General features: G+C 31.2%; 53 protein-coding genes, 1 tRNA gene and 1 pseudogene. 22 read left to right on the top strand and 33 right to left on the bottom strand.

Annotated features, from left to right (window positions below; translation table 11 throughout):
* Nucleotides 1-27: 27 nt before the first annotated feature.
* The 3 genes from Q0998_RS10765 to cdaA are packed head-to-tail and all read left to right on the top strand — an operon-like array spanning nt 28 to nt 2,242.
* A complete protein-coding gene (locus Q0998_RS10765) occupies nt 28-609 on the top strand; it encodes a TIGR00730 family Rossman fold protein (protein ID WP_299669880.1) in 582 nt (193 codons plus the stop codon).
* Nucleotide 610: 1 nt separating this feature from the next.
* Complete coding sequence (folP, locus tag Q0998_RS10760) at nt 611-1,432, top strand: dihydropteroate synthase (RefSeq protein ID WP_299669879.1); 822 nt, start codon at nt 611-613, stop codon at nt 1,430-1,432.
* A gap of 33 nt (nt 1,433-1,465) precedes the next feature.
* Complete coding sequence (cdaA, locus tag Q0998_RS10755) at nt 1,466-2,242, top strand: diadenylate cyclase CdaA (RefSeq protein WP_299669877.1); 777 nt, start codon at nt 1,466-1,468, stop codon at nt 2,240-2,242.
* 3 nt (nt 2,243-2,245) lie between these two features.
* On the opposite strand, the gene Q0998_RS10750 is transcribed toward cdaA, so the two are convergent.
* Nucleotides 2,246-4,012: an ABC transporter ATP-binding protein gene (locus Q0998_RS10750; protein WP_299669875.1), complete on the bottom strand. Its 1,767-nt coding sequence runs from the start codon at nt 4,010-4,012 to the stop codon at nt 2,246-2,248.
* A gap of 3 nt (nt 4,013-4,015) precedes the next feature.
* Nucleotides 4,016-4,741 carry a tRNA pseudouridine(38-40) synthase TruA gene (truA, locus tag Q0998_RS10745; RefSeq protein WP_299669873.1) on the bottom strand — a complete coding sequence of 242 codons (726 nt, stop codon included), beginning with the start codon at nt 4,739-4,741 and terminating at the stop codon, nt 4,016-4,018.
* 96 nt (nt 4,742-4,837) lie between these two features.
* Between truA and Q0998_RS10740 the strand changes: the two genes are divergently transcribed.
* The gene (locus Q0998_RS10740; protein WP_299669871.1) at nt 4,838-5,335 is read left to right on the top strand and encodes a metallophosphoesterase family protein; all 498 of its coding nucleotides are present in this window, start codon (nt 4,838-4,840) and stop codon (nt 5,333-5,335) included.
* Here the strand turns inward: Q0998_RS10740 and Q0998_RS10735 are convergent.
* The 4 genes from Q0998_RS10735 to Q0998_RS10720 all read right to left on the bottom strand — a co-directional run bounded on the left by Q0998_RS10735 (nt 5,322) and on the right by Q0998_RS10720 (nt 9,405).
* Entirely contained in the window at nt 5,322-7,112 is a 1,791-nt protein-coding gene (locus Q0998_RS10735) for an ATP-binding protein (RefSeq protein ID WP_299669869.1), read from the bottom strand. The two genes, Q0998_RS10740 and Q0998_RS10735, sit on opposite strands and share 14 nt — an antisense overlap.
* A 21-nt stretch (nt 7,113-7,133) precedes the next feature.
* Entirely contained in the window at nt 7,134-7,850 is a 717-nt protein-coding gene (locus tag Q0998_RS10730; protein ID WP_299669867.1) for a hypothetical protein, read from the bottom strand.
* A gap of 171 nt (nt 7,851-8,021) precedes the next feature.
* Nucleotides 8,022-8,687 (bottom strand): response regulator transcription factor, encoded by a 666-nt coding sequence (locus Q0998_RS10725; protein WP_299669866.1) that lies wholly within the window; start codon nt 8,685-8,687, stop codon nt 8,022-8,024.
* 286 nt (nt 8,688-8,973) lie between these two features.
* Nucleotides 8,974-9,405 carry a DUF4293 domain-containing protein gene (locus Q0998_RS10720; protein WP_299669863.1) on the bottom strand — a complete coding sequence of 144 codons (432 nt, stop codon included), beginning with the start codon at nt 9,403-9,405 and terminating at the stop codon, nt 8,974-8,976.
* Between the two features lie 195 nt (nt 9,406-9,600).
* On the opposite strand from Q0998_RS10720, the gene rho reads away from it, so the two are divergent.
* The gene (rho, locus tag Q0998_RS10715) at nt 9,601-11,313 is read left to right on the top strand and encodes a transcription termination factor Rho (RefSeq protein WP_299669861.1); all 1,713 of its coding nucleotides are present in this window, start codon (nt 9,601-9,603) and stop codon (nt 11,311-11,313) included.
* A gap of 554 nt (nt 11,314-11,867) precedes the next feature.
* Here rho and Q0998_RS10710 read toward each other — a convergent pair.
* From Q0998_RS10710 to Q0998_RS10680, 7 genes are all read right to left on the bottom strand, one after another.
* Nucleotides 11,868-13,991, bottom strand: coding sequence for a peptidylprolyl isomerase (locus tag Q0998_RS10710; RefSeq protein WP_299669859.1), 2,124 nt, complete (start codon nt 13,989-13,991; stop codon nt 11,868-11,870).
* 123 nt (nt 13,992-14,114) lie between these two features.
* Nucleotides 14,115-15,380, bottom strand: a complete 1,266-nt coding sequence (locus Q0998_RS10705) for a hemolysin family protein (RefSeq protein WP_299669857.1) — start codon at nt 15,378-15,380, stop codon at nt 14,115-14,117.
* Between the two features lie 15 nt (nt 15,381-15,395).
* The gene (locus Q0998_RS10700) at nt 15,396-15,596 is read right to left on the bottom strand and encodes a hypothetical protein (RefSeq protein WP_299669855.1); all 201 of its coding nucleotides are present in this window, start codon (nt 15,594-15,596) and stop codon (nt 15,396-15,398) included.
* 4 nt (nt 15,597-15,600) lie between these two features.
* Entirely contained in the window at nt 15,601-16,164 is a 564-nt protein-coding gene (gene lptC / locus Q0998_RS10695; protein WP_299669853.1) for an LPS export ABC transporter periplasmic protein LptC, read from the bottom strand.
* 4 nt (nt 16,165-16,168) lie between these two features.
* Nucleotides 16,169-17,488: a hypothetical protein gene (locus Q0998_RS10690; RefSeq protein ID WP_299669851.1), complete on the bottom strand. Its 1,320-nt coding sequence runs from the start codon at nt 17,486-17,488 to the stop codon at nt 16,169-16,171.
* Nucleotides 17,489-17,505: 17 nt separating this feature from the next.
* Nucleotides 17,506-18,792 carry a hypothetical protein gene (locus tag Q0998_RS10685; RefSeq protein ID WP_299669849.1) on the bottom strand — a complete coding sequence of 429 codons (1,287 nt, stop codon included), beginning with the start codon at nt 18,790-18,792 and terminating at the stop codon, nt 17,506-17,508.
* A gap of 1 nt (nt 18,793) precedes the next feature.
* Complete coding sequence (locus Q0998_RS10680; RefSeq protein ID WP_299669847.1) at nt 18,794-19,516, bottom strand: type III pantothenate kinase; 723 nt, start codon at nt 19,514-19,516, stop codon at nt 18,794-18,796.
* Between the two features lie 120 nt (nt 19,517-19,636).
* On the opposite strand from Q0998_RS10680, the gene Q0998_RS10675 reads away from it, so the two are divergent.
* Nucleotides 19,637-19,709 (top strand) — tRNA-Phe (locus Q0998_RS10675).
* Nucleotides 19,710-19,760: 51 nt separating this feature from the next.
* On the opposite strand, the gene Q0998_RS10670 is transcribed toward Q0998_RS10675, so the two are convergent.
* Nucleotides 19,761-20,639, bottom strand: a complete 879-nt coding sequence (locus tag Q0998_RS10670) for a LysR family transcriptional regulator (protein ID WP_299669845.1) — start codon at nt 20,637-20,639, stop codon at nt 19,761-19,763.
* Between the two features lie 81 nt (nt 20,640-20,720).
* Here Q0998_RS10670 and hutH point away from each other — a divergent pair, with 81 nt between their 5' ends.
* From hutH to hutG, 4 genes are read left to right on the top strand one after another with little or no spacing between them, the layout of a single operon-like run.
* Nucleotides 20,721-22,214 carry a histidine ammonia-lyase gene (gene hutH, locus Q0998_RS10665; RefSeq protein ID WP_299669843.1) on the top strand — a complete coding sequence of 498 codons (1,494 nt, stop codon included), beginning with the start codon at nt 20,721-20,723 and terminating at the stop codon, nt 22,212-22,214.
* A gap of 7 nt (nt 22,215-22,221) precedes the next feature.
* Nucleotides 22,222-24,219, top strand: a complete 1,998-nt coding sequence (locus tag Q0998_RS10660; protein WP_299669841.1) for a urocanate hydratase — start codon at nt 22,222-22,224, stop codon at nt 24,217-24,219.
* Nucleotides 24,219-25,460 (top strand): imidazolonepropionase, encoded by a 1,242-nt coding sequence (hutI, locus tag Q0998_RS10655; RefSeq protein ID WP_299669839.1) that lies wholly within the window; start codon nt 24,219-24,221, stop codon nt 25,458-25,460. Before Q0998_RS10660 ends, hutI begins: the two co-directional genes overlap by 1 nt.
* 2 nt (nt 25,461-25,462) lie before the next feature.
* A complete protein-coding gene (gene hutG, locus Q0998_RS10650) occupies nt 25,463-26,428 on the top strand; it encodes a formimidoylglutamase (protein ID WP_299669837.1) in 966 nt (321 codons plus the stop codon).
* 363 nt (nt 26,429-26,791) lie between these two features.
* Here hutG and Q0998_RS10645 read toward each other — a convergent pair whose 3' ends face one another.
* From Q0998_RS10645 to Q0998_RS10625, 5 genes are read right to left on the bottom strand one after another with little or no spacing between them, the layout of a single operon-like run.
* A complete protein-coding gene (locus tag Q0998_RS10645) occupies nt 26,792-27,625 on the bottom strand; it encodes a pseudouridine synthase (RefSeq protein WP_299669835.1) in 834 nt (277 codons plus the stop codon).
* Between the two features lie 38 nt (nt 27,626-27,663).
* Nucleotides 27,664-28,581 (bottom strand): geranylgeranylglycerol-phosphate geranylgeranyltransferase, encoded by a 918-nt coding sequence (locus tag Q0998_RS10640; RefSeq protein WP_299669833.1) that lies wholly within the window; start codon nt 28,579-28,581, stop codon nt 27,664-27,666.
* A gap of 8 nt (nt 28,582-28,589) precedes the next feature.
* Entirely contained in the window at nt 28,590-29,516 is a 927-nt protein-coding gene (locus tag Q0998_RS10635; protein WP_299669831.1) for a mevalonate kinase, read from the bottom strand.
* Between the two features lie 56 nt (nt 29,517-29,572).
* Nucleotides 29,573-29,980, bottom strand: a complete 408-nt coding sequence (locus Q0998_RS10630; protein WP_299669829.1) for a hypothetical protein — start codon at nt 29,978-29,980, stop codon at nt 29,573-29,575.
* A 22-nt stretch (nt 29,981-30,002) separates the two neighbouring features.
* The gene (locus Q0998_RS10625) at nt 30,003-31,082 is read right to left on the bottom strand and encodes a diphosphomevalonate decarboxylase (RefSeq protein ID WP_299669827.1); all 1,080 of its coding nucleotides are present in this window, start codon (nt 31,080-31,082) and stop codon (nt 30,003-30,005) included.
* A 74-nt stretch (nt 31,083-31,156) separates the two neighbouring features.
* On the opposite strand from Q0998_RS10625, the gene Q0998_RS10620 reads away from it, so the two are divergent.
* Genes Q0998_RS10620 through Q0998_RS10610 form a run of 3 tightly spaced genes read left to right on the top strand, consistent with a single transcriptional unit; the run spans nt 31,157 to nt 33,024 of the window.
* Nucleotides 31,157-31,762 carry a thiamine diphosphokinase gene (locus tag Q0998_RS10620; protein WP_299669826.1) on the top strand — a complete coding sequence of 202 codons (606 nt, stop codon included), beginning with the start codon at nt 31,157-31,159 and terminating at the stop codon, nt 31,760-31,762.
* A gap of 2 nt (nt 31,763-31,764) precedes the next feature.
* On the top strand, nt 31,765-32,001 hold the full coding sequence (locus Q0998_RS10615; RefSeq protein WP_299669824.1) for a hypothetical protein: 237 nt from the start codon (nt 31,765-31,767) through the stop codon (nt 31,999-32,001).
* A gap of 3 nt (nt 32,002-32,004) precedes the next feature.
* Entirely contained in the window at nt 32,005-33,024 is a 1,020-nt protein-coding gene (locus tag Q0998_RS10610; protein WP_299669822.1) for an FUSC family protein, read from the top strand.
* A 60-nt stretch (nt 33,025-33,084) separates the two neighbouring features.
* Here Q0998_RS10610 and Q0998_RS10605 read toward each other — a convergent pair whose 3' ends face one another.
* On the bottom strand, nt 33,085-33,951 hold the full coding sequence (locus Q0998_RS10605) for a phosphatase PAP2 family protein (RefSeq protein ID WP_299669820.1): 867 nt from the start codon (nt 33,949-33,951) through the stop codon (nt 33,085-33,087).
* A 151-nt stretch (nt 33,952-34,102) separates the two neighbouring features.
* On the bottom strand, nt 34,103-34,735 hold the full coding sequence (aat, locus tag Q0998_RS10600; RefSeq protein ID WP_299669818.1) for a leucyl/phenylalanyl-tRNA--protein transferase: 633 nt from the start codon (nt 34,733-34,735) through the stop codon (nt 34,103-34,105).
* 125 nt (nt 34,736-34,860) lie between these two features.
* Here aat and Q0998_RS10595 point away from each other — a divergent pair, with 125 nt between their 5' ends.
* Both Q0998_RS10595 and Q0998_RS10590 read left to right on the top strand, forming a co-directional pair.
* A complete protein-coding gene (locus Q0998_RS10595) occupies nt 34,861-35,490 on the top strand; it encodes a VTT domain-containing protein (RefSeq protein ID WP_299669816.1) in 630 nt (209 codons plus the stop codon).
* Nucleotides 35,491-35,508: 18 nt separating this feature from the next.
* Nucleotides 35,509-35,754, top strand: a complete 246-nt coding sequence (locus Q0998_RS10590; RefSeq protein WP_299669814.1) for a DUF1456 family protein — start codon at nt 35,509-35,511, stop codon at nt 35,752-35,754.
* Nucleotides 35,755-35,890: 136 nt separating this feature from the next.
* On the opposite strand, the gene Q0998_RS10585 is transcribed toward Q0998_RS10590, so the two are convergent.
* The gene (locus Q0998_RS10585) at nt 35,891-36,262 is read right to left on the bottom strand and encodes a DUF3127 domain-containing protein (RefSeq protein ID WP_299669812.1); all 372 of its coding nucleotides are present in this window, start codon (nt 36,260-36,262) and stop codon (nt 35,891-35,893) included.
* Nucleotides 36,263-36,275: 13 nt separating this feature from the next.
* Nucleotides 36,276-37,136, bottom strand: a complete 861-nt coding sequence (locus Q0998_RS10580) for a flavin reductase family protein (RefSeq protein ID WP_299669810.1) — start codon at nt 37,134-37,136, stop codon at nt 36,276-36,278.
* A 170-nt stretch (nt 37,137-37,306) separates the two neighbouring features.
* Between Q0998_RS10580 and Q0998_RS10575 the strand changes: the two genes are divergently transcribed.
* Nucleotides 37,307-38,455 carry a HAMP domain-containing sensor histidine kinase gene (locus Q0998_RS10575; RefSeq protein WP_299669808.1) on the top strand — a complete coding sequence of 383 codons (1,149 nt, stop codon included), beginning with the start codon at nt 37,307-37,309 and terminating at the stop codon, nt 38,453-38,455.
* Nucleotides 38,456-38,687: 232 nt separating this feature from the next.
* Here Q0998_RS10575 and Q0998_RS10570 read toward each other — a convergent pair whose 3' ends face one another.
* Entirely contained in the window at nt 38,688-39,077 is a 390-nt protein-coding gene (locus Q0998_RS10570; protein WP_299669806.1) for an HIT family protein, read from the bottom strand.
* Nucleotides 39,078-39,114: 37 nt separating this feature from the next.
* Nucleotides 39,115-39,588: a transcription elongation factor GreA gene (greA, locus tag Q0998_RS10565; protein WP_299669804.1), complete on the bottom strand. Its 474-nt coding sequence runs from the start codon at nt 39,586-39,588 to the stop codon at nt 39,115-39,117.
* A gap of 200 nt (nt 39,589-39,788) precedes the next feature.
* On the opposite strand from greA, the gene Q0998_RS10560 reads away from it, so the two are divergent.
* The 4 genes from Q0998_RS10560 (at nt 39,789) to purE (ending at nt 42,926) form a co-directional block, all read left to right on the top strand.
* Nucleotides 39,789-40,223, top strand: a complete 435-nt coding sequence (locus tag Q0998_RS10560) for a phosphoribosylaminoimidazole carboxylase (protein WP_299669802.1) — start codon at nt 39,789-39,791, stop codon at nt 40,221-40,223.
* 50 nt (nt 40,224-40,273) lie between these two features.
* Nucleotides 40,274-41,431: a 5-(carboxyamino)imidazole ribonucleotide synthase gene (locus Q0998_RS10555; protein WP_299669800.1), complete on the top strand. Its 1,158-nt coding sequence runs from the start codon at nt 40,274-40,276 to the stop codon at nt 41,429-41,431.
* Nucleotides 41,432-41,517: 86 nt separating this feature from the next.
* Entirely contained in the window at nt 41,518-42,444 is a 927-nt protein-coding gene (rhuM, locus tag Q0998_RS10550; protein WP_299669798.1) for a RhuM family protein, read from the top strand.
* Between the two features lie 2 nt (nt 42,445-42,446).
* Entirely contained in the window at nt 42,447-42,926 is a 480-nt protein-coding gene (gene purE, locus Q0998_RS10545; protein WP_299669796.1) for a 5-(carboxyamino)imidazole ribonucleotide mutase, read from the top strand.
* Nucleotides 42,927-42,957: 31 nt separating this feature from the next.
* Here the strand turns inward: purE and Q0998_RS10540 are convergent, their stop codons facing one another.
* A complete protein-coding gene (locus Q0998_RS10540) occupies nt 42,958-45,441 on the bottom strand; it encodes a LamG-like jellyroll fold domain-containing protein (protein ID WP_299669794.1) in 2,484 nt (827 codons plus the stop codon).
* A gap of 188 nt (nt 45,442-45,629) precedes the next feature.
* On the opposite strand from Q0998_RS10540, the gene Q0998_RS10535 reads away from it, so the two are divergent.
* On the top strand, nt 45,630-47,645 hold the full coding sequence (locus tag Q0998_RS10535) for a M3 family metallopeptidase (RefSeq protein WP_299669792.1): 2,016 nt from the start codon (nt 45,630-45,632) through the stop codon (nt 47,643-47,645).
* Nucleotides 47,646-47,708: 63 nt separating this feature from the next.
* Nucleotides 47,709-48,932, top strand: a complete 1,224-nt coding sequence (locus Q0998_RS10530; protein ID WP_299669790.1) for a carboxypeptidase-like regulatory domain-containing protein — start codon at nt 47,709-47,711, stop codon at nt 48,930-48,932.
* Here the strand turns inward: Q0998_RS10530 and Q0998_RS10525 are convergent.
* The 7 genes and pseudogenes from Q0998_RS10525 to Q0998_RS10495 all read right to left on the bottom strand — a co-directional run.
* Nucleotides 48,929-49,124: pseudogene (locus tag Q0998_RS10525) on the bottom strand (glucosamine-6-phosphate deaminase); the annotation flags it as partial. The gene Q0998_RS10530 and the pseudogene Q0998_RS10525 sit on opposite strands and share 4 nt — an antisense overlap.
* A gap of 52 nt (nt 49,125-49,176) precedes the next feature.
* The gene (locus tag Q0998_RS10520) at nt 49,177-50,388 is read right to left on the bottom strand and encodes a DUF1343 domain-containing protein (protein WP_299669788.1); all 1,212 of its coding nucleotides are present in this window, start codon (nt 50,386-50,388) and stop codon (nt 49,177-49,179) included.
* A 9-nt stretch (nt 50,389-50,397) separates the two neighbouring features.
* Nucleotides 50,398-51,873: a glycosyl hydrolase family 18 protein gene (locus tag Q0998_RS10515; RefSeq protein WP_299669786.1), complete on the bottom strand. Its 1,476-nt coding sequence runs from the start codon at nt 51,871-51,873 to the stop codon at nt 50,398-50,400.
* A 73-nt stretch (nt 51,874-51,946) separates the two neighbouring features.
* The gene (locus Q0998_RS10510) at nt 51,947-53,644 is read right to left on the bottom strand and encodes a glycoside hydrolase family 3 N-terminal domain-containing protein (RefSeq protein WP_299669784.1); all 1,698 of its coding nucleotides are present in this window, start codon (nt 53,642-53,644) and stop codon (nt 51,947-51,949) included.
* A gap of 10 nt (nt 53,645-53,654) precedes the next feature.
* A complete protein-coding gene (locus tag Q0998_RS10505) occupies nt 53,655-54,761 on the bottom strand; it encodes an acyltransferase family protein (protein ID WP_299669782.1) in 1,107 nt (368 codons plus the stop codon).
* Between the two features lie 35 nt (nt 54,762-54,796).
* Nucleotides 54,797-55,618 carry an N-acetylmuramic acid 6-phosphate etherase gene (gene murQ / locus Q0998_RS10500; protein ID WP_299669780.1) on the bottom strand — a complete coding sequence of 274 codons (822 nt, stop codon included), beginning with the start codon at nt 55,616-55,618 and terminating at the stop codon, nt 54,797-54,799.
* On the bottom strand, nt 55,611-57,065 hold the full coding sequence (locus Q0998_RS10495) for a sodium:solute symporter (RefSeq protein ID WP_299669778.1): 1,455 nt from the start codon (nt 57,063-57,065) through the stop codon (nt 55,611-55,613). Before Q0998_RS10495 ends, murQ begins: the two co-directional genes overlap by 8 nt.
* Nucleotides 57,066-57,671: the final 606 nt, after the last annotated feature.

Raw genomic sequence — 57,671 nt, 5'->3', positions numbered from 1 at the left:
TTTCAGGAATAATTTAAACATTCATAAATGAATCGAATTGTCGTTTTTTGTGGTTCTAGTTTGGGTTTTAATCCTATTTACAAAGAAGCTGCTGCTGAATTAGGGAATTATTTTGTACAAAACAAAATAGGTTTGGTGTATGGTGGCGGAAAGATTGGAATGATGGGGATTTTAGCTGATACCATTCTAGCGCACAATGGAGAAGTTATTGGTGTTATTCCGAAATTATTAGAAAAAGAAGAAGTTGTACATGCTGAAGTTGAAGAAATGATTGTTTGCAAAAACATGAGTGAGCGCAAAATAATTATGAGCAAATTAATTGATGGCTATATTACACTTCCTGGAGGTTTTGGTACCTTAGATGAACTTTTTGAAGCACTTACTCTAGGACAATTGCACATTGAACAAAAACCTGTAGGACTTTTAAATGTCAATGGTTTTTTTGATGCGACGTTGTTACAACTAGATACAATGGTAGAAGAAGGCTATTTAAAACTAACCAATAGAGCCATGTTATTGGTTGCAGATTCTGTAGCGGAATTAATGTATAAAATGAACAATTACAAAGCACCAGAAATTAGTCATGTAATTCATAAAGTAGTATCTTAAAATGACCATAAATTGTAAGGGAAATTTAGTAGATTTATCATCACCAAAAGTGATGGGAATTTTAAATATAACGCCAGATTCTTTTTTTGACGGTGGAAAATATAAAAATGAAGCTGAAATTCTACATCAAACTGAAAAAATGCTGTTAGAAGGCGCAACATTTATAGACGTTGGTGCCTATTCTTCGAGACCTGGTGCAGCTCATATTTCTGAAGCATTAGAATTACAGAGAATACTACCTGTAATTGACTTATTACTCAAAAAGTTTCCTGAAATTATTATTTCTGTAGATACTTTTAGAAGTAAAGTCGCCAAAAAAACCATCGCAATTGGTGCTGCAATTATCAATGATGTTTCTGGCGGAAAAATGGACGCAAAAATGTTTGAAACTGTGGCTGATTTGCAAGTTCCTTATATTTTAATGCACATGTTAGGAACGCCACAAAACATGCAAAAAAACCCTGTTTATAAAGATGTTACCAAAGAAATTATTTCTTTTTTTGCAGCACAAATTTATAAATTACATCAACTAAAACTCAACGATGTGATTATAGATGTTGGTTTTGGTTTCGGAAAAACAAGTGCTCATAATTTTGAACTTTTAAAAAATTTAGCACTTTTTAAAAGTTTAGACACGCCAATTTTAGCGGGAATTTCCCGAAAATCGATGTTGTATAAAACCTTGGATATTTCTGCAAAAGAAGCTTTAAATGCAACTACTTCTGCAAATACCATTGCACTTTTAAACGGTGCACATATTTTACGCGTGCATGACGTAAAAGAAGCTATGCAAGCTGTAAAAATTGTGGAGCAACTAAAGTAATTTTGTATTTTAGCCTAAAATCACCAAGTTTCTATGTTCGATTTTATTGAATTTTCCTTGTTAGATATTTTAGATATTTTGTTAGTAGCAATACTTCTCTATTATATTTATAAACTTTTAAAAGGAACTGTTGCCATCAATATTGTGATTGGTATTGCTTTTATTTTCTTCATCTGGAAAATTACACAAGCCTTAAAGATGGAAATGCTGAGTGGAATTTTAGGCTATTTACTTTCTGGTGGTGTTATTGCCTTAATTATTGTATTTCAGCAAGAGATTCGAAAATTTCTATTGATGATTGGTACTACAAATTTCACCAACAAACGTAGTTTTTTAAAACAGCTTAAATTTTTACAGACAGAAATAAGTTCAGAAATAGATACGGAAACTATTTTAGAGGCCTGTAGAAAAATGTCGAAAACAAAAACAGGGGCTTTAATTGTTATTGAAAGAACAAATAATTTAGATTTTTTAATAAGTAACGGAGATACTATGAATGCTCAAATAAATGAGGCTATTTTACAAAGTATTTTTTATAAAAATAGTCCTTTGCATGATGGTGCTTTAATTATTAGAGATAATTATATTGTAGCTACTAGAGTTGTTCTGCCAATTTCAGACAGCACAAAAATTCCAGCAAGATTTGGACTAAGACACAGAGCGGCTATTGGTGTTTCTGAAAAAACAGACGCTGTTTGTTTGTTAGTTTCTGAAGAAACTGGTGAAATTTCTTATATAAAGGACGGTGGTTTTGAACTCTACCAAGACTTTGAGGAACTGAATGAGAAGTTAAGAAAAGATTTAATGTAATTCTTATGAAGCCATATCTAAACTAAACTGTTTGTCATATAAGTTTTTGTAGTATCCGTTTTCTTTTTCTAACAATTCTGTATGCGTTCCTTCTTCAACAATTAAACCTTTATCCATCACAATAATTTTATCTGCTTGTTTAATGGTTGCTAATCTATGGGCAATTACAATCGATGTTCTATCTTTTGTAATGGTTTCTGTAGCATATTGTATCATTTGCTCTGCATGTGCATCTACTGAAGAAGTAGCTTCATCTAAAATTAAAATACTTGGCTTACTCACATAAGCTCTTAAAAAAGCAATCAATTGTCTTTGCCCCGAAGAAAGCATCGCTCCACGTTCTTTTACGTTATAATCATAACCTCCAGGAAGTGTCATTATAAAATCATGAATTCCAATTTGTTTTGCTGCATCTAAAACCTCTTTTTTTGTAATATTTTTATTTTTTAGCGTAATATTATTCAATATTGAATCTGAAAATAAGAAAACATCTTGTAAAACAATAGCCACTTGATTCCTTAAACTTTCTAGTTCGTAGGCATCAATAGCAATTCCATCAACAGAAATAGTGCCACTATCAATTTCATAAAAACGATTTATCAAATTTATAATCGTAGATTTTCCTGCACCTGTTGCGCCAACAATTGCAACCGTTTGTCCGCTTTTAACGTTTAAATTAATTCCTTTTAAAACTTCTTCATCTGCTACATAACTAAATCTTACCTCTTTAAAATGAATATTTCCTTGAAGCTTTTCTGCTTTCATAGTTCCGTTTTTAGAAATAGCGCTTTCTGTATCAATAATTTTAAAAACACGTTCTCCAGAAACAATTCCCATTTGCAATTGATTAAATTTGTCTGCAATTTGTCTTAAGGGTCTAAATAACATTTGTGCCATTTGTACAAATGCCATGACCGTTCCAGGTCCAGGAACTGCGCCACCAATAACTTGTTTACTCCCAAACCAAACAATTAAACCAATACCAATTGACGATAAAATTTCTGCTATTGGAAAGAAAATAGAGAAATACCAAATTGTTTTTATATACGCTTGTTTGTGTTTGTTATTGATTTCTTTAAAGTTGTCATATTCAATTTTTTCTCTATTAAAAAGTTGCACAATTTTCATTCCTGTGACTCTTTCTTGAACAAACCCGTTTAAGTTAGCAACCTGATTTCTTACCTCTTGAAAAGTTGCTTTTATGGCTTTTTGAAAAACTTTGGTTGCATATAATAGTATTGGTAGAACTGCGATGGCTATGAAGGCTAACTTCCAATTGATTACAAACATTACAATAATAACTGCAAACATTTGTAAAACATCACTTACAATTGTAAAAACACCACTGCTAAAGAAAGCTGCAATGGTTTCTATATCTGAAACAACTCTTGTGACCAATCTACCAACAGAATTCTTATCAAAATAAGACATTCTAAATTGTAAAATATGTCTAAAAATTTTTGCTCTAATATCTCTAATAATATGTTGACCAACCCAATTGGCAAAATAAATAAAGGTGAATCTTAAAAGAACTTCTATCATTAAAACTCCAAACATTAATAAAACGCTATTTATTAAGCCCTGCGTATCTTTATTTGTAATGTATACGTCTACAGTTTCTTTTAAAATAATAGGTGTTAACAAAGCTACGCCTGCTAAAAGGATAGTTGAAGTTGCTGCTATAAAAAAATTAAGCTTATATCTTTTTGCAAAACTCATGAGTCTTAAAAAGATATCCATATCAAAAGCATTTCCTGTTTTATTTGCCAAAACTTAATATTTTATTTGTGTTAAAAATAATCCTTTTGCAGGAACAGACAATCCTGCATTGCTTCTATTTTTACTTTCTATGATTTGTCTAAAATCCGCTATAGTAATTTTTCCTAAACCAACATCTACTAAGGTACCAACAATTGCTCTCACCATATTTCTTAGAAATCTATTTGCTGAAATATGGAATATTAATAAGTCTCCTTCTTGTTTCCAAAAAGCTTCGGTTACATTACAATTAAAAGTATGCACATCTGTTTTTACTTTAGAAAATGTTTGAAAATCTGTGTATTCTAATAAAATAGTTGCTGCTTCATTCATTTTAGCAACATTAGGTACTTGTGAATGAATTTGCCATGAGAAATCTAATAAAAAAGGATTTCTGCCTAACCAAATCCTGTATTCGTAGGTTCTAGTTTCCGCATTAAATCTTGCATGTTTTTCATTATTTACTAAGAAAACCTTATAAACGGTAATATCATTTGGTAAAATAGAATTCAATTTATGTACAATATCTCCGTTAATAGAATTTTCTACATCAACATGCGCAAACATTTGTGAAGCATGCACACCTGTATCTGTTCTACCTGCACCAACAACTTCAATATTATCTTGTAATACTGTACTTAAAGCATTATTTAATTCTTCCTGAACAGAAATAACATCTGGCTGAATTTGCCAACCATGGTAATTTTTTCCGTTATAAGAAAGTTCTATAAAATATCTCAAGAAAGTTGTTTTTTGGAGTCATCAAAATTACGGAATTTATTTTGTTATTAGTATTTTTGATCTTCTAAGAGCGTTAAACTTTTCTTAGTTTTTTACATGAAGAAAATACTACTACTATCTGACACCCATAGTTATATAGATGCACAAATTTTAAAGTTTGTAAAACAAGCTGATGAAGTTTGGCATGCAGGAGATATTGGAAACTTAAATGTGACTGACACCATACAAAAACTAAAACCTTTAAGAGCTGTTTTTGGTAATATTGATGATAAGGATGCACGGTCTGAATTTCCTTTAGATTTAAAATTTGAAGTCGAAAAAGTACCTGTTTGGATGACTCATATTGGTGGATATCCTAATAGATACAACCAAAGAATACGAGAGGAAATTCAGAAAAATCCACCAAAAATCTTTATTGCTGGGCATTCTCATATTTTAAAAGTACAATATGATAAAACATTAAACTTATTACATTTAAACCCTGGAGCCGCAGGAAACCATGGTTTTCATAAAATAAGAACCATGCTTCGATTTTGTTTAGAAAATGGAGAGATTAAAAATTTAGAAATTATAGAATTGGCTAAACGTGGTTAAATGTTTCTTTTTCTACTACTGGCAGTTCTACGAAGATTGTTGTACCTAAATTGATGATAGATTCTATTTGAAATTTACCATTCATCATTTGAATTCTAGCATCTATTTGATTGATTCCCAAACCATCTTTGTCAGAAATTTTCTTTTTATTGAAACCAATACCATCATCAGAAATTTCAAAGCAAATTTTATTATGCTCTTCATACAATTTGAGCATTGCATTTTTAGCTTTGCTATGTTTTAAAATATTGTTTACAAATTCTTGAATAATATTATAAATTTTAATTTCAAAATTTTGATGATACCTTCTTAGACCATAAATATTTGTTTCTATGTTTATGGCAGAATTCGAATATTTTGTTGCCATATCATTTACGGCATAATTCAAACCAAATTTTAGCAATACAGAGGAAACTAAGGTGTGCGATAAATCTCTTATTTTTTGAGAAGCTTCTGCAATGATATGTTGTGTTTTATCTATTTCGATGGGTGTTTTTCCATTAAACTGTTGTCTAGTAGCAATGAGATGGAGGTTCGCTGAAGATAACAACGCGCTTACACTATCATGTAAAGTTTCTGCGATTTCCTTTCGTTCAGATTCTTTACCATCTATGGTAGCATTTAAAATTCTTGTTTGAGATTCTGATTTTAATTTCTCAATATTTTGATTTTGTATCAATTGCGTTTGAGATAATTTTAAACGAAGATTTTTTTGTTTTAATTTATAAAAATTCAAAAAATAGAGTAATGAAAGAATGATAACAAGGCTACCTATCGCAAAAAGCCAAAAAGTTCTTTGATTTTTAAGTCGCTTATTTTCTTCTTCTTTTTTTACATCTTTTATATTATACTTTGCAGCAATTTCTGCTGCCATTCTTCTAACTTCTTTATCTCTAATTCCATCTTCTATCTCATAAGAAAGCTCTTGGTAATCATAGGCTTCATATTCTTTTAGATTGCGCATTGCCCATGCTAAATTATAATATAAATCTGCCTTTAAGCTTACAGCGTTTTGATTATTGTCATTTTTAATTAATTGTATTCCTTCTAGATAAATTTCTTTTGATTGCTGAAAATCATTTAACGATAAATAAATATTCGCTAAATTCATTTTAGCTTTAGATTCTCCGATCTTATTATTAGTCTTAGAAATAATTTTAATTGATTTTTCTGCATATAATATGGCTTTATCATATATAGAATCCATTTCATAAAGTCCTGATAAATTAGTAAATGCAGAAGCCTTATATTTTAATATGTCATTATTTAAACTAGGTAGATTTTCAATTTTTTTAAAATAATATTTAGCACTATCTTTCGCTAATTTTTTCTGAAAGGAGCTTCCAATTCGTAGGTATATTTTTGCAAAATCTTTACTTTTAATATAGTTAATATCATTGTTTTCAACTTTATTGTTAATTAATAATAAAGCTTCTTTATAATTCGACAAAGCTCTTTTATGATTATTAGTTTTGTCATAAATATCTGCAATAAGTGTTTTAGTTAAATAAGATTCATACATTAATTTATCATCTTTTATAAAATCATATAAAGAGAGTGCTAAATTTAAGGCTTCAATATATTTTTCTTTCCTATAAATATCTAATATAAGATTGTATTTTTTTTCAAAAATAGAATCAGATTTAACAATAAAAACTGAAGAAGTTTCATTGTTAGAAACCTCTTCAGTAACATATTTTTTTTTAGGGGTTGCTTTTAATTGGTATAAATTAAAAGAAATAAATATGAGTAAAAATAACTTTGTTTTATTTTTCAAATGTGTTTAGGACTTTATTTTCTATGAAGGTGTGGTTTCTCCACTTTCTCCATTATCAACGGCAACTCTTGGTTTTCTTCTAATAACTTCTTCTTTAGAAGCATATCCCTTCTGTAAATTATTATTTGAAAAATGATTAACAAAATCTATTCTTAAAGCTTTTCCATCTTCTTTTATTAAATTTCTATTAAAAACTGTCTCTTTAGATTTTCCGCTTTCTAAATGAATCTCATAAATACTATCATCTTCATTATACACAAAATCTACAGCAACTTTATTATTTACTGTAAAATCTAGGTTAAAGGTACCATCTTCATTACTGGTAATACTATATTCAGATAACATTTCGTCATTTTTCTCACTTGTTTTAGCAAAAGAAATATTATCATCTTTAATAGTAATGTTAGAATTTCTATTTGTTCTTGTATCTATAAAACCAACACTTAACTGATTCCCATCAATTAGTAATTCTTCAGATTGTCTTTTGCTTGTAGCAAAATCTGATTCATATAAATGAAACTCATTGGTATTGGTTTCATAATTTTTTATCTTTTCAGATTTTGTATTCTCTTCTAAATCTAAGTCTATAGAGTAGGCACCAGATGCATCTCTTTTTACTTTATAAGATTTTAATGAGTTTTTTAATTCTGCATTAGCTAATAAGTTTTCATCGTTTGAGCACGAAGAAAAAATAAATGCCGAAGTAATGATAAGGGCGAATAACTTAGTAATTTTCATAATAATGGATTTTTAAAAGTTCAATTTCAATTGTTAACTAGGGGAAGTTATGTCTTAAAAAAGGAGAAGCAATGTATACTTAATATTAGTAACCAATTGGGGGGATAGGGGAAAATTTAAGTTTTTTAGGGGACAGATTTTTATATCTAAAACTTAAAATTTAGGGATAGGTTAAACTAATTTATATTTTACTGCATACATTGCTAATCCTACTGAATTTTTTACATTTAATTTTTTTAATAATTTCTTTCTATATGATTCTACAGTGTGTGGACTCAGATTCATTCTATCTGCAATCTCTCCTGTACTTAATTCTCTTGCCACCAACCTCAAAACATGCTTTTCATTATCTGTTAATGTCTCAAACAAAAAATCTTCTGGCATATCTCCTTTTTTAGCTCTTTGTCCAGACAACGCTTTTATCAGCTCATTTTGGATATCATTACTAAAATATTGTTCTCCTCCTGCAACAGCTTTAATCGCTTTTATAATGTGCTCTCCTGCATTGTTTTTAGAAATATAACCACTAGCACCTAACTTTAGAACTTCTTGAACAATTTTAATATCATCATAACTAGACAAAACAATTACTTTTTGATCTAATCTCTTTTCATGAAAATATTTTAAGACCTCAAAACCATCTAAAACAGGCATTGTGATATCTAATATTAGAACATCTGCTTTATTTTCCTTGTTTTTAAACCAGTCAATCACTTCTTTTCCAGTTAAAGAAAAATCTCTAATCTCAATATCTTCGTCAGTATTTATTACAGCAATGATTCCTTCAATTAATATCTTGTGATCATCAGCTACGTGAACGTATATTTTCTTTTTCATTATTACTCTACAAATTTAAACTAGATAATTAAACTACACAATCCCTGAAAACAGTATATTTTTAGTATCCCTGAATTCAGGGATAGGCATCCCTGAATTCAGGGATAATGGCTATGCTAAGTTATTGAATTTCAATTATTTAAAAAAATATATTTTTCACCCTTTTTTAAGAGCTAAAAAAATAATTTTCAAAAAATAATTTTCAAAAAATCCTAATTTCGTATAAAAATAAAAAACCGAGAATACATCTCGGTTTTTTTCGCACTAATATACTAAGATGTTAGTTTTATCGCAATCTGTCTGCAGATTTTACAAGATCTTCGTCCTTTTTAATAGCTCTATTTGCCAAAACAAGAAGCAAAATAGCTAAAATTGGTACAAACATCCCAATACCATTCTCCGAAACTGCTGTTTCTCCAGGTAAAGTTAGCGACACATAAATCAATAATCCTAATAAAATAAGGTTTACCAAAATTGCTAAACGACCCATAACAAATTGTAGCTTTCTATTTTTAAATAAGAAAATAGCTACAAAGGCTAAAAGTGCCGATATTAAAAATAAAACAGGAATTCCCTTTAATAGGTAAGATTCACTGTTTAATAAATCTAAAGCAAAAATTTTTTTCTGAATAGATTTCCACAAATTAAAAACAAAAATTAAAACTCCAGAGATTATAGAAGCTAGTAATAAATATACTGATTGTATTCTTTGTATCATTTGTAATTTCTAACCGTACAAAAGTAGCACATTCTTTTTTAAAAAGAAAACCCAAAACTAAAAAAAAATGCATATATTTGTTTCATAGATAACCGCACAAAAGCTATTCTGTAGAACTATACTTAATAGCACCATTCAAAAAAACATACAAATCTTACAAAAATTAAGATTCATATTTAACTTAACAATTTTATAATGTTCGAAATTTCAGAACTAAAAGCAAAAACCCTTGCTGACTTACAAGGTATCGCTAAAACTATTGGGCTTACCAAAACTAGTCAATTAAAAAAATTAGATTTAGTATATCAAATTTTAGATACACAAGCTGCAAATCCTTCCAAAGCAAAAGTAGCTTCAACAACTAATACAAAAGAAGTTGATAAAAGTGATAAACCGAAGAGAAAACGGGTAACTAAAAAACCGCAAGCTATTGAAAGGTCTCAAGCAATTGAGAAGGCTCAAATTACTGAGAAAGCTCCAGTTACAGAAAATACCGTTGACGCTACTGAAACTATTATTCGTAAAAAGTCGAAACCCGTTTCAAAACTTCAAGGAAAGGCTCCTATTAAAAAAGAAGTAAAGCAAGAGGATGTGAAAGACACCGTTATTTCTAAAGTAAAAGAAGAAAAGCAGGTACAAAAACCTGCCAATCAACCAAACAAACCACAACAAAACAGAAATAACCCACCGCAAAACAACAAGTCGAAAAGCAACAATCAAAATAGAGATAAGAGCAGCTCTAGAAGCAATGGCAATAAATCTGGAAACAGGTATAGAGACCCTGATTTTGAATTTGATGGAATTATTCTAAGCGAGGGTGTATTAGAAATGATGCCCGATGGTTATGGTTTTTTACGTTCTTCTGATTATAATTATTTATCTTCTCCAGATGATATTTATGTTTCTCAGTCTCAAATTAAATTATTTGGTTTAAAAACAGGAGATACTGTTAAAGGAAATGTACGTCCTCCAAAAGAAGGCGAAAAATATTTCCCTTTAATTAGAGTCTCAAAAATTAATGGTCTAAATCCGAATGTTGTTAGAGACAGAGTTTCTTTTGAACATTTAACACCTTTATTTCCTCAAGAAAAATTCAATTTAGCAGAAAAAGGAAGTTCTTTATCCACAAGAATTATCGATTTATTTTCTCCTATCGGAAAAGGACAACGTGGAATGATTGTGGCACAACCTAAAACAGGTAAAACCATGTTATTAAAGGATGTAGCCAAGGCAATTGCCATGAACCACCCAGAAGTCTATCAAATCGTTTTATTGATTGATGAGCGCCCTGAAGAAGTTACAGACATGCAAAGAAGTGTTCGTGGAGAAGTAGTTGCTTCTACTTTTGATGAGCCAGCAGATAAACATGTACGTGTTGCCAACATTGTTTTAGAAAAAGCAAAACGTTTGGTAGAATGCGGGCATGATGTGGTTATTCTATTAGATTCAATCACCCGTTTGGCAAGAGCTTACAATACCGTGGCACCTGCATCTGGGAAAATACTTTCTGGTGGTATCGATGCCAATGCATTGCACAAACCAAAACGTTTCTTTGGTGCTGCAAGAAATATAGAAAATGGAGGTTCATTAACTATTATTGCAACGGCACTTACCGAAACGGGTTCTAAAATGGACGAAGTAATCTTCGAAGAATTTAAAGGAACTGGAAACATGGAACTTCAATTAGATAGAAACATTTCTAACAGAAGAATTTACCCAGCTATCGATTTAATTAAGTCTTCTACAAGAAGAGACGATCTCTTATTAGACGCTAAAACTGTACAAAGAATGTGGGTTTTACGTAAATATTTAGCAGATATGAATCCTATTGAAGCGATGGAATTCATTAATGAAAGAATTAAGTTTTCTAAAAATAATGATGAGTTTTTAATCTCAATGAACGGTTAGAAATTTCAACTAAAATTCAATCTGTACAAACCTTTTTGAGCAATCAAAAAGGTTTTTTTATTTGCAGCTAATTGCTGCTTTCACAACATGTTTTTTTTAGTTTTGTTCTCGTACAAGTTTGTTGAAAAGAGCGAACTAATTAGAACTCACAACTAAAAAAAGAACTCAAAAAATTAGTCCGTCTTTAGACTATCGAAGACGATTGCTTATGATGAACTATTTAAGTGGAGATTCCTGTTTTCACAGGAATGACAAAGAGTAAGAATCATAATGGTTTTTTTGGTGTTGAGGCGCGTTTAATTATTGAAGAAACTTCGACAAGCTTGACATTTTGATTTTAAATTGAATTTTGTTTGTACTTTAAAATTTCCATATTTAATCAAAAAAAGCCGTTTATCAGTCTGAGCAGAGTCGGAAGACTCAATCTATATGATTTTGGGAAGTTTAATACAGTATTCACTTCAAAATATAGGATAGATTCAACTACTCAGAAAATAAAAAAATCCGTTCAAAATTAATTGAACGGATTTTTATACTAAAATGAAGTATGTTTCTTAGTTAGAAACGTACATATTTGCTCTATTATCTTCTATATCTGACGCTTTTTTAATTGCTTCGTATATTTTAAAGGTCAATCTTTTTCTCGCTTCAGAAATCTTTTTTCTGTTTGTTTCATAGTTTGGTAAGGCCGTTGGTAATTCTCTTTTAGTAACTTTAAAAGAAAACACACCTCTATTACCTTCTACGCTATTGTATATTTTATCTAACGCTGCATTATACATGGCACCAACAACTTTAGGTTCTGAACCAACACCAGATAATGAAGGACTTTTTAAGTTCACATTATTTACTGTTCTTACCGTTGTATTATTTGCTTTTGCGATATCTTCTAGAGAATCTCCATTTAATTTATCAGCAATTAAAGCCGCTTTCTTTTTATTGAGTAAAATAGGTCTTACACTGTTGATTGCTTTTTCTACAGGCATCAAACCTTTTTCTGTTTTTTCTGTTACTACAGCAACAACATAGCTTCCTTCTAAATCGAAACGTTTAAAATCTCCTTTTTCTGTATCTCCTTTAAAAGCCCAAGAAACAATTTCTCTCTGATTTCCAATACCAGGAACATTTTCATCTAAAACTTTTAAACCCACAGCTGGCTTTAGCGTATAGTTGTTTTCTTTGGCAACTGCATTGTAATCTTCACTTTTAGAAATTGCCAAAGCAAATTGCTCTGCTTTTTGAAAAAAGTCATTTTCTGTAGCTTCTGAAGGAACTATTTTTCTTGCGAAAGTTGCTAGTTTTAAAACTTTTTGTTTGTTTTTGGTATCATCAATTCTAATTACATGATAACCAAAAGGCGTTTCTACCACATCTAAAGCACCTTTTTTATTTGTAAAAGAGAAATCTCTAAAAGCGGGTGTCATTCTGTTGTAGTTGAACCAATCTAAATCTCCTCCTTTAGCTCCAGAACCTTTGTCTGAAGAAAAATTCTTTGCCAAATCTTCAAATTTATTTCGTCTTCTTTTAACTACTGTTAAAAGACTATCTGCTAATTTTTTAGCTTCTTCTTTTGTTCTTATTACATCTGGCGTAGCTCTTTGAGCACCCACAAAAGGAATTAAGATATGACTTGCTCTAACAGAATCTGGCATGTTAGAAACTTCTGTAATTTTAGAAATCTTAAAAAAGTCTTGATCTTTATAAGGTCCAAAAACATCGCCTTCTTTTCCATCAAAAATTTCTGAAGCTATGGTTTGATTGACATCATTTTTAAATTTATAGCTCAAATCTAAATTCATATCAGATCCGTTTTCATTTAAAAACTCTTTATCTTCTGTCGTATTTTTAAAACCTACAACGGTCTGTTTATTTCTGTCTAAAGTATTATCGATCAACTTCGCTACTTCTTGTTTGATTGCTTCTTCATCTTCTGGAGTTGCTTTAATATCAAATTTTACATAAGAGAGATCTCTTGTAGCTTCTGTTTTGTACTGATTTTTATTTTCTTTAATATAGGCTTCTACTTCAGATTTTTTAATTTTAACCAAACTATCTGCAACGCTAGCATAAGGCACATACACAAACTGACCGCTTAATTTTGTATTTTCTATAAAATATTCCGTTTCACCTTCTTTTAAAGAAGCTCCTAAACCAGCAGTAACTAGTTTATTATAAGTATTTGTTTCAGCATTGTCTTTTATTTGATTCATGTAATTAGACCATGCACTCCACATTTGAGGATTGTTTTCTTTTGTAGTAGCTAAAAAAGTTTTGAACTTCGCTTCATCGAAAAAACCGGCTTCATTAGCAAACTGAGGATTGTCTTTTACAGAAGGTGTATTGATAACTTCGTTCCAAACATCTTGTTCACCAACGCTAATACCTGCTTCTGATAATTGGTTTTTATAGATTTTTTTTCTTAACATGTTTTCCCAAACAGTATTTGCTGCTTGCATTTCAGAAACTCTACTACCTGTTTGTTGTTTATATTGCTCTAAAGCGGCTGCAAATTCTTGTCTAGAAATTGTTTCTCCATTTACTTCACCAACTTCATTTACTTTTGTTGAATTAAAAAAATCTCCTAAAGTAGAAGGATCTAATACAAAAGCAAAAAGTGCCAAACCAATTATAATTATTAGGAACATTGAGCGTTCTCTAATTTTTGATAAAATTGCCATACGTCGTTTATTTATTTTCAGTGGGCGAATATACGATTTGGGTTTTAATATTGCAACCCATTTTAAACGAAATACCTAGGAAGTTGATTCGTATGTAAAGAGAAAGTAAAGATGTAAATTCTGCTAGTCTTCTGGAGCTATTATTTTTAAACAAACATCGTCTATTTTTGCACCACTTGTTTTTAATATTCGAAATTCAAATTCTTCGATATCTAAAACTTCATTCTCTTCGGGTATATTTTCTGTATGCTCTATAATAAAACCACCTAGCGTTTCATAAGCTTCAGATTTTGGAATGTGTAAACCATACTCTTCATTTAAATAATCTACTTCTAATCTTGCAGAAAAGTTAAACGTTGTTTCATTTACTTTTTCCTCAAGGAATTCTTGAGAATCGTGTTCATCTTCAATTTCACCAAACAGCTCTTCTACAATATCCTCTACAGTGATCATTCCAGAAGTACCTCCATATTCATCTACAACAACAGCTACACTCTTGCGTTTTTTCATTAGAATATTTAACGTATCATTAATCATCATCGATTCTGGTACTAGCTCTACAGGCAATAGAATAGACTTTATTGTTTTTGGTCTTTTAAAAAGTTCAAAAGCATTTACATAGCCAATAACATCATCCATAGAGGTTTTATAAACCAATACTTTAGACAAGCCTGTTTCTATAAAAATCTTCTTTAGATTGGTTACTTTTTCATGAGTTTCTACCGCAATAATCTCGGTTCTAGGAACCATTACTTCTCTGGCTTTTACATTATGAAATTCTAAAGCATTTTGAAAAATCTGAATTTCAGAATCTACTTCTTCATTTTCGTTTCCTGTTTCTAGCTGTTCAGAAATATAATTCCCTAATTCTTCTTTACTAAACTCAACTTGCTGTTCATCTGCGTTTGTTTTAAAGAAAACTCTTAGAAAGAAATCTGAAATTACAGTGATGAATTCTGAAAAAAAATGAAACAGCACATAGAAAAAATAGGCGGGTACAACAAAGATTTTTAAAACTTTGTTTGCATAAATTCGAAACAATGCTTTTGGTAAAAACTCTGCCGTAACAAGAATTATAATTGTAGAAATTATGGTTTGTATAAGTAATATAGAAAATTCATTGAAACCTTCTAATGGTAATATTCTTATCAAGAATTTCCCCATAAAATAACTATAAATTACCAATGAAATATTATTGCCCACCAACATTGTGGTAATAAATTTTGAAGACTTTTGGGTAATTTTATTTAAAATTTTAGGAAGAAAACCCTCTCTCTTCTTTTCTAATTCTATGTGTAATTTATTTGCAGAGACAAATGCAATTTCCATTCCCGAAAAAAATGCGGAAAGTAAAATTGAAATGAATATAATAACGAGTTCAATTTCCATTCAGAAATTTATAAACTATTTGTTTTGATTGTTTCTCTTTTCTACTTTTTTTCTAAAATGTCTTTTAAAGAAAAATACTAAAGTAATAAAAATTGCAAAACCAAGAAATAAATAAGACCTACTTCTGTCTATATTCCAACGTACAATTCCTTCTACGACACAAATAAATGCCACCATTAAATAACCGTATTGAAAAAATTTCCAAATTCTATTCATAATTTTATTCTTGAGTTTCTAATCTTCCTGTGGTTTTTTTTGCTAAATACTTACTTAAATCTTCTTTGCATTCAAAACCAATTCCTATAACTGTATCTTTTTCTTTATACAAAGTAAAGGGTTTTTCTGATACAAAATATTTTGTTTTCTGATCCCAAAACAATTGATCTGTTTCTAGTCTACTTTTATCTGTATGATTTAAAACAACTACATTTCCTCTTATTTCCGAAATTTCTGTTTTTGCATAAGATAGTGCATAATCTCCAAGAATTGTTACAGAATCCTTTGCATTGTTATTAAAATTAATAATTTTAATTCCTTTTGGAAATTCATTGTAGGGATGCTTGTTTCTATTGCTAAAATCTAATAATAATGGTGTAATGAGTTTAGAGGTAATGCTCCCTGAATCTTTATACACATGATAAGCATTTTTAGCTTTACCAATAGGCAGATTTTTTTCTTCTAACAAGTTACGAACTTCTTCAGAACTATTAGAACAAGAAAAAAGCATTACTGTAAAAGAAATTACAGTAATGCTTTTTATACATATTTGTTTATAGTTTTTCAAAAAACTATTTTTTTGGAATTCTAACGGTTTCACCAATCCAACAACCAATTTTATAACTTGCTCCTGGTGTCATACCTGCTGTAAATATTACAGATTGATTTGGTGAATTTGCTGCATAATTTCTAATGTATTTTCTTGCAGTTGAAGACATACTAGGGTCTACAGCTGCTGCTCTTCTTGCTTTGTTTAAAGCGGCAACATAGACCATTCTTTTTTCAAATTCATTGCTTCCACAATTATTTACACTAGAAGCATACAAGCTTGCAATAAATAAATAGGCTCTTCCTGAATTAGGATTAAAAGTTAAGGCTTCTCTAGCCAAACTTCTAGCTTTACTTAATTGACCTCTATCTTTCGCCGCTTGTGCAAACTTCAATTTATATTTTGCTTTCTTTAAAGGATCTGTCTCTAAATCGAAAGATTTTTGTCTCATCGCACTTGCTCCAGCAGTATCGTCATTATCTTCTAAAACATTTGCTAAGAAAGCATAGGCTTCTGGAGACGGAGAAGCTTGTGCAAAAGCTCTTACCAATTTCTCAAACAAAGGATCTTTCTGACAACCTTTATTAAACATTCTAGAAACCGATCTTTTCAACCATACAGCATTCGTTTTGTTTGCTTCAAAATCTCTTTGATATAAGGGTACTAAACGTTCACAAGTAGCTATTTCAGAAATAATAGCATCTAAACCGCCCTCTACCTGACCTAAAGCTTTTGAATTAACGCTGTAAGCATGTATCAATTTTTTATTATTTATAGAGTCTTTGGTTAATTCTACCAACTTGGCTGCATAGCCTTCTAATTTTAAATTTACATTTTCTATTACATCATCATAGGTATCAAAGACCCTTTGAGGAGTGGTGTCTTTGTTTCTATCAGTAACTCCCTGAAAATACAAATATAAATTCTTTACACCCATTTTTGTTGGGTCTATGCTGTATCCTTTTTCAAGAATTGTAAAAATTTCTTCTTCTGAAGCTAACTTGTTCTCTGCTAAATAAGTTGCATAATCACTATGAACTTTTGCGGGATTCTGTTTTGGGAAATATTGCAACCTTTGTTCGTAAACTCTTTTTGCTAAAGCAGGATCTTTCTTAACTTCTTCAGCTAAGGTAGCTCCATATTTATAAATATTTACAGACAAATCTTTACAATTGTCCATTAAATATATCCAATTTGTATAGGCATCTTCATATTTCTTAGACTGAAAATCTCCTTTGAATAGATTGTACTTAATAGTACATTCTCTGTTTGCATCCTGTCCATTTGTTTCTACAGTTGTTATAAACAACATCGCAGCTAATAAAAACGTAATTTTCTTCATTTTTGTTGTATTTTGAGTTAATCAATTCTTCTTTTAACGAACCATCTATCATTTAATGATAAGCTGAGCCTAAAGTTAAAATAATTTTCTTGAATTAAGTTGTTCGAAGTCGTTCCTCTTTTCCCGTATTCAAAACCTAAATTAACATTAGATAGTTGTTTCAGTGGTAAACCTAATCCAAAAGACATGCCAAAGTCGCTTATAGACGTAAAATTCGTACCAGCGCCAGCACCATCAATAGCCAAACCTACCTTTTCAAATCGCAAACCCGCTCTATAAGTAACTCTATTCCAATAACTTGAAATTGAATTTATTTTTGGTAAATAAAATCCTCCTAAAGAAAATCTATTTGATTTTTCATATCTGTAAGAAGAATTTGTATTGTTGGTGAACCCTTCTTGCTGCAGAGCGTCTTGAGATTCATACTCTAAACCTATGTGCCATTTATCGTACTTTCCCATACCCACTCCAAAATTTGTTTGTAAGGGTAATTTGTATTTTCCATTAACAGCTCCACTAGAAATTGTGTCTCTAGGAATATCTGTACCAGCGCTAGAAATTGTTAATGAATATAAACTTTCATTTCCTGTGGATGTCAAATCGTTACCAAACTTAAAAGTAGCACCTGCGCTTATGTATAAGCTTTCTTTTAGAAATTTTTGATATTGTGTTCCCAATTTTACAGCGCCTCCTCTAATAATATTTTCTTCAGTATATTTCGTAGCCAAAGTAACATCTGCTCTTTGGTTAGTTATGCTATTTTCTATATTACCAAAACTATAATCGGCTTCAATACCTATAGAAAATTCTTTTGAAATCTTTATTCCAAAACTACCGTAAATACGATTTACACCGCCTTCGCCTGAATACAGAGTAATTGCTGTTAAATCGTCATTCGCATCAAAATCATTATTGGTTAAAGAATACCCCACAGAAGAAATGGGCTGTAATCCTAAAGAAAAACCCGCTTTACTACCAATTGGAAAACCCAAAGCGATATAACTTAGACTCGTTGAAGTAGCACTTTGCTTCGTATTTTCTGTCTTTAAAGTTAAATCATTATTTAAAACCCCAAACGAATAGGTTGTTTGTCTTAGAAACGCATTTGCTGCAGGATTTGTAAAATTTAAATATTTATAGTGATTAAATGCAACACCTATTCCACCCATACTATTGTTTTCAACAGTTCTTGGGCTGTATTGTTCTCCTACTCCGAAAAAAGAATATGGAGAAGAACTTGTTCTTTGCGCCAATAAAGTAGTGGAAGTTATCAGTAAAAAAACTACTAAAATCTTTCTAATCATTTTATTCGTTATATTTCAATATTTCATTTAATCCTTGAAGGAGAAAATTTTGATTGGCAAATATGCTACTTTTTAATTGTTTTGACAAGAAATTTGTGTCTCCTCCTGTTAAAACTACTGTTAAATGTAAAAATTCTTCTTTATAGTCATTTATTACGCCCTCAATCTCTTTTTGAACGCCATTTAAAACACCAGAGATAATACTTTCTTCTGTATTTCTTCCTATGAAATTTTTCAATTCTAAAGATGCTATTAGGGGGAGATTTGCCGTAAATATATTTAAAGCTTTATACCGGAGTTGTATTCCCGGAGAAATGGCGCCACCCAAATATTCTGCTTTGCTATTTACAAAATCAAAAGTAATACAAGTTCCGGCATCTATGACCAAAACGTTTTTATTTGGAAATTGTTTTACCGCAGCTGCAACTAGAGCAATTCTATCAACACCTAAGGTTTCTGGAGTTTTGTATAAATTGATAAAAGGAACCTTTGAAGTTGCAGAAACCACTTGAAAATGGATGATTTTATTCAATTGAACCATTTTTTTTTCTGAAATAGTCGCAACATTTGATACAATTGCAGCAGAAATTGTTCTTTTTTTTACAATTTTTTTAATTTCTGAAATTATTTTTTTCTTATCAAAAACAAACAAATCAATGAGTTTATCTTCCTCAAAAACAGCAGCTTTAACTCTTGTGTTTCCAATATCTACAGTTAGATTCATGGTACTAATTTAGATGAAAATCAAAAGTACAACAGATTTTTTTTAGATTTTCCTTAGCAGATGTAAAAAAACATTTTATATTTGCACCTGCTTGCAGACAGGCAAGTCCGCTAAGGCAATGGTACCTTAGCTCAGTTGGTAGAGCAAAGGACTGAAAATCCTTGTGTCCCTGGTTCGATTCCTGGAGGTACCACTTAAAACCCGAACTTTTTGTTCGGGTTTTTTTGTGCTTGTATTTCAACAATTAAAGAAGCGCTAAAACATCATCTAATATAGGGTTGCCGTTTTTTTTATTCCAAATTACAGAAAGTGTTGTTTGCTGAGGAATCATATCTAGTTCAATAAACTTTATTTTATACCCTCTTTTTTGAGCTAATGATTTCGGCACAATAGAAATACCGAAATTATTTTCTACCAATTTAAAAATAGAGCTAGAATGAATCGTATTGTGAGAAATTAGAGGTGCAAAACCACAATCATCAAAAATTTGCATTACTTTTTCGTAATAAGACGCACTGTATTTTGAATCAAAAAGTATAAAGGACTCCTCTTTAAACTGCGCTAAACTTTTAAAATTATCTTTATGTATAGGGTGATTTTTAGGCAAAACCAAACAAAAAGATTCTTTTAAAATTGTTTTAATTTCTAAAGCTCTAGGCACTCTTTCTAAACGAACAAAGCCAATATCTAAAGAAAAAGAAAGCAAATCATCTAACTGTTTTCTATTGTCGATTTCTTTTAAATCAAATAAAATATCAGGATGATTTTTTTCAAAATTCACTAATAAATTAGGAATAACGTTCTGCATGGCAGACCCCACATACCCTATTTTTAATTCTCCTTTTTTTCCATCATGAATCAATTTTACATTATCTAAAGTGTGGGAAAGTGTTTTTAATTGATTGGAAAATTTAGTTTGTAAATAAACTCCTGCAGCAGTTAAAATTACTTTTCTAGTATGTCTTTCAAACAAAATTACACCCAATTCTTTTTCTAAGAATTTAATTTGCCTACTCAGTCCTGGTTGAGAAATAAATAGTTTTTCAGCAGCTTTTCTAAAATGCAATTCTTCTGAAACTGCTAAAAAATAACGAAGGTGTCTTAACTCTATTTGATACTTCATAGTTATTAATTAATATATTAAACAATCTTAATAAGCATCAAAAGTAATGATAACTTTGTTAAAACACAATCAACAAAAACAATGGTATTTAAATACGGAATTGATCAACTTACACTTCATAAAGTAGAAAAAATCGCAAACGGCACTTTAAAAGCAGTTATTGATGCTGAAGCTGAAAAAAAGATTATTTCTTGCAGAAAAAAAGTAGAAACCATCACCAAAAACAATACTCCTATTTATGGTATAAATACTGGATTTGGTCCTTTATGTGACGTTCAAATTTCTCGAGAAGAAACCAATCAACTTCAAAAAAACCTATTGATTACACATGCCGTTGGTGTTGGTGAAAATATAGACAAAAACTTGTCTAAAATTATGATGATTTGTAAAGTGCATGCACTGTGTCAAGGGTATTCTGGAGTTCGCCTAGAACTGATTGAGCGCATTATTTATTTTATTGAAAACGATTTATTACCAACCGTTCCAAAACAAGGCTCTGTTGGTGCATCAGGAGATTTAGCCCCACTTTCACACCTATTTTTACCAATCATTGGTGCAGGAGATTTCTGGATGGATGGTAAAATTATTCCTGCTAAGAAAGTTCTAGAAAGTCATAATTTAGAACCCTTAGAATTGCATGCAAAAGAAGGCTTGGGTTTAATAAACGGCACACAATTTATATTAGCACATACCATAACAGGACTCTTAAAAATGGAGTATTTGTTAGATTTAGCTGATGTTTGTGGGGCCATGAGCATAGAAGGCTATAAAGGAAGTGCTTCCCCATTTAAAGAAGAATTACATAAAATAAGACCTTTTAAAGGAAGTTTAGCTGTTGCAAAAAGAATGCGAAACTTATTTAAAGATTCTCAAAATATTACTTCGCATGAAAATTGCGAACGTGTTCAAGACCCTTATTCGATGCGCTGTATTCCTCAGGTTCATGGTGCCTCTAGAAATGCCTATTATCATTTATTAGAATTGGCAGAAATAGAAATGAATTCGGTGACAGACAATCCTATTGTTTTAAGTGAAACCGAAGCCATTTCTGGCGGAAATTTTCACGGACAACCTTTAGCCATGGCTTTAGATTACTGTTCTATTGCGGTATCTGAATTAGGAAATATTGCAGACAGACGCTGTTATTTATTGATAGAAGGAAAATATGGCTTGCCAAGATTATTAACTAAAAGTGGTGGATTGAATTCTGGTTTTATGATTCCTCAATACACAACCGCTGCTTTGGTTACCGAAAATAAATCGTTGTGCTTCCCTCCTTCTGCAGATAGTATTCCTACCTCTTTAGGACAAGAAGATCATGTTTCTATGGGAAGTATTTCTGGAAGAAAATACAACCAAATTTTAGAAAACTTAGAAAAAATACTAGCCATAGAATTGATGTATGCTGCACAAGCTCTTGAGTTTAGAAGACCAAATACATTCTCTAAAATTATTGAAAAAAATCACTCAATTATTAGAGAAAAAGTTGATAAATTAGAAGAAGACAGACTTTTAAAAGACGACATCAACAACATGATTCAATTGGTAAAAACTAAAAAAATACTTGTAAAATAAAAACAACATGACATTTAAAGAACAAGTTTTAGAAGGAATTCCAAAAAAGTTACCCGCTAAAAAAAAGTATCTAATAGATGCTAATAGAGCTCCAAAAAGGAAAGATGTTTTATCCATTGAAGAAAAAAAACTCGCTATAAAAAATGCGCTGCGTTATTTTCCTAAAGAATGGCATCAAGAATTAGCATTGGAATTTGCTGAAGAATTAAAAGAATATGGTAGAATTTATATGTATAGATTTAAACCAGATTATAAAATATTTGCACGAGACATTTCAGAATATCCTGCAAAAACACAACAAGCGGCCGCAATTATGTTAATGATTCATAATAACTTGAATCCCGAAGTGGCGCAGCATCCAGAAGAATTGATAACCTATGGTGGAAATGGCGCCGTTTTTCAAAATTGGGCGCAATATCTTTTGGTAATGCAGTACTTAGCAATCATGACAGAAGCACAAACATTGCATTTGTATTCTGGTCATCCGATGGGCTTATTTCCTTCCTCTAAAAATGCACCAAGAGTTGTGGTTACCAACGGAATGATGATTCCGAATTATTCGAAATCAAACGATTGGGAGAAATTCAATGCACTAGGTGTTACACAATACGGGCAAATGACTGCGGGTTCTTTTATGTATATTGGCCCACAAGGCATTGTACATGGAACCACTATCACGGTGATGAATGCCTTTCGGAAAATTTTAAAAAAAGAGGAAAATCCAAGTGGAAAGATATTTCTAACAGCAGGTTTAGGAGGCATGAGTGGTGCACAACCAAAAGCAGGAAATATTGCTGGCTGTATTACAATTTGTGCAGAAGTAAACCCAAAAGCTGCCACAAAAAGACACGAACAAGGTTGGGTAGATGTTTTAATTGATGATCTTGATATTTTAGTAGAAAGAACCTTACAAGCTCAAAAAAATAAAGAGGTTGTTTCTATTGCTTTTATTGGAAATATTATTGATGTTTGGGAGTGTTTTGACAGAGAAAATATCTTTATTCATATTGGTTCAGATCAAACATCACTTCATATTCCTTGGTCAGGTGGTTATTATCCTGCAGATTTATCGTATGAAGAATCAAACATCCTTATCAAAGAAAATCCTAAACTTTTTAAAGAAAAAGTACAAAAATCTTTGCGAAGACATGCAAAATCCATCAACAATCATACAAAAAAAGGAACGTACTTTTTTGATTATGGGAACGCTTTTTTATTAGAAGCATCCAGAGCGGGCGCAGACGTAATGGCAAAAAATAAAATCGATTTTAAATACCCTTCTTATGTTCAAGATATTTTAGGTCCCATGTGTTTCGATTATGGTTTTGGTCCTTTTAGATGGGTTTGTGCTTCAGGAAAAACAGCAGATTTAGATACAACTGATGAAATTGCAGCAAGCGTTTTAGAGAAAATCATGAAAAAATCTCCAAAAGAAATTCAGCTCCAAATGCAAGACAACATCACTTGGATACAAAATGCGAAAGCAAATAAAATGGTGGTAGGTTCTAAAGCCAGAATTTTATATGCAGATGCTGAAGGCAGAATAGAAATTGCAAAAGCGTTTAACAATGCCATTGCCGAAGGTAAAATTGGTGCTGTAATTTTAGGAAGAGATCATCATGATGTGAGCGGAACAGATTCTCCGTTTAGAGAAACTTCTAATATTTACGACGGAAGTAAATTTACGGCAGACATGGCAATTCACAATGTTATTGGAGACAGTTTTAGAGGCGCAACTTGGGTTTCTATTCATAATGGTGGCGGTGTTGGCTGGGGAGAAGTAATGAATGGTGGTTTCGGAATGTTGTTAGATGGAACGAAAGAAGCCGAAGAAAAATTAAAAAACATGCTTTTTTATGACGTAAATAACGGAATTGCTAGAAGAAGTTGGGCTAGAAATGATGAAGCGATTTTTGCTATTAAAAGAGAAATGGAAAGAACCCCAAACTTAAAAATTACTTTACCTAACTTAGTAGAAGAAAACTTATTAAAAGAATTATTCTAATGAACGTCCTTTTTAAAAATATCAAAGAATTAATTCAGGTTAGAGAAGAAGCTATTGATTTTCTTTCAGGAAAAGAAATGAGTATTTTACCAACGATTAAAAATGCCTTTTTATTGGTTGAAAATGGATTCATTTCTGATTTTGGAGTTATGGAAAACTGCCCTAAAATAGATGTAAAAATTATTGATGCAAAAGGAAAAATGATGTTGCCTTCTTGGTGCGATTCTCATACACATTTGGTTTTTGCTGGCAATAGAGAAGATGAATTTGTAGCTCGCATTAACGGACTTTCTTACGAAGAAATTGCAAAAAATGGAGGCGGTATTTTAAACTCAGCAAAAAAATTACAGGAAACTTCAGAAGCAGATTTATACAAACAAAGTAAAATTCGTTTAGAGGAAATTATGCTGCTAGGAACTGGTGCGGTAGAAATAAAATCGGGTTATGGTTTAACTGTAGCGTCAGAATTAAAGATGCTTCGCGTTATTAAAAAACTGAAAGAAAATTATCCAATAGAAATAAAAGCTACTTTCTTAGGGGCGCATGCGCTACCTGCTGCATATAAAAACAATAAAACCGGGTATTTAAAAATGTTGATTGATGAGATTCTTCCAGAAATAGCAAAAGAAAACTTAGCAGATTTTATAGATATTTTCTGTGAAACTGGTTATTTCTCAGTTGAAGACACCCAGCAAATTTTAAAAGCTGGAAAAAAATATGGTTTGGTGGGTAAAATTCATGTGAACCAGTTTACTGCCATTGGAGGCGTTCAAACTGGTGTTGAACACAACGTCTTGTCTGTAGATCATTTAGAAGTAATGAGGAATGAAGATCTTGAAGCGTTAAAAAACACCAAAACAATGCCTGTTGCCTTACCAGCTTGCTCCTATTTTTTAAGTATTCCCTATACGCCTGCAAGAAAAATGATAGACGAAGGCTTGCCGTTGGCTTTAGCAACAGATTACAATCCTGGTTCTTCTCCTTCTGGAAACATGAATTTTGTTGTTGCTACAGCTTGTATTAAAATGAAAATGACACCAGAAGAAGCCATAAACGCAGCAACTATTAACGGCGCTTACGCAATGAATTTACAAGACAAAGTAGGTGCTATCACCAAAGGAAAATTGGCTAACTTAATTCTTACAAAAAAAATAAATTCTTACCATTTTATTCCGTATTCTTTTGGAAACCATGTCATTGAAAAAGTATTTTTAAAAGGCAAAGAAATTTTAAAATCATAAAAATGAGTTTTTTTAAAAATTTAAATGTCGATTATACTCCTGGAAATCAAAATAATTGGTCTGGAAGAAGTGCTAAGCTTAAAAATCAATATTGGCATCAAGAAATTCAAGCTTTAAGCATTGAAGATTTAGAGACTAAAAACTCCACAGATATTGGTTTGATCGGATATGTTTGTGATGAAGGTGTGCATAGAAACCAAGGTAGAATTGGCGCTAGAAAAGGCCCAAAAAGTGTTCGAAATAAACTAAGTAAACTCCCTATTCACTTCCATGATAAAAAAATTACAGATTTTGGTGATGTCATTTGTATTGACAGCAATATGGAAGATTGCCAAAAAGCACTTTCTAAAACGATTGCTAAATTAATTAACAACCATATTTTACCGATTGCAATTGGCGGCGGACACGATATTGCCTATGCTAATTTTAATGGCATAAAAAAGGCTCTAAAAAACACATCAAATAACAAAATAGGAATCCTAAATTTTGATGCACATTTCGATTTAAGAACTATTGAAACACAGCCAAATTCAGGAACTCCGTTCAATCAAATTTTAAAAGAAAATAATACTGCTTCTTATTTTGCTATCGGAATTCAACAACAATCAAACACCAAAGAATTATTTGACATCGCAGCAAAAAATAAAGTTTCCTATGTTTCTAATTTTGAATGTGAAACATTTGATGCATCCTTAAAAAGCAAGTTAAATTCGTTTATAGATAAAGTAGACTATCTATACATTACCATAGATTTAGATGGGTTTTCATCGGCTTATGCACCAGGAGTGAGTGCTCCTTCTCCACTTGGTTTCAATCCTAATTTTGTATATAAAGTGTTGGCTTTTTTATTCGAAAGTAAAAAAGTAATTTCTTGTGATATTGCAGAACTGAATCCAGATTTTGATGTGGATCATATCACTGCGAATTTGGCCGCAAGATTGGTAGATTTTATAGTTTTAAGCGCATAAAAATTTAAAGAAAACGTAGATAAATGTCCTATTGAGCGCAGTCGAAATGTTTTTACTAGCTTTGAATAATTCTCTTCCGAAGCTTCGGAACGCCACCATTGACGTGTTTATTTAATTTATTGATTTTAAGCGAATTAATAGTTCTCGATTTGCTTCGCAAGCTACCTTCAATCAAAATACATTTTGATTTTGACAATGCTCGAACAGACATGCTTATAATCATTTATCTTATGTCATTCCAATCGTTCCGAAGCTTCGGAAGATAATTTTTTTTTCTCGGTACGCTCAATGGGACATTCATTAAAATTTTAAAGTAATAGAGCTAAAGATTCTTCAGTCGTTCCTCCTTCTGAATGACAAAAATTATTTCATCATTTGAAGATTTGTAACTTCTAAATTTGTCAATTCTCTCCATCTTCCTCTTGGAAGATTCTTTTTTGTTAATTCAGCGAAAATTACTCGATCTAATTTATTCACCTTGTATCCTAGATGTTCAAAGATCTTACGTACAATTCTATTTCTTCCTGAGTGGATTTCAATACCAATTTCAGATTTTGGTTGTCCATCTACATAAGAAACAGCATCGATAAACACTTTTCTACCTTCAATAATTACTTCTCCACGTAACTTTTCTAAATCTCTTAAATCTAGTTTTTTATCTAAAGAAGCGTGGTATAATTTACGTACATTATGTTTTGGATGTGTTAGTTTTTTAGCCAAATCGCCATCGTTTGTAAATAATAACAAACCGGTTGTGTTTCTATCTAAACGACCTACAGGATAAATTCTTTCCTTTGAAGCGTTAGCAATTAATTCCATAACCGTCTTTCTACCACGATCATCATCCATCGTAGTGATGTAATTTTTAGGCTTGTTTAATAAAACGTATTTTTTTTGTTCTGGTGTAATTGAAGTTCCATCGAATTTTACAGTATCATTTGGCTGAACTTTGTAGCCCATTTCTGTAACTAATTTTCCATTTACCTCTACACTACCATGTTCTATATAGGTATCTGCTTCTCTCCTTGAGCAAACGCCTGAATTGGCAATGTATTTGTTTAAACGAATCCCTGAAGATTCATCAGATTTTGGAGCTTCTTTGATTTTTTTGAATTCTTTTTTTGGAGATTTTCTATTGAGAGGAGTACTTTTTTTACCTTCTTGTCGTCCTCGCGACGAGTTTTTATTTGCTTTCATTATAAAAATTTTTGCAAAGGTAGTTATATTCTTGAATTCTAGTTCAATCTATCAATTACTTTATCTAAAAGCAACGAAGTATCTATAAAAATTAAAAACAAAACACCTACTAATAATAACAGTTTTAAAATATTGTGTAGGGTTCTATATTGGTTTTTGGTGGTTGATTTCCAAAGATAAAAACCTACAAATACTAAGACAATCAGTGCGAAATAAAAATAATAACGCATATAACTTAGTGCAGGATAGCTGAACAAAATACCTATCGGGAAAAGAGTAAAAACCAACAATAAGATAGAAAGTTGTTTTGTTTTTTTCTCACCATGCACTACAGGAAATGTAGCGTAATTATTCGCAATAGCTCCTTTTATATTTTCTAAGTCTTTTAACAATTCTCGAACCATGATCACTAAAAACAAGAAACTTGCATACACAAAAATAATTTTTGAAAAATTACCAAAATAGATAAACACAGCAAAAAAAGGCAAAACCGTAAGCACGGTTGCAGAGATAACACCAACAAATGAATGTTTTTTTAATTTATGAGAATAGAACCAAATTCCAAAAATATACAAAGCAAAAAATAATGCTGCTTTCCAAGAAATTAAAATTCCGAAAGCGAAACCAATAAAATTTAGAAGAAAGTAAAGTCTCAGTTTTGTTGACTGTTTTACATAATTGTCTAAATTGGCTTTAACGGGTCTGTTAATTTTATCGACCTTTGCATCGTAAAAATTATTGATAATATAACCCCCTGAGATTACAAAAACAGAGGCTAAAACTACATATAAAAGATGTAGATCGAAAACAACTTCTCTCAAAGATTTTGTGGGAGAAAAAATAAAAATAGCCGCTAAATATTGCGCAAACACTAGCACCAATATATTATACCCTCTTACTGCTGAAAATAAACTGAAAAATTTGAGTGTTATTTGTTTTACTTTCGGGGTACTCATAAAGCATTCTAAAATCTATAAACCAATTCTAATTTATAAGCTTTTAAGCTTTTTTGTGCTTTCACATAATCTTCAGTAAACCCTAAAATATAACCTCCACCACCAGAACCACACAATTTTAGATAGTAGTCATTCGTAGAAATTCCGTGTTCCCAAACTTTATGAAACGCTTTAGGAATCATTGGCTTAAAGTTTTTTAAGACAATTTTAGACAAAGATTTTACATTCCCAAATAAAGATTTTACGTCTCCTTGTAAAAAATCTTCTATACAAGCATCTGAAGTGGTTGCAAACTCTTCGCTAATCATTTTTCTAAAACCTTCGTTTTTCATCTTGTTCATAAAGATGTTTACCATAGGTTCGGTTTCACCAATTTGTTCTGAATCTAATAAGAAAACAGCTCCTTTTCCTTCTTTTTGTGAAGGAATACCTGCGGGTTCTATACTATCTTTAGAATTGATTAAAATCGGCAAACTTAAGTAACTATTTAAAGGATCTAAACCAGAGCTTTTTCCATGAAAAAAAGATTCCATCAGAGAAAAAACTTGTTTTAAGTTTAATAACTTGTCTCTAGTTAAATTTTCTAAAACTGTTATTTTATTAAAAGCATATTCATCATAAATAGAGGCTACCAAGGCGCCAGAACTCCCCACACCATAGCCTTGAGGAATAGAAGAATCGAAATACATTCCGCTTTCTATGTCTTTTTTAAAAGCCTCTAGATTAAAAGAAACCAACTCTGTTTTTAAAGAAGAGAGATGTTTGTAAAAACGCATTAAATTAGCGTTAGACTCTAGAGATTTACCAGAAAGATTCTTAGAAGATTTTAAAGCGCCTCTGTATGCATTAAACGGAATTGCTAAACCTTTAGAATCTTTTATAATTCCATATTCGCCAAACAGCAAGATTTTAGCATAAAATAATGGTCCTTTCATATTTCTTTTAAATAGTTTTACAAAAATACGAATTTATATGTTAAGAAAAATTGGTGTTAATTGTTTTTATAAAAAGTCTTCCAAACACCTACTTTTTCTCCAACTTTGTATTTTCCTTTTTCTTTTATTTTTCCATTTTTATAGTAGGTTTTCCAAATTCCTTCTCTAAAACCGTTCTCAAAATTTCCTGTAATTCTTAATTCTCCTGAATTGTAGAATTCAGCGTATTTTCCATTTTCTTTTCCTTCCACAAAAAAATATTCTTTCGCTTTTTTACCAGAAATATAATAATCTATAATTTGTTGCTTTTTACTTTTATGATCGGCAACAAGTCTGTAATACACTGCATTTTTTTTTGTTGTAATGTTCCAATTTGCATCAAACCAAATTTTTTCTTGTGCTGATGTTTTAAAGATTGAAAAAAAAACAATGCATAAAATTGTAAAAAAACTTTCATAATTCATAAATAAATTTTATTTGATTCGCTTAAAGCTTCTTCGCTCCAAAACCTACAGTATCACAAATATACTGTTTTTTCTGACAGTATTTAGATAACTCATTATCTATAAAACGGTTAACTGGATCTTTTTCTGACGCTGGATACAACACATGCACATTCGCGCCTGCATCTAAAGTAAAGCAAATATTGCTATTATGCTCTTGACGATACGTCCAAATTTTATTGATAATTTCCAATGTATTTGGCTTCATTAAGATGAAATACGGGCTACTGGTTAACATCATAGCGTGTAATGTTAAGGCTTCACTTTCTACCAGATTAATAAAGTCTTTTATCGCTCCATTTTGTAAAATTTTAGACAATTTAGATAGATTTTCGTTCGCTTGTTGAAACCTACTTTCTGCATACGGATGGTTGTGCATTAATTGGTGACCAACCGTACTAGAAACCTGCTTTTCACCTTTATCTACCAATAAAATAGCGTCTTGATAGTTTTCAAAAATTGAATGAACCTCATACGGAAATTGAACTCCAAATAGATCTGAACTGCCTGCTATTTCTGGATGCTTTCCCCAAACAACCAAAGGGCCTTCTATACTTCTACTTGCACTTCCAGAACCTAAACGTGCTAAAAAAGAAGCTTTTTTATTGATAAAGTCCTCAGATAAAGCTGGATTTAGTTCTTGTTCTAAACTCATTAAGCATCTTGCAATGGCACTTAAACCACTTGCTGAAGATGCAATTCCGCTACTATGCGGAAATGAATTTTCTGAATGAATGGTCATCTTATACTCAAAAATATAAGGACAGTATTCTTGTACTCTTTTAAAAAATTCTGCAATTTTAGGTTTGAATTCTTCTTTCCTTTTTCCTTCAAAAAACAAATCAAAATTTGCAACTAACAATTTTTCTGTCTTTAAAAATTCAATGGTGGTAATTGTATGACAATTATTTAGCGTAAAACTAATCGAGGCATTTTTAGGAATCTGCGGATTGCTTTTCCCCCAATATTTTACCAAGGCAATATTACTAGGTGTTTGCCAAGTAAAGCTTGCTTTTTCTATGACTTCTGATAGTATTTTTGGAACAAATTGTGCTGTATTCAAGGTCTAAAATTTACCGCAAAGATAAAACTATTTCAATTAAAATTTTGTTGCATTTTTTAGGTATTTTTGCAATCATGAAAACTAAAAAAGTTTTTTTATTGCTAAATGGAGAAGCACCAAAAACGCTTCCAAATATCTCTGAATACGAAGTTATTTGCACTACAGACGGCGGATATCAATATTTAAAAGAAAACAATATAAAACCTCATTTTATAAGTGGCGATTTTGATTCCTTAAGTGAAATCCCGTCAGATGTTGAAATTATACATACACCAAATCAAGATTTTACAGATTTTGATAAAATGCTTCAGATTCTCTTCGACAAAGGACATCAAAATATTGATATTTTTGGCGCAAGCGGTAAAGAACAAGATCACTTTTTAGGAAATCTAAATACCGCTATTCAATGGAAAGAAAAATTAAACCTTACTTTTTTTGATAACTACAGCTATTATTTTTTAGCGGAAAAGAAAACAATCCTTAGAGACTATAAAGAAAAGATAATCTCTTTAATTCCTTTTCCTGAAGCGCTAGCTATTACTACTAAAGGCTTGCAATATCCTCTAAAAAATGAGAAATTAGTTTTCGGTGAAAGAATAGGAACTCGAAACAAAGCAACAGAAAATTCAGTAGAAATTACATTTACTAAAGGCAATTTATTTATTTTTGTAAACCACTAGTTATGAATAGAAAGATAAAATTATTATGGGATTTTAGAGGTGAAGATGCCAAAGAAACATCAAAACACCACACCATTCATCTAAAAGAATTTTCAGATTTAGAGAATTTAGATTACCATCAAATTGATATTTCAGAAATAAACCCAATGTTATCTTCTGCTTTCATTATTATTAACGAAAGTGATTTAAAAGTTTACAAAGATGCTTTAAAACCGCATCGTGGACAAACAATTGAATAAGCTATGGATTTTAAATTTATAAAAAATATTTCAAAGGACCAGGCAAAAGACGCTACAAGACTTGCTTTACAATCATCTTTAGCCGCTGCGGTATGTTATTATTTAATGGTTTTACTAAATATGCCAGAAAGGTTTGTTGGTATACTTTCTGCTGTTTTGGTCATTGAACCTAGTATTGGCAATACCTTTCAACAGGCAAAAGGAAGAATGCTATCTACCGTTGTTGGTGCACTTATAGGAATTGTGTTTGTCGTTTTAATTCCTTGGCAATTAGGTGTCATTTTATCTCTGCTATTTTCTATGTTTATTATTAATGGAATTGCCAGCTTTAAACCAGAGTGGAGATATGGTGTAGTTGCTGCTGCTGCCTTAGCATTAAGTTCTGAAGCAGATAAATTCGATTTGGTGGTAGAAAGATTACTCTCTATTGGTTTTGGTGTCTTAGTGGGTATTGTAATTACGTTTATAGTTTGGCCAGATAAAGCAGAAAATAGAACCTTAAGATATGTTAGAAAAGCATTAAAAAACACCTTAGATCGATTTAAAATAGAATTCGAAAACACCAGAGAAAGTAAAAACAAAACCACTTCTAAGATAAATGATAATTTTAGCACAAATATAAACCAGGCTAAAAAAACTTCCAATTCTATTACGTTTCAAGATTCAGGTAAAATTAAACAATTGATAAAATCTACAGAGAAATTATTCAATTCGATCACAATTATTCAGAGAGTCGCAGAAAAATCTGACAATAATATCAGCAATGGTGAAGCTGGTATTGAACAAAATTCTGAAAAAGTTATTGAAAAGGCTTGTGAAATTATTGAAAAATTAGCCAATAAAAAGCAAGTTGAAGAAAATGAAATGAGCAATTTTTCGGACTTGATAGATACTACAAAATCTAATATCAATCTAAAAACAGAGGACAAACAAACCAACATGCTAAGAAGCACATTTATGTTTGGTTTAACTGAGGTAAAAGATAGTTTACAATCGATCAATAAGAATTTAAAAGAATTGTAGAAACCAGTTTTACAAAGCTCTTTATTCCTAAATACTGCACTTTAGTATTCTAAAAAGCTTTTAAAAGTTCATTTTAACACCAAAACTTTGCGGAGTTACTTGTAAATCCCAAGCAACCTTTTTCTGTTTTCTTTGATCGTTATATTTTTGATCGTATTTGCTATCTAAAAACTTATCAATTGCTTCCACAATAAAAATACTAATTACGGTGGAAAATGCAACATCAGAAATCCAATGAAAACGATCTATAATTCTACTAATTCCAGGTATGGAACCAATGGTATATAAACCTGCTTTTATCCAAGGACTCTCAAAATGTTTTGCAATGGCATATGCATTTGTAAATCCTAACATAGTGTGTCCTGAAGGAAAAGAATCGTAATTAAATACCCTGTCTATATGAAAAGGATCAAATACATCTTTCCCAACATTCGCCTTTGGTCTTGCTCTACCAATAATTCTTTTCGAAACTTGTTGCAATAATCCTGACGCTGCTGCAGATGAGATTAGTAAAACCCCAGTTCTTCTTAATTTCGGACTTTTCGTAAACAAACCTGTTAAATAAACGGCACCTGTTAACATGAAATTATTATTCGGGCTCCCGATGTCATTTCCATAGTTGGTAACCCAACGAGGTACATCGTTTCGCCAACCATTTGCCCATTCATCTACATGATCATCAATTGTGTACAAACTTGCAGTACCAGCAGTAACATATACCAAATTTACAAATTGTTTCTTTTTCCAATACAAAGGTCTTGTGTACGCATATCCCATACCTCCAGCCATGTTTCCCAAATCGTAGGTAAAATTCTGCCACATATTTTTGTCTTGTTTTATATTTAAAGAAAATGTATTTGTTTGGCTTAGCATTGAAAAAACGTTAAAAATTGATACAAATAAGAATGGAAATAAATAATTTTTCATTTTTTTGAAATTGAAACGTCAAAGATAAAGCTTATAGCATACTTTGGTTTGTTTCTAAGATTATTTTCTGCTAGCTTTGCTAATTCCGAAGGTTCGGAACTGATATAAGCTTATTGAATCGAAACATATTGGTGAACACGCTAGCAAATCATCAAATCCCCTCTTTTAAAATCTCCAAAAAATGTTCTCTAGAAATTTCTGTGGCTCCTAAACTTGCCAAATGCTCATTATAAACTTGACAATCTATCAATTTGTAATTCTTATTCTGAGCCAAATCAATAAATGCAATTTTAGAGGCATTTGATACTTTGCTAAACATGCTTTCTCCGCAAAAAATATCATTAATTTCTAAACCATATAAACCGCCAACTAATTTTTTATCTAACCAAACTTCAATGGATTTTGCAATTCCTTTTTTATGAAGATTTAGATACGCTTTTTCCATATCATTAGTAATCCAAGTGCCAAAACCGTCTTTTCTTTCAATAGATTTACAATTGTAAATCACTTCTTTAAAAGCAGTATTTTCTGTAATTACAAATTCTTTTTTGTTGAGAATGTTTCGTATCGATTTAGAAACTTTTATTTCTTCAGTAAATAGCACCATTCTTTCAAAAGGACAATACCAAACAATTGGATCTCCTTCAGAAAACCATGGGAAAATTCCGTTTTTATACGCATGAATTAAACGTTCCTCAGACAAGTCGCCACCCAAAGCAATAATGCCCTCTTCAGAGGTCTGTTCATAGGATGGAAACTTAATTTTATCTGTGAGCCAAATCAAAATACTATCGGTTTAAAAATTAGGCTAATTTAGAGAAATCTTAAAAAACAGTTAATGTAAAATTCTACTATCTTTTTTATATAATTTGTTCCTATTTTTGTAGCTTCACAAAAACAATCATCTTCTTGGAAAAAAAGCGAAAAAAAAGAAAGAAAAAAACAGCATTTATTGGAAAAAGACTTCATATTTACTACGGAAGAACTGGTTTTTACTTATTTGTTTGGGAAAGTGTAAAAAAAGCTTTTATTCCAATTGTTTTGGTAGTTGCTGCTTTATTTCTATTTAACAAATACGTGTATAATATAAATGAGGGTTTACAAGTAATTACAGAAACATTTTCTAGAGTTGGTATTTTAGCAACTTTCTTTATTTCTGAAACGCTGTTAGGTCTTATTCCACCAGAAATATTTATTGCATGGTCTGGTAAAACTACAGAACCTGTTTTAAATTTATCATTGTTAGCAACACTTTCTTACTTAGGCGGGCTGATTTCTTACTTTTTAGGAAGAATGACGTTAAAAATAAAGTCAGTAAAAGAATATTTAGAAGTAAAAATGGCTGCGAACCTAAAAAATACACGCAAATGGGGTGGTTTTTTAATCTTAGTTGGTGCTTTACTTCCATTGCCTTTTTCAATTGCTTGTTTAGCCGCTGGTATGATTAAATATCCTTTTAGAAACGTAGTGTTTTTTGGTTTGTTTCGTTTTTTGCGATTCGCAATTTATGCTTGGGCAATTTTTCAAGTAGTTACATAAAAAAGGTACATTTGCAATATGGGATTAACAAATAATGATATTTTAAAAAAATTACGTGTGGCGCATAAGTTGCGTGATACAGATATTGTAGAAATTTGCAAATTAGTAGATTTTAAAGTTTCTAAAGCCGAATTAGGCGCTTTATTTAGAAACGAAGATCACGATAAATATGTAGCATGTGGAGATCAAATTTTACGTAATTTCTTAAATGGTTTGGTGATTCACTTACGAGGACCCATGCCTAAAAAAGCAGAAAAGAAGTAGATTTCTTCTTTAAACTTTTAGACCGCTTCGCTTCTAGAAACAAGAGACAAGACAAATTATTATAGCAAAAAAGAGTGTAAATTAAATTTACACTCTTTTGTCTATGTTCTAAGTTTTAAAAATCTAACCTCTATTTTTAAAACGGCAAATCATCTGGCTCTTCATCTGAAACATTAGATGCTGGCTGAAACTGATCTACAGGAGGTAAATTCTGATTTTGAGCAGATGTTTGAGATAAATTCTCAACTCGCCAACCTTGTACAGAGTTAAAATACTTTGCTTCACCTTGTGGATTGATCCATTCTCTACCTCTTAAGTTGATAGATACTTTTACATCTTGCCCAACAGCATAACTGTTTAACAAATCACATTTATCTTGCACAAATTCTATCATAATCATTTGTGGGTATTGCTCATCTGTAGTAACTACTAATTCTCTTTTTCTAAAACCGTTTGTTCCAAAAGTTTGTACCTCTCCAATTAACTTTACTTTACCAATAACTTCCATAATATAATCTTAACTATTTAATTAAAAGCACTTTCCAAGCGCTTTCTACATCATTCTTTTTTAAAAACTCTTGAGCAAATGTATGTTTTTTTGTGGTTTCTAACCCAATAAATTGCGGATGTTCTTTTGCAAAGTTATTAACAGTTTCTAGTTTAGGCAATTGTTCTACATTTCCTAACATTCCCAAATTATTACCTGTTAAAACAGTACTATTTCTAATTTCTAAAGGAATTGTATCGACACCAATCCCTAAAGTTGATATGGGTTTTGGAATTTCGAAAAAACCATCTCTTGCTCTGGAATAATAGCTACCTCCTGCTCTAGCAACTAAATCTATTTTATGTTGATCTATTGCGCCGTTTTCATCTAAAACTTCATCATGAATATGAATTTTTACAACTTCACAAACAATCAAATTCCCTGCACCACCTTCATCACCAGTAAAAATAACGTCATTTACTTTACATTCAAATTGTACTGGAGATTCTGCTACTCTAAAAGGCTTAACGAGGTCTGAAGCCAACATTGTAAAACCTGCTTTCTCAAACTCATTTACACCTTCAGGGTATTCTGTAGAACTTAAAGACATTTGTTGTACAATGTCATAATTTACTACATTAATTACCACTTCTTTGGTTGCCAACGCATTTTCTAAGGTATGTTTTGTGGTATTGTCTCGAACTCTTCTTGCTGGTGAAAATATCATAATTGGCGGATTAGAACCAAATACATTAAAAAAGCTAAAAGGCGATAAATTCGGGTTTCCATCAGCATCAATTGTACTTGCAAAAGCAATGGGTCTTGGTGCAACCGCACCTAATAAATAACCGTGTAATTTGCCCGTAGCAATTTCTTTTGGATCTATTGTAAGCATGTTTTTTAACTTTTAGAATATCAGCTCGAGCGTTCCGAAACTTCGGAAGAGAACTATAAAATTGTTTCACTGCGCAAAAGGTGACATTTAGTTTGTAAAATTTTATTTGCGTAAAGATACTATCAAAATTGCAATTGAGTTATATAGTCTAAACCTTTATATTTGTTTTCATGAACTTTCTCTCGAACACACTTTTATTTAAAAGAATTGCCATTTTAGTTTCCTTGATTATTGTTTCTCTCATCTTATGGAATACGTATATCTTTTTTCAAAAATTTAAAAATGAAGAAAGAGCAAAAATGGAAATCCTAGTAACAGCACAAAAAGAATTATCTTCAAACACAAACTTAGATGCAAATGTAGATTTGCCCTTAAAAGTGATTGAAACCATTACCAACATCCCTATGATTATGGTGAGTGAAGATGGAGAAATCGAGCACCAGAATTTAGATTCTATTAAATTGTTAAATCCTAAATATTTAAAGCGCGAATTAGAGAAAATGAAATCTGAAAATAAGCCGATAGAGCTTAGTTACAGAGGGAAAAATAAGAAATTAATTTATTATAGAGATTCAGATTTATTAAACAGACTTACTTATTATCCGCTTGCTTTAATTTTAATTTTAGTCCTTTTTTTAAGTGTTATCTATCTTTTTTACAGTTCTAATAAAGCTGCGGAAACCAATAAACTATGGACAGGGATGGCCAAAGAAACGGCACATCAAATTGGCACACCTTTGTCTTCTTTATTGGGTTGGATAGCCATTTTAAAAATGGAAAAAGTAGATGATAAATATGTGGAGGAAATAGAAAAAGATGTTAGTAGACTGAATACCATTGCCAATAGATTTTCTAAAATTGGCTCTACACCAGAACTAAAAAAACAGAATATTATTGCTGTTACAAAAAAGGCTTTTGATTATTTAGAATCTAGGAGTTCTAAACAAATCTCCTTTTCTTTTAGAACTTCAGAGGATGAGATTCTTACGAATCTGAATGCAGAATTGTTTGGTTGGGTCATAGAAAACCTCATTAAGAATGCCATTGATGCAATGTCGGGCATTGGTGCGGTAAGTTTGTCTATAGAACATATGCAAAAGAAAGTAAAAATTACCATTTCTGATACTGGAAAAGGGATGCCAAAAAACATGTTTCAGCAAATTTTTAAACCTGGTTTTACTACCAAAAAACGTGGCTGGGGTTTGGGCTTATCGCTTTCGAAACGTATTGTTCAAGATTATCACAAAGGAAAAATATTTGTACAACAATCTGAAATCGGAAAAGGAACTACTTTTGAGGTTTTGTTGGATAGGATTTGATTGAAAAGAACTCCTCGAGGCACTGCCTCTGGGATAGTTGGTTTCAAAAAATTCTTTGTTTGTTCTGTTATTCCTGCGAAGGCAGAAATCCATAATTACTATACAAAAAAGCATGTAGTTTAAAAAAAGTAACTTTTATATCCGTTGCGCTATTACCACTTTAAAACCAAATTTAGGTTCCTATGCCTATTCTTCTATTTTTAGGTAGACAAGTGCACAAGAAAGATAAATTTTACTCAAAATTACTACCAATCTTTTCTGCCAAAGCAACAAACTCATCATTCGTCAACTTTACTTTTTGTGCAAATTGTATGTCTGCCATTTCATTTAAAGGAATCAAATGCACATGCACATGTGGTACTTCCAATCCAATTACACTCATTCCTACTCGTTTACAAGGAACTGCTTTTTCAAGTGCTTTTGCAACATCGTAAGAGAAGTCCATTAAATTTTGATATGCCTTTTTAGACAAATCGAAAATCTTATTTTCTTCCTTTTTAGGAACCACTAAAGTGTGTCCTTTTGCATTCGGGTTGATATCTAAAAAAGCAATAAAATCTTCATTTTCTGCTACTTTATAACTTGGTATTTCTCCATTAATTATTTTTGTAAATACGCTCATCAACCTTATATTTTAAATCTGGAAACCTTAAACTTCTTTATCTAGAAATATCCATCACTTCAAATTTCATAATTCCACTAGGCACTTGAATTTCTGCAACATCACCCACTTTTTTTCCTAATAAACCTTTGCCAATTGGCGAATTCACAGATAATTTTCCATTTCTAACATCTGTTTCGGAATCTGCCACTAGCCTGTATTTAAATTCCATTCCGTTTGTGATATTTTTAATGACCACATTAGAATGTATTAAAATTTTAGAAGTGTCTAACTGAGATTCATCTAGAATTCGTGCGCTGGCAATTACATTTTTTAATTTCGCAATTTTAAATTCTAAATGAGATTGCTCTTCTTTTGCGGCATGATATTCTGCATTTTCACTTAAATCTCCTTTATCTCTAGCATCGGCAATTTCTTGCGTAACTCTAGGTCTTTCTACTTGTTCTAATTGGACCAATTCATCCTTCAGTTTTTTTAATCCTTCAGGAGAATAGTAAGATATATCACTCATAATCTTTTATTTAAAATTCATTAGCGCTCTCCATTAAAAAACCGATTTGAAAAAGAGAGCTAGGTAATCATTTCTGTAAGAAAAACCCTATATGGGTTTAAATCTAAAAATCCCATAGCCTTTACAGGAATGAGATAGTTTTACAAATGTACAAAATATTTGTAACTTGCCATCGTTATTAAAATAGCTAATAGAAATTTATGTTTAAAAACCTGCTTTTTTTTGTTTCTATACTTAGTTTGCTAAGTTGTTCTGAAAATGATTTGCCTGCAAATTGTTTAAGACCATTTGCTGTTTCTATAAGTACAGATTTAAATAATCCTGAATTACTAAATGTTTTAGTTCCTGGCGGTTCTGTAGAGCTTTCTGATGGTGCAAAAGGAATTGTCCTTTTAAATGTTAATGGAACTGATTTTGTTGCTTATGATAAAATTTGTCCTAATGGAGATTGTAATTCTCCTATGATTTACGACAAATTAAATAGACCTAATATTTTAAAATGTTCTTGTGACGGAAGTGAATATGGTTTAGGATTAGGAATTGGCGGCGCTCCACAAACTGAAGGTTTCTTTTGTTCTGCTATCGAATATAAAGTCTCTAAGAATGGTTCTGCAATTCGAATCAATAATTTTTAGTGAAAATGATTTGAGTTGTGTATTTTTGCTGAAACACAACAACTTGTAAAGTGAAAAACTATTTTTCTTCAGATTTTAAATTAGGCGTTCTTGGCGGTGGTCAACTAGGAAGAATGCTATTAGCCGAAACACAAAAATTCGATATTTATACAGCTATTTTAGACAACAATAAAAATGCACCTTGTGCCGCAATCTGCAATGCTTTTGTTGTTGGAGATTTATTAGATTTTGACGCTGTTTATAACTTCGGAAAAACGGTTGATTTATTAACCATTGAAATTGAAAATGTAAATTTAGATGCCTTAGATAAATTAGAAGACGAAGGTTTAATCATTTACCCGAAACCAAAAGATTTACGCATTATTCAAAGCAAAGCAAGACAGAAGAACTTTTATATAGACCATCAAATACCAACTGCCCCATTTTCTCATTATGCCTATTTAGAAGAGTTAAAACATTCTTACGAAAATACCATTATCGATTTTCCATTTGTTTGGAAAGCCGCACGTTTTGGATACGATGGTAATGGTGTAAAAATTGTTCGAAATATTGCCGATTTAGAGAGTTTGCCAAATGTGGAATGTATTACAGAAAAATTAATTCCGTTTAAAAATGAATTGGCCGTAATTGTTGCAAGAAATGTAGCTGGTGAAACTACCACGTATCCTGTGGTAGAAATGGAGTTTCATCCAGAGGCAAACCAAGTAGAGTATGTCATTTGTCCTGCAAGAATAGCTGCTGATGTTGCAGAAAAAGCGAGAGCGCTTGCTTTAAAAGTGGTTCGTGAATTAGATTTTGTTGGCTTGTTGGCTGTTGAAATGTTTCAAACCTCAACTGATGAAATTTTAGTGAATGAAGTTGCTCCAAGACCCCACAATTCTGGTCATTATTCTATAGAGGCAAGTTATACCAATCAATTTGAACAACATTTGCGAAGTATTTTAAACCTTCCTTTAGGAAACACAACAAGCAAAGTTGCAGGAATTATGGTAAATTTAGTTGGTGAAGAAGGTTTTTCTGGTGATGTTGTATATAAAGATTTTAATGATATTTTAAAAATTGACGGAGTGACTCCGCATATTTACGGAAAGAAAGAAACGAGACCTTTTCGAAAAATGGGGCACGTGACTATTGTGAATAAAGACATTGATAAAGCGAGAGAGATTGCTCAATTAGTTAAAGAAACAGTTAGAGTGATTTCGAAATAAAAATTAATTTCAATACGTTTTCAACTGTTGCAAAATTGCACTAGTTCTTAAAAAACACTAGTTATATCTTTAACAAATTAAAGAAAATGCAAGATATTGTTATCTATAAAACAAATGATAACTCAATTGAAGTTGAGGTTCAATTTGATGGAAATACATTATGGCTTTCTCAAACTGAAATTACTTCTTTATTTGAAAGAGATCAATCTGTTATATCTAGGCACATTAACAATGTTTTTAAAGAGTTTGAACTAGAAAAGAAAAGCAATATGCAAAAAATGCATATTGCAAATTCTGATAAACCTGTAGCATTATATAGTTTAGATGTAATTATTTCGGTTGGTTATAGGGTGAAATCTAAAAGAGGAACGCAATTTAGAATTTGGGCTAATAAAATATTAAAAGAACATCTTGCTAAAGGATATTCTATAAATGAAAAGCGCTTAGAACAACTTCAAAAAACAATTCAACTTGTTCATAGAACTTCAAAAATAACTTCTGAAACAAAAGATTTATTAGATATTCTATCAGATTACTCTTCTGCTTTAGATATTTTAGATCAATTTGATCATCAATCTTTGACAAAAAATAATGTCAATAACTTTGTTTCTTATAAAATAGAATATCAAGAAGCAAAAATTGCCATAGAAAAATTAAGGTTGAAATTTGGAGGCTCCAAATTATTTGGAAATGAAAAAGATCATTCATTTAAAAGCTCTATCGCTACAATAGATCAAACTTTTGATGGCAAAGAATTGTATTCGAGTATTGAAGAAAAGTCTGCTAACTTATTGTATTTAGTCGTCAAAAATCATTCTTTTACAGATGGTAACAAAAGAATTGCAGCTTGGTTATTTGTTTGGTATTTAGATAAAAATAATTTTTTATATACATCTGAAGGTGCTAAAAGAATTGAAAATAATACTTTAGTAGCTTTAACATTAATGGTCGCAGAAAGTAATCCTAACGAAAAGGAAATCATGGTCAATGTAATCATCAATTTAATAAATTAATTATGGTAGGAATAATAATGGGAAGCGATTCTGATCTTCCAATAATGCAAGAAGCAGTAGCTATTTTAGAAGGTTTCGACATTCAAATTGAAGTAGATATTGTGTCTGCTCACAGAACTCCAGAAAAACTATTTGAATATGCTAAAAATGCTCATAAAAGAGGTGTAAAAGTAATTATTGCGGGCGCTGGTGGCGCAGCACATTTACCAGGAATGGTGGCTTCTATGAGTCCATTACCAATTATTGGTGTTCCTGTAAAAAGTAGCAATTCTATAGATGGTTGGGATTCTATTTTATCAATCTTACAAATGCCAGGTGGCGTACCAGTAGCAACCGTAGCCTTAAATGGTGCAAAAAATGCAGGTATTTTAGCAGCTCAAATAATTGGAGCTTCAGACAAATGTGTGCTAGACAAAATTATTGCTTACAAAGAAGGCTTAAAACTAAAGGTTGAAAAAGCTTCTAAAAGCGTACGAAAATAATTAAATCTTATAAAATAGAAAATACTGATTGCTAATTCTCAATCAGTATTTTTTTTGTCAACATTCTATGATCAATTAATTTGGCATGTACAAGGTAAATCCCTTTTGCTAAATTAGAAACATCTTTTATTTGGCTACCTGAGAATGTAGCTGTTTTTCTTCCCTGAATATTGTATAAAGAAACTTCTTCAATATGATCTATATCAAAATCATAGGTTACAATTAATTCATTTGAACCATTAATATAAGCTGTAAAATCTTTAGAATCTATTTCCTCTACAGTTAATGATTCTTTTCCAGATTTTTGCGTTGCCTTTCTTTTTTTCTTAGTATAAATAAGTTTAAATCTCGTATTGTTTTCCCCTATTGAATCTATGGTAAAAGCGTAGTCTCTTTGTTTTAAATCTACCGTAACTTTTTCTTGTTTGTCTCTTAAATAAATAAAGTAATTTGCATCGATGTGTTCTTCTGTAACACTTATAGAATAATCACCAATTTGATCTACAACATACCCTAATTTTACTACTTTTTTATCTCTCTTTAAAGTTGGCAAACCTTGTATTGATGCTTTATCTTTTCCTTTAATTAAAGAATAAAAACCCAATGATTTCTGATTGATATCAAATGGCGCATCATATAATCTGTCGTATCTATTTGTTGCTTTGTCTAAAAACCCTACTAAAATTGGAAAAATGTCAGCTCCTCTTTTAAGAATTAACCAGGAACGATTTTCTTTTTTAGAATTCGGTTTTGCATTAAGAGATACTGTATTTGTGCCTTTAAAAAACTGTAAATTATCAGATACTATTTGATGTGTAGGCTTTATGAATAATGTTGAAGCTTCTGTAGCTCTTATAAAAAAACCTTGGGCGGTTCCTATTTTACCGGTAGCAGTGTTTGAAGCACCACCCGTTAAATTGTACTGCTTGTAATCAGAAACATCATTTTCACCTACATTTACCGTAGCCTGATCCCAATAATACATAGTTCCGTCAATAAATTTATTATCAGTATCTGAAATTACCAAATCCCAATCAATTGCAGAGCTATATGGGTTCCCAACTAAATTATCTCCTTCTGTAGACCAAACATTATCTCCATCCTCACTTGCAACACCAGTACTACTGTAAAACAAAGGAACACTTACAGCATTTGTATTTATGGTTCCTGAAAAGTTAGGTTGATAGCTAGCTGTTGACTCTGCTCGAATTGCATAACCAGCACCCGCCGAAAAATTTCCTGAGAAAAATTCCCAATCTGGAGCTGCTATAGAAGAATTAAAATAATAAGTTGTTTGACCAGGAAAAACGCTTGTTGAATTTGAATCTGCAGGTATTAAAGGAGAACTCATATAAGAATAAGCATAATTGGCAGGATATGTTGGTGTATCTCTTTGAATATTATATATTCCAGTTCCAGAGATAGCCTGTGTACAAGAATGATAAATTAAAGATCCTCCGTTTTCAACAGTTACAATTCCGTTATTTATTAGATTATAAAACACATTGAGTGTCGCTCCGCTTTGCACAATAATTTCTGCACCGTTGTCAACAGTTAAGCTTCCAACATTCACAGATGATGTTACTGTTAAATTAATTCCACCTGAATTAATCACAACCGTTCTTGCTCTGTCAATACTCGGTGCAGCTCCAGTCCAATTTGTTGCGTCTGTATAGGCATTTGATGAAGCACCAGTCCAAGTAAAAGTTGTTCCAGAACCATTTGTATTCATACTAGAGTCAATACCAACGTCTGAAGTTCCTTTATAATTAATTGTTCCGCCATTTTGGTAGGCAACTAAACTTGTTCCTGAAGTTAAGTAAATGCTCTTATTTGTGTCAATTTGGCTGGCTGTTCTTGCAACATTCCAAATTCTAAATAATGAAAGAAATCCTTTGTAATAAAAGCTGCTATTCACATTTCCTGTAAATGTATTGTTATATGTTTCTGTTGTTGAACCTCCAACAGAACTAGTTGTCCAGTTATTTACTAAACTAGATGGATATTTAAGATTACCACCAGATCTACCAAAGTTAATGTCTCCTGTATGTTTTTTTACTGCAAATCCGGTTTGTGAATCTTTTTCTTCTCCATTTAAGTACCATTTTAAGGTTGCTCCAGCATTTAAAGTCATAGCTACATGGTACCAAGTATTTGTAGCAATATTTCCAGAACCTGTTCTAAAAAACCTTCTATCTATAGCTGGGTTGGCATTATCTCTGTACTGGCCCAAATACAATCTACCACCTTCCACAAAAAAATGAATGGCATTTGTTCCGCCACCTTCTTCAAACAAAACCTGCTTTGTTGTAATATCTGGCGTGTTAAACCAAAATTCTATGGTTCTATTACTTACGGCAGTATTATTAGAATTAATATATGTAGTATTGGGTATTTCAACAAAATCGTTGCTACCATCTCCAGTATAACCAGAAGAACATGGTATTTGAGAAAATATGGTTTGGATAGATAATAGAAAAATTATTAGAGAAAGGTAATTTTTAATTTTATGCATCAAAGATATAGTTTGTGTTTTGTATTAACTTTTAAAACAAATATTAGACCAAAACTGCAACTTTTTCAAAAAATAAAATCTGCATTTTAGACCAAGCTGCAACATTAGTCGGTGAAATTTTAATTTCTTACGTTTGAAAATTTTTAGAGAATCTAATAATGCCTAAATTTGTGCAAATAAAGAAAAAAATGAATCCACTTTTAAAAGATTTTAATACCGCACCTTTTTCCAAAATAGCAAACTCAGATTACAAACCTGCTATAAAAGAAGCAATTCAAATTGCTAAAAAAGAGATTGATGTAATTGTTGAAAATGATGAAGAACCTACTTTTGAAAATACTACGGTGGCTTTAGATTTTACTGGTGAAAAATTAAATAGAATTACGAGTATTTTTTTTAATTTAAATTCGGCAGAAACAAATGATGAAATTCAAAAAATTGCACAAGAAATTTCACCTTGGTTAAGTGAATTTAGAAATGACATCACTTTAAATGACGTTTTATTTAAAAGAGTAAAAACTGTTTTTGATAAAAAAGAAAGCTTAGCACTAACTTCAGAGCAAGAGATGCTGTTAGAAAAACAGTACAAAGGTTTTGCTAGAAATGGCGCAAATTTAAATGAATCAGACAAGGCAGCTTTAAGAAAAATCGATACTGAGCTTTCTAAATTATCTTTGAAATTCGGTGAAAATGTTTTAGCAGAAACCAATGCTTATGAAATGCATTTAACAGATGAAAAAGACCTTTCTGGCTTGCCAGAATCTGCAAAAGAAGCTGCAAAACAATTGGCAAATGAAAAAGAAAAAGATGGCTGGATTTTCACTTTAGATTACCCAAGTTATATTCCTTTTTTAACCTATGCAGACAATAGAACGTTGCGAAAAGAATTAGCCATTGCAGCGGGTAAAAAAGGCTTTCAAGAAAATGAATTTAACAATGAAAAAATTGTTTTAAAAATTGTGGGTTTACGACATAAAAGAGCAAATCTTTTAGGTTATACATCGCATGCCCATTTTGTTTTGGAAGAAAGAATGGCAGAGACTCCAAAAAAAGTAATTGATTTTTCTAACGAATTACTAGAAAAAGCAAAACCTGCAGCTGAAAATGAATTTAAAAACTTAGAAAATTATGCTAAAAAATTAGATGGTATAGAGCAATTACAAAAATGGGATGGCGCTTATTATTCAGAAAAATTAAAGAAAGAAATTTTCGATTTAGATCAGGAAATTTTAAAACCCTATTTTAAGTTAGAAAATGTAATTGATGGTGTTTTTGAAATTGCGAATCGTCTATTTGATTTACAGTTTGAAGAAATTTTTAACGTCGACAAATATCATGAAGATGTTAAAACGTATCATGTAACAGATGCTGATGGCAATTTTATTTCTTTGTTTTATGCAGATTTTCATCCAAGAAAAGGAAAAAGGAATGGTGCGTGGATGACCTCTTATAAATCGCAACAAATTAAAAACGGCATCAATGAAAGACCACACGTTTCCATTGTTTGTAATTTTACCAAACCGACGATAACAAAACCTTCTCTATTAACTTTTAATGAAGTTACAACGTTGTTTCATGAATTTGGTCATGCACTGCATGGCATGTTAGCAAATACAACCTATAATAGCTTATCTGGAACTTCTGTTTCTTGGGATTTTGTTGAATTGCCAAGTCAGGTTTTAGAAAATTGGTGTTATGAAAAAGAAGCGTTAGAATTGTTTGCAAAACATTATAAAACTGGCGAAGTAATTCCGATGGAATACGTCAAAAAAATAAAAGAATCTGCAAGTTTTCATGAAGGAATGCAAACCTTACGACAATTAAGTTTTGGTCTTTTAGATATGAAATGGCATAGCGAAAATCCGTCAGAAATAACCTCTGTAAAAACCTTTGAAAATGATGTTTTCGCTGGCACAAAACTATACCCTGATGTTCCAGAAAATGCAATGAGTACTGCTTTTTCTCATATCTTTCAAGGAGGCTATTCTGCAGGATATTATTCGTATAAATGGGCAGAAGTTTTAGATGCCGATGCTTTTGAATATTTTTTAGAAGAAGGAATTTTTGATAAAAAAGTGGCAACAAAATTCAAAGAAAATGTACTTTCTAAAGGAGGTACAGAAAAACCAATGACTTTATACAAACGCTTTAGGGGAAAAGAACCTAAACCAGATGCCTTATTAAAAAGAGCAGGCTTGCTTTAAATTTTTACTAAGAATTAACAACATTTTTTATAAAATCGGTTTTTCTATGATTATTTTTATCAGATGAAAAATCGGTTTTTTTATTTTTTCTTTTTAAGTTCTTTTTTCTCAATAGCACAAATAACTGTTAGGGGAACTGTTTATGAAAAAAGCGGGCCTTTAGAAGGTGCTGCGGTCTATTTTAACAATACCATGGTAGGAACTACTACAAACGCTAATGGTGAATTTTCTATCAAAATAAAAGAAGGTCAATATGATTTGGTGGTTTCCTATTTAGGTTTCGAAAAAATAATTTATGCTCTACATACTTCAAACTATAAAAAACCCTTAGTTTTTGCATTGGTAGCGAAAGAAAATGTGTTAGATGAAATCATCATTAGAAAAACAGTTTATGATGATGAATGGAAATACAATCTTTCTTCATTTAAAAAAGAATTTATTGGAAGAACAGCATTGGCAGAAGATTGCGAAATCTTAAACCCGAAAGTATTGCATTTTAACTTTGATGCAAAAAAAAACATACTTACCGCTATTGCTAGAGAACCTTTAAAGATAAAACATAAGAGTTTAGGTTATAAAATTACTTTTGAATTAGAGCAGTTTATCATCAACAAAAATCAAGTTACTTATTTAGGATATTCGCGCTATGAAAATTTAAAAGCGAGTAAAAGAAAACAACGCAAATGGGCTAAAAAAAGATTAGAAGCTTACAACGGTTCTTTTACACATTTTTATCAAACATTATTAAAAAACACTACTTATGATGAAGGTTTTCTTGTACATCTTTTTAAAAGAGTTCCAAATCCTGAGAGACCAAGTGAAGCGCAAATAAAAAGAGCTAGAGAATTAATCAAACTAAATCGTTCTCAATTAAATTTTTCTATAAAAATTGAAGCACCCAAAACTGCGCTAGATGCTGCTCTGGTAACTTTAAGAAAGGTGAAATTACCGAAATTCAAAGATCATATCTATAAGACCAAAGCTCCAGTAAGTGATATTATCTCTAAAAAAATCTTTACGACTTACTTAGATTTTGAGTACCATATTTTAGTAGTTTACACCAAAGAAAAAGAAGAGAAAGGATACATTATGAGAAATATGTTTGGTAAAATGCGAGAAGCGTATCCGCAATCATCTTCTGTAATTGCTTTAAATATTCCGACTGCTTTAGATAAAAACGGTTCGTTAGTAAATCCTTTAGATGTGTTTTACGAAGGGTATTGGTCTTATGAAAAATTTGCCAATGCTTTGCCTTTAGATTATGTACCTATCAACACTACAAATTAATATTTCCACCTCACAAATGCTTCCATAGCTGCATAATGAGACAATTCTAACTGATCATATATAATAGCGGTTTCACGATTTCTATCTTCTGCACGTTGCCAAAATTCTCTACTATCTGAACCTTAAAAAATAACACCCTCTTTTTGAGATTGATGTTTTAAAAATCCCTTTTCTTTTCTCTAAAACCTGATCAGATTCCATAAAATGAATTTGATTGTCTTGCAACCCAATAAAATGGTAGGTACTAATCATATATTGTATATTTTTTTCTAACATTTTGAAATTCTTTCAAATCTTCTTGCCAACTTTCCTTTATTTCTTCAAACGACAACCCTTCTTCAATTTGTTTTTGCAGCTTTTTAGTTCCTGCTAGCTTGGTGAAAAATTGGTTAAAAAATACTTCTTTATTCTTTGTACCGCTATAAGATTCAAGTAGCCAATTCAAATTTAAGGCACTTAATTCTTCATGGTTTCGTAAATCGTTCCCAAAACATTCTTTTCCTTTGTGTTTAGGATTTTTTGCCCCAAAGTTAGATTGCGGAATAAACCTAAAATTAAAAGAGTCTTCGTCTAAAAAAGGCGAACCAAAAATTTGAAATTGCATTTCTGTACCTCGTCCACAGCTTACATTGGTTCCTTCAAAAAAACACAAACTTGGATACAAATTAATTGCTGTTGAGTTTGGCAAGTTTGGTGAAGGTTTTATAGGTAAATCGTATTCAGAATTGTGCGAATAATTTTGTAATGAAATAACGGTAAGATTGCATTGTACTCCATTTTCCAACCATTTTTCTCCATTAATCATTGTTCCATACTCTCCAATTGTCATTCCGTATACAACAGGAACTGGGTGCATTCCTACAAAACTTTTCACATCTTTCTCTAACACAGGACCGTCAATATAATGCCCGTTAGGATTGGGCCGATCTAGAACAATAACTGGAATATTCTGTGCTCGAGCAGCTTCCATTATATAGTGAAGCGTAGAGATATAGGTATAAAAACGTACGCCTACATCCTGAATATCAAATAATAGCACATCAATACCTTCTAATTGTTTGGCTGATGGTTTTCTATGCTTCCCATATAAAGAAATAATTGGCAAACCTGTAGTTGTATCAGTACCGTCTGCTATGTGTTCGCCTGCATCTGCTTGACCTCTAAAACCATGTTCGGGTGCAAAAACTTTGGTAACATTTACATTCAAAGAAAGTAAAGAATCTACAAGATGCATAACTCCATCTTCCTTAAAAATAACACTTGTTTGATTTGCAACCACACCTACATTTTTACCTTTAAGTAAAGACAAATACTCCTGTGTTCGATTCGCTGCTACAATGATTTCTTTGCTTTCTTTTTTATTTAATTCATCAGGGTTTTCCTCTAGCTTTACTTTGCCAGTTTTAGCACAAGAAAAGAGGACTAAAGACACTATTATAATTATAAAATTTTTCATGAGTATCAATTAAAAATTAGACTTTAAGATTTTGAATGTCCCTTGTTTTCCAAGTGCATCTTCTATCTTTAAAAAATAAACTCCGTTTGTTAGATTCGCAATATCAATATTTTTTTCCTTAATATTTACATTTCTAATTAGCTCGCCTAAAACATTATACATTTGAATTTTAGTGAAATTTATATTTTCTGAACTTAATATATTGACAGCATTTTTTGCTGGATTTGGAAACAATTTTATGTTTTCTTTTAAATTAGAACTTACCGCAGCAGTTGTTCCAAATTTTGTATTGATCAAACTCCAAAGCTCTGGTCTTGCCCCATCATAATTCAATGCCCAAATACCAATCCCTCCTAAATTATTAGCGATTGCTAAATCATATTTTTTTGAAAGACTTGTCTCGTTATCTGCCCACACCTGATTCCAATCTGTACCATCATTCCAAGTATACCAAGGGTATTCAAAATCACTATTCCAAATCCACCCTCCATGAGTTGCTGCTTCAGTAGTGGTATTTCTATATCTTGTTGAACTGACATGCGAAGTTGTTGATGATTCAGAAGCATTTGTAGCTGTTTTCCAATGCTGCCCATAATACGGGATTGCTAAAATTAGTTTTTCAGGGTTATTTGCTGTAGGCACTGCATAAGTTCCTGTTTCTATGGTTCTTTTAACAAATCTTTTCCAGGAAGTATGATGTTTTAGAGGAGAAATTGGTCCTGAATTCGCAGAGGATTTAGATGTATAATCATAAGCCATAACTATTAAATAATCAACACTATCTACCAAACCGTCCATAATCCAACCGCCCCAATTTACTGCTGGTCCGTCAAATGAGACTTCTTTTCCTGGTAGTTCTTGATGAATATAAGCTGTTAATTTTGACATAAAGGCATTCAATTCAGCACCTCTGTGCGCACTTATCATTCCTTCAAAATCTATATTAACACCATCTAAATTATAGATTTGAATGATATTTTTCACATTAGAAAAAAAAATATCTTGCTTCGCTGTATTTGTAAATAGCTCCCAAGCTACTTCATCAGGTTCTGGGGCTCCTAAGGGCTCACCAAAGTTCACGACTGTCATTATAACTTTTGTCCCTGCATTATGCGCTGCATTAATTTCCGTTGTCCATGGCCAATTCGGTGGTATTAAAATAGAAGCATCTATTTTCACCCTAAAATCAAAACAAGCTATATGTGTTAATAAATCATATTGCAAATTATTATGTGCATTGTCGTTTTGCTCCCAATAGGGTAAAAAGCCAAATACTTTTTTAGATAGTGTTTGTGCTTCTCTTTTTTGCAACGGAATAATTATAGATTTATTATTGTCAAGTTTGTGTTGAATCTTTGTCTTCTTTCCGAATTCTTCTTTCTGTAATTCGTGAATTCCTTTGGTCTTTATTTCTTGTGAAAACACAATCGTACTACAAAAAACTGAAACTAGAAAAAAAAGTGTGTAGTGTATATTATTTTTCATGATTACTGGTTTTTAATTATTTTATAAAGGCATTTCATTATTATTTTTAATTGTTATTATTTCTTTTCTGAACTTAGTTATTTTCATGTTTTATTCCGTAGCCTGCCATAAACTCTTCGTTTATAGATGCTGGCAATCTCCCCTTTGCTTTTTGAATCCCTAAAATTATTTGAGCAGAAATTCTTTGTGCTATTTCAGTATTTTCATAAGAAATAACGGAAGCTTCAATGTTTTTAAATGATACCTCTTCTAAACAATACTGACTTGCGAATACGTCTAAGATGACCCTATTTTCTTTTGCTAGGTTTTCTATCATTACCTTATCTTCAGTAGATATTTTTGAAGTTTTTCTGACATTTGAACGATGATAACCGATAATAACCTTGCCGTACGCTTTCAGTTTTCTGAGTAGTTCTTTCTGTGTAAACCCGGAAAGCTCATCAATATCTATGTGTGATTTTAATTCCTTTAAAAAAGTATCTGAACTTCCATCACCTAACTTTATAAATGCCGTTTTTACTTGCTGATCTTTTTTAACTGGAAGCATCTGATTCTTATTTTTTATGATGGTAACTGCATTTGTAAATACTTCTTCATTTAAAGCAATTGTATTTTTATCATTTAAATCGCTAACCAATTTTGATGTTACAACAGGTTTATATTGATTTAAATGAACATTAAATTTAGCAGCAAGTATCTTCTTTACAGAATGTGCTAATCTTTCTTCTGTTATTTCCTTCTTAGTATAAGCTTCCATAATTTTTGAAATTCCTTTAGAAACATCCTCTACCATTAACAACACATCATTGCCTGCCTTAAATGCTGCCAAGTCTAATGCTCCTGATTCCTTATAATTTGAAACACCTTTCATTCTTAATGCATCCGTAAAAATGAGCCCTTTAAATTCCAATGTATTCTTTAAAATATTTGAAACAATTTGGTACGATAATGAAGACGGAAGCCCTTCTTTACTTTCTAAGCTTGGTACGTTTAAATGCGCAACCATAACGCCCGCAATCTTTTTTTGAAATAATTTTTTATACGGATACAACTCAACAGTATCAATTCTTTCTTTTGAAAGTGAAACCGTTGGAAGTATTTTATGAGAATCTTTATCGGTATCTCCATGCCCTGGAAAGTGTTTTGCGCATGCTAATACTCCTTGACTTTGCAATCCTTCTGTAAAAGCAAGCGCTTTATTGGTAACATTCATCTTGTCTTCAGCAAATGAACGCACTCCAATAACAGGATTCTTAGAATTTGTATTGATATCTACTACAGGTGCAAAATTAATATGAACTCCGAGGCGCTTACAGTCTCTACCAATTTGCTCACCAATTCTTTTTATTAAGTTACTATTTTCTACAGCACCAAGCGTCATATTGTATGGGTATCTTGTGGTGCTATCTAAACGCATATTCAAGCCCCATTCAGCATCCATACCAATTAGCAATGGCACTTTAGAAGTAGTTTGAAATAGATTTGTAAGCTCAGCTTGTTTTACGGGTGCTCCTTGAAAAAAAATAAGTCCACCAACACTAGTATCTTTTATAAGTTGCTGAATTGAATCTGCATGACTTTTTTCTTTGTTTGAATAGGCCGCAACCATAAATAGTTGTCCAACTTTTTCTTTTAATGTCATTTTATTATAAATACTATCAACCCATTTTGTTTGATTTGTATTTTTCGAAAATTTCTTAGGATTTTCCTTTTTATCACAACTCAAAATAACTAGCACTAAAATTAAAATTATAGAAATATTTTTTTTCATCTGATCTAAATTAAATTTTTATAAATATTTTATTTTTATACAGCACATACACTAAAGCCCAGAAAAAGATGATATGAGTAATTGCAAATAGCAAAGAACCGTTCATCTTTCCAGCAATTGGAACAAATATATTTTGATACATGTATTTTAAGCCATTAACAGTTTCACCTTGCTCATTAGTCATCTTTACTAGATACATCATTGTTTTTACATATAAACCAGAAAAAACAAAAATGAACAATGAGTTTGTGCCAAAATGTATGAAGGGTTGAGACCATGTATGCTGTTTTTTCACATCTATAATCCATATGAATAGTGCTAGTGTTAGCATTGCCAAACCTGCAGATACGCATACAAAAGAACTTGTCCAAAGAGATTTATTTATTGGAAACACAAAACTCCAAACGTAGCCTAATGCTATAAGACCAATTCCGTAAATTAAAAGAATTTTTATTTTATGGGGATTCGTAATCGGTTTACTTAACAATTTACCTGTTAAGCTACCAATAATAACGGTGGTTATCGATGGTAACGTAGACAATAGTCCTTCAGGATCAAAAGGAAAACCAAGTCCTTTCCATAGATGATTTGAACCAAATAAAAACAGGTCTATCTTACCAACCAAATTCGTTTGCGGTTCAAATGGATTTTCTGGAATAAGAAAATACAATACGCCCCAATAGCCGATTAAAATACCTACAGCGATATATGTAAGACTTTTTTTATTGAAAAATAAATATAGAAAAGCACCTATTCCGTAAGCAATTGCAATCCGCTGTAATACTCCAAAAAATCGAACGGTTTCAAAATTAAATTTTGGAAATAGATTTAAAAATAATCCTATCGCAAAAATGATAACTACTCTTTTACTTATTTTTTTAAACGCTTTTGTATGTTCTTTTGGCTTAAAATCTTTCAAAGCAAAATGAATAGAAACTCCTACAATAAATAAGAAAAAAGGAAAGATTGCATCCGTTGGTGTAAAACCATGCCATTTCGCATGCAAAAGAGGCCAATAAACATAAGCCCAGTTGCCTGGTGTGTTTACCAAAATCATTGCAGCTATCGTTATGCCCCTTAAAACATCTAATGCCTTTATTCTTGCTTTTATCTTCATTTACTATGTCTTCATTTGTTTACGAATTATAAATATTATTTAGCATCGTCTTTATGCTCTTTTAATATTTTTCTGACACTTTTATGTTTTTGCAATAATTTAATGGCTAATTCTTCCTCAATATTCAATTCATCCATTATCATTCTAACACCTCTTTTTATTAGTTTCTTGTTTGAAAGCTGCATATCAACCATTTTATTCCCTTTTACTCTCCCTAATTTTATCATAACTGTTGTAGAAATCATATTTAAAGCTAACTTTTGTGCGGTTCCTGCTTTCATTCTAGTACTTCCCGTTACAAATTCTGGCCCAACAATTAATTCTATAGGATGGTCTGCTTCTAAAGACAATGGTGAGTTCTTGTTACAGGTAATGCAACCCGTAATAATATGGTGTTGTTTGGCTTTTTGCAAGCCACCCAATACATAAGGAGTAGTTCCTGAAGCTGCAATACCAATCAAAACATCCTTTTTTGAAATATGATGCTCCTGTAAATTTTTCCAAGCTAGGTCTGTATCATCTTCTGCGTTTTCAATGGCTTTTCTAAGAGCAGTATCTCCCCCGGCTATGATACCAATAATTAAATTATCAGAAACACCGTAGGTTGGTGGGCACTCGGAAGCATCCAAAATACCTAACCGACCACTTGTTCCTGCTCCAATATAAAATAGACGACCTCCTTTGCTCATTTTATCGTAAATAACATTTGTAAATTTTTCTATTTTTGGTATTGCTTTTTCCACAATAAAAGGAACCGTTTTGTCTTCTGCATTCATATTCGAGAGTAGCTCAAATGTGCTCATCTTTTCTAAGTTATTATATTCAGACGCTTGCTCTGTTGTTAAATTATTACTCATTTCTTTTTCTTATAAACATTAAACTTAAAATTGTGAGACCGGCATTTAATAGGATATTCATAAAACCTAAATCAAAAGAAAACTTCTCTATCATTACATAATTTAAATAATAGGTTAGTAAAGGCATGAATACACAAATAAATGGAACAGCAGCGTCTCTAATTTTTATTTTGGTAAAAATTCCAAACAAATAGAGTCCCAATAATGGCCCATATGTGTATCCTGCAACTTTAAAAATTGTTGAAATAACATCTCCTTTACTTTCTGAGAATAGCATTATGATCACAAAAATTAGTACCGAAAACCCTAACAAAACATAATTCTTAAGTTGCTTTTTTTCTTTCGATTTTTTATTTTTCACATTTAAAAAATCGTAAGTAAATGATGTGGTTAAGGCTGTTAAAGATGAATCTACACTTGAAAAAGACGCTGCCGTTATTCCCAAAATAAAACTAATACCTGCTATTGTGCCAAAGTGCCCTAAAGAAAGCATGGGAAATAAATTATCTGTGTTGATAAACATTCCATTTTCTATTTCTAATTGAATTCCAAATTTTTCAGCATATAAATAAAGCATTACTCCTAAGCCTAGAAATAGAAATTGAGCTAGCGCCAAGATCAAACTAAATGACAAAATGTTTCGCTGTGCTTCTTTTTTACTTTTACAGGTTAGCGTTTTCTGCATCATATTTTGATCTAAACCTACCATTGCAACCGCAATTAAAATTCCAGAGATAAACTGTTTGAAAAAATTACTTCCAGCATTCACATCCCAATCAAAAACCTTAAAATATTTATGATTTGTTATGGAGGTGATGGTTTCAGAAAAACTCAAATTCAAAGAACTTTTTATTGCGTATATAGAAACAATTGCTGCCAACAACAAAAAAAATGTCTGTAGTGTGTCTGTCCAAACAATTGTTTTAATTCCTGATTTATTTGTGTACATCCATATTAAAATTAATATGATAATTACAGTCAAATAAAAAGGAATATTGAGTGCATTAAACACTGCGTATTGTAAGATTTTTGCAGCAAGCAATAGTCTTAAAGCAGCGCCAAACGATTGCGACATCAAGAAAAAGAGCGACCCTGTTTTGTATGTTTTTATACCGAATCTGGTTTCTAAATAACCGTAAATAGAAACTAGTTTTAAATCGTAATAAATAGGAATTAAAACATAGGTTATAAAAACATATCCAACAACATTTCCAAAAACAAATTGTAAATAATAAAAATAATTATTCCCTACCATTCCTGGAATAGAGACAAATGTTACTCCAGAGATTACTGCACCAATCATCCCAAAAGCAACTACTTGCCAAGGGGATTTTCTGTCTCCCGTGTAAAAGGAGTCATCACTTGCATTTTTTGATACAAAATGTGATATTAACATAAGCACACCAAAATAAGAGGCTATGATTATTAAAATTAGGGTTGCGCTCATTTACATATCAATTTATATATGAAGACTGATGGTGTAATTTTTCTTGATAAAATTATTTTATAAATAGTGATATACAATCGCTTTTTATATTTACAATAAAAAATTATATATGATTCAGGTTCAAAAACATGTTTAAAAAAAAGATGAGAGTCGTCTTTTGATTCCTCCCACCTCTTTCACTAATTCAAATTAAACCAAACAAATAATTATAATAAAGGTTCAAAATGACTTCATTGGGGGAATTCTTATTATTATTATTATTCATTAATTTTCATCTCCATATTTCTTTAAAAAACCTCATCTTCTTGTTGAGCTATTATTGTTCTTATTGATTGAAAGCTTTATTCATAAAAATAAAATTTAAATTAGTCAGGATAAAAATATAAAAACAATTACAAACATGCAAATATTTTGCATTATTTTGCATGTTTTATATAAAAAAAATGCATTTAAAGCAATAAAATTAAATTAATAACGCATAAAATATGAATCAACATCAAAAAAACAGCTATACATTATCAAATGATTAACCTTGTTTCCAGGGAACGAGGTATTAAATAAGAATCTACTTTTATTTTGGCAAAACATCTTAAAATACAACTTAAA

Origin of the sequence: uncultured Polaribacter sp. (genome assembly GCF_947501385.1) — a bacterium.
Lineage (GTDB): Bacteria > Bacteroidota > Bacteroidia > Flavobacteriales > Flavobacteriaceae > Polaribacter.
This window is presented reverse-complemented; position numbering and strand designations above follow the sequence as displayed.

What these genes read in the sequence shown, in the direction of transcription:
- Q0998_RS10730 (WP_299669867.1), bottom strand. Translation starts at nt 7,850, where the DNA reads ATGAAAATTACTAAGTTATTCGCCCTTATCATTACTTCGGCATTTATT.
- Q0998_RS10495 (WP_299669778.1), bottom strand. Translation starts at nt 57,065, where the DNA reads ATGAGCGCAACCCTAATTTTAATAATCATAGCCTCTTATTTTGGTGTG.
- hutI (WP_299669839.1), top strand. Translation starts at nt 24,219, where the DNA reads ATGAACGTCCTTTTTAAAAATATCAAAGAATTAATTCAGGTTAGAGAA.
- Q0998_RS10520 (WP_299669788.1), bottom strand. Translation starts at nt 50,388, where the DNA reads ATGAAAAATTTTATAATTATAATAGTGTCTTTAGTCCTCTTTTCTTGT.
- greA (WP_299669804.1), bottom strand. Translation starts at nt 39,588, where the DNA reads ATGAGTGATATATCTTACTATTCTCCTGAAGGATTAAAAAAACTGAAG.
- Q0998_RS10765 (WP_299669880.1), top strand. Translation starts at nt 28, where the DNA reads ATGAATCGAATTGTCGTTTTTTGTGGTTCTAGTTTGGGTTTTAATCCT.
- Q0998_RS10720 (WP_299669863.1), bottom strand. Translation starts at nt 9,405, where the DNA reads ATGATACAAAGAATACAATCAGTATATTTATTACTAGCTTCTATAATC.
- Q0998_RS10505 (WP_299669782.1), bottom strand. Translation starts at nt 54,761, where the DNA reads ATGAAGATAAAAGCAAGAATAAAGGCATTAGATGTTTTAAGGGGCATA.
- Q0998_RS10515 (WP_299669786.1), bottom strand. Translation starts at nt 51,873, where the DNA reads ATGAAAAATAATATACACTACACACTTTTTTTTCTAGTTTCAGTTTTT.
- Q0998_RS10510 (WP_299669784.1), bottom strand. Translation starts at nt 53,644, where the DNA reads ATGAAAAAAAATATTTCTATAATTTTAATTTTAGTGCTAGTTATTTTG.
- Q0998_RS10640 (WP_299669833.1), bottom strand. Translation starts at nt 28,581, where the DNA reads ATGAGTACCCCGAAAGTAAAACAAATAACACTCAAATTTTTCAGTTTA.
- murQ (WP_299669780.1), bottom strand. Translation starts at nt 55,618, where the DNA reads ATGAGTAATAATTTAACAACAGAGCAAGCGTCTGAATATAATAACTTA.
- Q0998_RS10685 (WP_299669849.1), bottom strand. Translation starts at nt 18,792, where the DNA reads ATGATTAGAAAGATTTTAGTAGTTTTTTTACTGATAACTTCCACTACT.
- Q0998_RS10705 (WP_299669857.1), bottom strand. Translation starts at nt 15,380, where the DNA reads ATGGAAATTGAACTCGTTATTATATTCATTTCAATTTTACTTTCCGCA.
- Q0998_RS10580 (WP_299669810.1), bottom strand. Translation starts at nt 37,136, where the DNA reads ATGCTTACAATAGATCCAAAAGAAATTGCTACGGGCAAATTACACGGT.
- Q0998_RS10740 (WP_299669871.1), top strand. Translation starts at nt 4,838, where the DNA reads ATGAAGAAAATACTACTACTATCTGACACCCATAGTTATATAGATGCA.
- Q0998_RS10585 (WP_299669812.1), bottom strand. Translation starts at nt 36,262, where the DNA reads ATGGAAGTTATTGGTAAAGTAAAGTTAATTGGAGAGGTACAAACTTTT.
- Q0998_RS10560 (WP_299669802.1), top strand. Translation starts at nt 39,789, where the DNA reads ATGTTTAAAAACCTGCTTTTTTTTGTTTCTATACTTAGTTTGCTAAGT.
- Q0998_RS10710 (WP_299669859.1), bottom strand. Translation starts at nt 13,991, where the DNA reads ATGGCAATTTTATCAAAAATTAGAGAACGCTCAATGTTCCTAATAATT.
- Q0998_RS10645 (WP_299669835.1), bottom strand. Translation starts at nt 27,625, where the DNA reads ATGAAAGCAAATAAAAACTCGTCGCGAGGACGACAAGAAGGTAAAAAA.
- Q0998_RS10680 (WP_299669847.1), bottom strand. Translation starts at nt 19,516, where the DNA reads ATGAATCTAACTGTAGATATTGGAAACACAAGAGTTAAAGCTGCTGTT.
- Q0998_RS10690 (WP_299669851.1), bottom strand. Translation starts at nt 17,488, where the DNA reads ATGAAGAAAATTACGTTTTTATTAGCTGCGATGTTGTTTATAACAACT.
- Q0998_RS10670 (WP_299669845.1), bottom strand. Translation starts at nt 20,639, where the DNA reads ATGAAGTATCAAATAGAGTTAAGACACCTTCGTTATTTTTTAGCAGTT.
- Q0998_RS10615 (WP_299669824.1), top strand. Translation starts at nt 31,765, where the DNA reads ATGAATAGAAAGATAAAATTATTATGGGATTTTAGAGGTGAAGATGCC.
- Q0998_RS10535 (WP_299669792.1), top strand. Translation starts at nt 45,630, where the DNA reads ATGAATCCACTTTTAAAAGATTTTAATACCGCACCTTTTTCCAAAATA.
- purE (WP_299669796.1), top strand. Translation starts at nt 42,447, where the DNA reads ATGGTAGGAATAATAATGGGAAGCGATTCTGATCTTCCAATAATGCAA.
- rho (WP_299669861.1), top strand. Translation starts at nt 9,601, where the DNA reads ATGTTCGAAATTTCAGAACTAAAAGCAAAAACCCTTGCTGACTTACAA.
- Q0998_RS10540 (WP_299669794.1), bottom strand. Translation starts at nt 45,441, where the DNA reads ATGCATAAAATTAAAAATTACCTTTCTCTAATAATTTTTCTATTATCT.
- Q0998_RS10570 (WP_299669806.1), bottom strand. Translation starts at nt 39,077, where the DNA reads ATGAGCGTATTTACAAAAATAATTAATGGAGAAATACCAAGTTATAAA.
- Q0998_RS10700 (WP_299669855.1), bottom strand. Translation starts at nt 15,596, where the DNA reads ATGAATAGAATTTGGAAATTTTTTCAATACGGTTATTTAATGGTGGCA.
- Q0998_RS10575 (WP_299669808.1), top strand. Translation starts at nt 37,307, where the DNA reads ATGAACTTTCTCTCGAACACACTTTTATTTAAAAGAATTGCCATTTTA.
- hutH (WP_299669843.1), top strand. Translation starts at nt 20,721, where the DNA reads ATGGTATTTAAATACGGAATTGATCAACTTACACTTCATAAAGTAGAA.
- Q0998_RS10620 (WP_299669826.1), top strand. Translation starts at nt 31,157, where the DNA reads ATGAAAACTAAAAAAGTTTTTTTATTGCTAAATGGAGAAGCACCAAAA.
- Q0998_RS10725 (WP_299669866.1), bottom strand. Translation starts at nt 8,687, where the DNA reads ATGAAAAAGAAAATATACGTTCACGTAGCTGATGATCACAAGATATTA.
- Q0998_RS10635 (WP_299669831.1), bottom strand. Translation starts at nt 29,516, where the DNA reads ATGAAAGGACCATTATTTTATGCTAAAATCTTGCTGTTTGGCGAATAT.
- Q0998_RS10605 (WP_299669820.1), bottom strand. Translation starts at nt 33,951, where the DNA reads ATGAAAAATTATTTATTTCCATTCTTATTTGTATCAATTTTTAACGTT.
- Q0998_RS10630 (WP_299669829.1), bottom strand. Translation starts at nt 29,980, where the DNA reads ATGAATTATGAAAGTTTTTTTACAATTTTATGCATTGTTTTTTTTTCA.
- folP (WP_299669879.1), top strand. Translation starts at nt 611, where the DNA reads ATGACCATAAATTGTAAGGGAAATTTAGTAGATTTATCATCACCAAAA.
- rhuM (WP_299669798.1), top strand. Translation starts at nt 41,518, where the DNA reads ATGCAAGATATTGTTATCTATAAAACAAATGATAACTCAATTGAAGTT.
- Q0998_RS10660 (WP_299669841.1), top strand. Translation starts at nt 22,222, where the DNA reads ATGACATTTAAAGAACAAGTTTTAGAAGGAATTCCAAAAAAGTTACCC.
- hutG (WP_299669837.1), top strand. Translation starts at nt 25,463, where the DNA reads ATGAGTTTTTTTAAAAATTTAAATGTCGATTATACTCCTGGAAATCAA.
- Q0998_RS10590 (WP_299669814.1), top strand. Translation starts at nt 35,509, where the DNA reads ATGGGATTAACAAATAATGATATTTTAAAAAAATTACGTGTGGCGCAT.
- Q0998_RS10530 (WP_299669790.1), top strand. Translation starts at nt 47,709, where the DNA reads ATGAAAAATCGGTTTTTTTATTTTTTCTTTTTAAGTTCTTTTTTCTCA.
- cdaA (WP_299669877.1), top strand. Translation starts at nt 1,466, where the DNA reads ATGTTCGATTTTATTGAATTTTCCTTGTTAGATATTTTAGATATTTTG.
- Q0998_RS10610 (WP_299669822.1), top strand. Translation starts at nt 32,005, where the DNA reads ATGGATTTTAAATTTATAAAAAATATTTCAAAGGACCAGGCAAAAGAC.